Below are 45,971 nucleotides of genomic sequence, written 5' to 3'. Positions count from 1 at the left end.
TACTACCAGCGCGGCGCCTACCTGGCGGCCATCAACCGCGCCCAGCTCGCACTGGCCGACTACCGCGAGGTGCCGGCCCTCGAAGAGGCGCTGTACATCATGGTCCAGTCCTACGACAAGCTGGGCATGAACGACCTGCGCGACGATGCCCAGCGCGTGCTGACCACCAACTACCCACAGAGCGAGTACCTCACCCGCGGCTTCCGCGGCAAGGACGATCCGTGGTGGAAGGTCTGGTAATTCACTGACGCACTGACGCCTCAGGGCGTCAATGCGTCAATGTTTCTAGCGCGGCATCGAAGTCGGCCTCGCTCTCGAGCCGCCGCATCGGCGGCAAGGCCGCGATCAGCCGGCGGCCGTAGCCCATGGTGACCAGCCGCGTGTCGCAGATCGCCAGCACCCCCACATCGGTTTCACGCCGGATCAGCCGGCCGGCCCCCTGCTTCAGCGCGACCGCCGCCTCCGGCAGCGAGTAGTCGCCGAACGCGTTGCGGCCTTGCGCCTCCAGCCGCTGCGAGCGCGCCTCGACCAGCGGGTCGTTCGGCGGCGGAAAGGGCAACTTGTCGATCACGACGAACTGCAGCGCATCGCCCGGCGCATCGAAGCCCTCCCAGAACGATGCCGAAGCCACCAGCACGCATCCGGCGCCCCCTTGGCCATCGCCGGCGCGGAAGCGGTCCATCAGCACGCGCTTGGGCAGTTCGCCCTGCACCAGCACCTCGGGCCGCCGTGCGCCGTCGAGGTGGTCCAGTTGCTGCCGGAGCGCGTCGCCGATGGTGCGCAAGGCACGCAGGGTGGTGGTCAGCACCAACGTCTTCCCCCCGAGCAGCGCCGCCCCACGGGCGGCCAGCCGTGCGACCTGCGCGCCGTGCGACGGATCGTTCGGCTTGGGGAACGCGCGTGGCACGTAGAGCGACGCCTGCTGTGCGTAGTCGAAGGGGCTCTGCACCCGCAGCACTTCGGCCTCGGTGAGGCCGCAGGGTTCGGTGAACCAGCGCAGCTGCGGGTCGTCGCCCAGCGTGGCCGAGGTGAAGATCCAGGCGCGGCCGCCGCCCTCCGGCTCGCCGGCCCCCTTCTTCAGCACGCGCGTGCGCACCGCCTGCGCAATGTCGAGCGGCGACTCGATCAGCCGCAGCTGCGTGCCCACATCGACCCAGCGCACGGAGCCGAGCGCGCAGGGCTGCGCGAAGCGCCCCGCCCGTTCGGCCAACTGCTCGGCCCGTTCGTGCAGACGAACGAAGTCGGGCGAGATCTCGCTGACGGTGGCCAATGCCTCGCCAGCCTCCTCGAAAGCCTGCTGCAGTTCGTCGAGCGCGCCCTGCCACGGCGCGGGCGCCACGCCTTCGGGCGCCTCGCCGGCCCAGCGCAGCTTGGCGCCCGGCCACTGCTGGCCAACGGCCAGCCGCAGTTCGCGCGCGCCGCGCTCGACCGCCGCCACGCGCTGCGTCCAGTCGACCAGGCCGCGCGCATGCTGCAGGCCGGCGGCCAGTACGTCGCGGGCGAAGTCCAGCGCCTGCCCGGTGCCGAACTGCACACCGAGGAACTGGACGCCTGTCTCGTTGAGCTGGTGTGCCTCGTCGAAGACCACGACGCGCACCGACGGCAGCAGTTCGGCCATGCCCGATTCGCGCACGGCGAGGTCGGCGAAGAACAGGTGATGGTTGATGACCACCACATCGGCCGCCAGCGCCTCGCGCCGCGCGAGGTTGACGTGGCAGGGCTTGAACTGCGGGCACTGTGCGCCCAAGCAGTTGTCGCGGGTCGAGGTGATGAGCGGGATCAGCGGCGAGCGCTCGTCCAGCCCGGGCAGCTCCGCCAGGTCGCCGGTGCGGGTGGCCTTGGACCATTGCTCGATCTTGGCCAGCGTGCGCAGGCTGCCGCGCTCGGGCGAGGTGTCGTGCCGCGCGAGTTCCAGCCGGTGCAGGCACAGGTAGCTGGCCCGGCCCTTGAGCAGCGCGGTGCGCACCGGCAGCTTCAGGGCGTCGACCAGGCGCGGCAGGTCGCGGCCGAAGAGCTGGTCCTGCAGGGTCTTGGTGGCCGTGGAGAGCAGCACGCGTTCGCCGCTCAGCAGCGCCGGCACCAGGTACGAGAAGGTCTTGCCGACGCCGGTGCCGGCTTCGACGACCAGCTCGCCGCCGGATTCGATCGTGCGCGCCACCGCCAGCGCCATCTCCGTTTGGCCGCCGCGCTCGCGGAACTGGTCGGCGGCATGCGACAACACGCCGTCGGGCGCGAAGGCCTCGCGAACCTCCTGGGTGAGCGCGGACGGCCTGCGGGAAGCGGATCGCGGCGGTGGCGCGGCGCCCAGCAGCGCGTCCAGATCATCCTCGCCGTCATCGCCGTCGAAGGCGCCGGAGTCGACGACCATCAGGCTGGCTCTTGCGGCTCGACGGCGCGCTCGACGCGCGCGATCTGGTCGCGCAATGCCAGACGGCGCTTCTTGAGGCGGCGCATCAGGAGTTCGTCCTGCGGCACGACCTCGCCGAGCCGATCGATGGTCGCGTCCAGGTCGGCGTGCGCCATGCGCAGCTCGATCAATTGACGGGACAGGGAGTGAAGATTGAAGTCCAAGGAGGTGGTCGGTTCGACGGCGGCACCGGCGCCCGGTGCCGCCGATGCCGGGACGGCTTCGTTCGATAATACGTCGCGACACGACTGTTCCGCGATGCATCTCAACCGCGCCCCTGGCGCATCCGCGCCATGACACGAGGTTTCCGACTTTCCGCCTCCACCGGCCTCCACAAGGGCGACCGTGCCTACCAGCAGGACCAGGTGGCGGTGATCAGCCATCCCCGCACGGTCGGCTGCGTGCTCGGCATCGTCGCCGACGGGATGGGGGGACGCAGCGGCGGCCGCAAGGCCTCCGACCAGGTCCTGATGACCGCGAACCAGCTCTTCGCCCGCTACCGCCCGGACCGCGACGACGCCGGCGCGTTGCTGCGGCAGGTGCTCGAGGACGCCCATACGGTGATCAAGCTGACGGCCGTGTCGAGCGAACAGGAGCCGCACAGCACCATCGCCGCCTTCCTGGTGAACCCGAACGGCAGCTGCGCCTGGATCCACGCCGGTGACTCGCGCATCTACCTCTTCCGCAACGAACGGTTGGTGGAGCGCACCCGCGACCACTCGTACGTGCAGGTGCTGATCGACCGCGGCGAGATCACCGAGCACGAGGCCAACATCCACCCGCAGGGCAACATCCTGCTCGGCTGCCTGGGCATGACGAGCACGCCGCCCCCGGTGGACCTGCACTTCATCCCGAAACTCGAACCGGGCGACGTGCTGATGGCCTGCAGCGATGGCCTCTGGCACTACTTCAGTCCGCAGGAAATGGGCGGCGTGCTGGCCACGCAGCCGCCGCGGATGGCGGTGCAGATCCTGGTGGACGAAGCACGTCGACGTGCGCGGGGCACCGGCGACAACCTGTCGCTGGCCGTGCTGAAGGTCGAGCCACTGCCGAAGGACGACGATAAAGCCTGAGGGCCGGCCAGCCAGATGCCAGGGCACCCGCGGAACTGGCTATGCCAGACCGCTGGGTGCGCCCCTCGAGGGGGAAGCGGCGACACGCAGTGCGCCGCATCGGGGGTGGGCTCAATTCAGGGCGGCGTGGGCAGCGGAGCCGACCGCGGCTTGGTGCGCTCGGCGTTCTGCCGCTCGCGATCGGCGCGGTGTTTCGCGGCCTGTTCCTGCTTGCGCTCGAAGCGCGCACGCTCGGCCGGTGCTTCGGCCCGCAGGCGCGCGGCCTTGGCCTGCTCCTCGGCATGGTTGCGCTGCTTGTCCTCTAGCGCGCGACGATTGTCCTCCGCCTTCGCGGCGGCATCGGCGCGGCTCTGGGCATGGTCGGCCGCGCGCTGCTCGCGGCCCTGCTGGGACTGGCGGGCCTTCTCCTGGTTCGCCGGATCGTCCTGCGCGCGCGGCGGCGCCTTGTCCAGGCGCTCGAGTTGCGCGGCCGCACGGCGCTTGCGTTCGATGTCGTTGAGGTCGGCTTCCTGACGCTTGATGCTGTCTTCGGCCGTGCGCCGCTTGCGGCGGCTGTCCTGCAGACAATCCTCGACCGCAAAGCGCTGGTAGCAGGCGGTCTGCTCGGTCTTGGTACGCGCCTCGAGCTCGGCCCGCTCCTTGGAGAGACGGGCGCGTTCCGCGTCCAGATCGAGGTTGCCGGCCGCCGCATTGGTCTGCGCCCACACCGGCACACCGCTGGCGAGCAGTGCGATGCAAAGAAGAAGTTGCTTGAAGCTCATGTCATGTCAGACGCGTGTCGACCGTTCTTCGTTCCAACGCCAGGAACTCGGCCGACTGCATTTCGGTCAGGCGGGACACCGTGCGCGGGAACTCGTGGGCCAGCGGGCCCTCGGTGTACAACGCCTCCGGCGCGACCGCCGCCGACACGATGAGTTTGACACGGCGGTCGTAGAACACGTCGACCAGCCAGGTGAAGCGGCGCGCTTCCGACGCCCGCGCCACCGTCATCTGCGGCACGTCCGACAGCAGCACCGTGTGGAACTGGGTGGCGATCTCCAGATAGTCGTTCTGCGAGCGCGGGCCGCCGCAGAGCGTCTTGAAGTCGAACCAGACCAGCCCGCCGGCCTTGCGGCGGGCCAGGATCTCGCGCGCCTCGATGTGCAGCACCGGGTCTTCGTCAGCACTCTCGGCGAGCTTGTCGAAGGCCGTGGTCATCTCCCGGTCGGCCTCGGGGCCGTTGGGCGTGAGGTACAGCCGCACCTGTTCGAGCGTGCGGCGCCGGTAGTCGGTGCCGTTGTCGACACTCAGGACCTCGAGCTTCTCGTTCAGCAGCGCGATCGCCGGCAGGATGCGGTCGCGGTGCAGGCCGTCCGGGTACAGGTCGTCCGGCTTGAAATTGGAGGTGGTGACGAAGCCCACGCCGTTCTCGAACAGCGCGACCAGCAACCGATGCAGGATCATCGCGTCGGTGATGTCGGCGACGTGGAATTCGTCGAAGCAGATCAGCTTGTAGCGCCTGGAGATGCGCTTGCCAAGTTCGTCCAGCGGATTGACGATGCCCTGCAACTCCGCCAGCTCGCGGTGCACCTCGCGCATGAACTCATGGAAATGCAGGCGCGTCTTGCGCTTGATCGGCACGGCATTGAAGAAGCAGTCCATCAGGAAGCTCTTGCCGCGGCCGACGCCGCCGTACATGTAGACGCCACGCGGCACGTCCGGCCGGTTGATGAGCTTCTTCAGCGCGTTGGAACGCTGTGCCTTGTAGGCAGCCCATTCGTTGGCGCAGCGATCCAGCGCGGCCACCGCGCGCAGTTGCGCGGGGTCGCTCTGGAAGCCACGCGAGGCGAGTTCCGCCTCGTACGCTTGTTGGACGCTCAAAGGGTCAGGGCGCCGTGATCAGAAGTTCAGCGTGCGCTTGTCGACCGCCAGCGCGGCTTCCTTCGTCGCTTCGGACAGCGACGGGTGCGCGTGGCAGATGCGGGCGATGTCTTCGGCACTGGCCTTGAACTCCATCGCCACGACGGCTTCGGAGATCAGCTCGCTCACCTGCGGGCCCACCATGTGCACGCCGAGGATCTCGTCGGTGGTCGCGTCGGCCAGGAACTTGACCATGCCGGTCGTGTCGCCCAGCGCGCGCGCCCGACCGTTCGCCAGGAACGGGAAGGTGCCGGCCTTGTAGGCGCGGCCTTCGGCCTTGAGTTGCTGCTCGGTCTGGCCGACCCACGCGATCTCCGGCGAGGTGTAGATCACCCACGGGATCGTGTTGAAGTTGACGTGCCCATGCTGGCCGGCGATGCGCTCGGCCACGGCCACGCCCTCTTCTTCCGCCTTGTGCGCCAGCATCGGGCCGCGCACCACGTCGCCGATCGCCCAGACGTTCGGCAGGTTGGTCTTGCAGTCGGCGTCCACCGTGATGGCGCCGCGCTCGTCGAGCGCCAGACCCACGGCTTCGGCGTTCAGGCCGATGGTGTTGGGCACGCGGCCGATCGACACGATCAGCTTGTCGGCCTCGAGCACCACCGCTTCGCCCTTGGCGTTGGTGTAGGCGACGCTCACGCCCTTCTTGTCCGTCTTGACCTCGCCGACCTTGACGCCCAGTTCGATCTTCAGGCCCTGCTTGTCGAAGGCCTTCTTGGCTTCCTTGGCGATCTGCTCGTCGACCGCACCCAGGAACGTGGGCAGGCCTTCGAGCACCGTGACTTCGGCACCGAGACGGCGCCAGACCGAGCCCATCTCCAGGCCGATCACGCCGGAGCCGATCAGCGCCAGCTTCTTGGGCACCGCGCCGACGCGCAATGCGCCGTCGTTCGACAGGATGTTCACTTCGTCGAAAGGCGCACCCGGCAGCGCGCGGGCATTGGAGCCCGTGGCCACGATGATGTGCTTGCCGACGATCGACTCTTCGGCAGCACCCGCCACCTTGATCTCGTAGCCGCCGTCTGCGGTCTTCACGAAAGAAGCACGGCCATGGAAGGACGTGATCTTGTTCTTCTTGAAGAGGTAGGTGATGCCGTCGTTGTTCTGCTTCACGACTTGGTCCTTGCGGGCCAGCATCTTGCCGACGTCGACCTCCAGGCCCTTCACCGTGATGCCATGCTCGGGAAAGTGCTTGGCCGCATGCTCGTAATGCTCGGAGGACTGCAGCAGCGCCTTCGACGGAATGCATCCGATGTTGGTGCAGGTGCCGCCCAGGGCGGGGCCGCCCTTGGCGTTCTTCCACTCGTCGACGCAGGCGACGTTGAAGCCCAGTTGCGCGGCGCGAATGGCGGCGATGTAGCCGCCGGGGCCACCACCGATGACGATGACGTCGAATTGCTTGCTCATGTTTCAGTCCAGTTTCTTGAGTTCGAATGCCCCCGCATGGAGGACGATTCCAAAGACACCCGTCTTGACCCGCAGGGTCTCTTGCCCGGGCCCTTCGGGGCCGAAGGCGACGGTGGTGTCGGGCGTGGTCTTGCAGAGGAAGAGATGGCCGCCGTCCAGGCATTCCATGCGCCCGGCCTCGTGCAGGGCTGTCCAGCCCCACCCGGCGTATTCGCGGGGCAGGAAGCGGCGCAGGGGTCTGCTTTTCTCGCCGCCGCCGCTGGCCTGTGCCAGGGTCCATCGTGCCAAGTCCGACTGGTAGCGCTTCATCAGCTTGGCCGGGTCGGCATCGGGCGCGCGGGTGATCGTCAGCTGCGACGGCTCTGGGCGCTCGAGGGTGGCCGCGATGGCCTGGGCGGCTTGGGTGTTGGCCACCCATTCATGCCGGTAGAGGCCGCTCCACGCATCGCGCTCCGCCGCCTCAGCCGAAGCCGAGGCGCCGAGGGCGCAGAGCATGACAACGGCCAGACGGCGCATTGCGTTCGGATCAGATGTCGAACAGCAGGCGCGACGGATCTTCCAGCGCTTCCTTCATGGCGACCAGGCCCAGCACGGCTTCGCGGCCGTCGATGATGCGGTGGTCGTACGACATCGCCAGGTAGTTCATCGGACGGATGACGATCTGGCCGTTCTCCACCACCGCGCGGTCCTTGGTCGCATGCACGCCCAGGATGGCCGACTGCGGCGGGTTGATGATGGGCGTCGACAGCATCGAGCCGAAGGTGCCGCCGTTGGAGATGGAGAAGGTGCCGCCGGTCATCTCTTCGATGCCCAGCTTGCCGTCCTTGGCCTTCTGGCCGAACTCGGCGATCTTCTTCTCGATCTCGGCGAAGCTCATCTGGTCGGCGTTGCGCAGGATCGGCACCACCAGGCCGCGCGGCGAACCGACGGCGATACCGATGTCGAAATAGCCGTGGTAGACGATGTCGTTGCCGTCGACCGAGGCGTTGATCACCGGGTACTTCTTGAGTGCGTGCACCGCGGCCTTCACGAAGAAGCTCATGAAGCCGATCTTCACGCCGTGTTCCTTGGTGAACTGGTCCTGGAACTTCTTGCGCATCTCCATGACCGGGGCCATGTTGACTTCGTTGAAGGTGGTCAGGATGGCGTTGGTCGACTGCGACTGCAGCAGACGCTCGGCGATGCGCGCGCGCAGGCGGCTCATCGGCACGCGCTGCTCGGGGCGCTCGCCCAGGTCCTTCGGGCTCGCGGGGGCAGCGACTTGCTGCAGCGCGGGCTTGGCAGCGGGCGCAGCGGCCGGGGCCTTGGCGGTCGTGCCCGAGGCCACGGCGCCGAGCACGTCGCCCTTGGTCACGCGGCCGTCCTTGCCGGAGCCGGCCACGTCGCCGGTCGTGAGGTTGTTGTCGGCCAGCAGCTTGGCAGCGGCGGGCATGGCGACGTCGGACTTCGAACCGCCGGTGGCGGCCGCTGCGGCTTGAGCCGGTGCAGGTGCGGCGGCAGCGGGTGCCGCGGCGGCCGGTGCGGCTGCAGGCGCCGCGGCGCCGGCCTTGCCTTCGGTGTCGATCTTGGCGATGACCTGCCCGGCCACCACGGTGGCGCCGTCACCTTGCACGATCTCGGCCATCACGCCGGCTGCGGGCGCCGGCACTTCGAGCACGACCTTGTCGGTCTCGATCTCGATCAGGATCTCATCGATGGCGACGGCTTCGCCGGCCTTCTTCTTCCAGGTGAGCATGGTGGCTTCTGCCACCGATTCCGACAACTCAGGGACTTTGACTTCAACGATAGACATTTTGGAGAGTGCTCCGACTTCTATTTATAGGGGGGTGGATGGTAGGAGCCGGCTCACTTCGTGAGGACGAAACCCTTGAGCTTGCCGAACGCGCCGTCGACCAGCGCCTTCTGCTGCTCCTGGTGCAGGTGCGAATAGCCGACCGCCGGCGATGCCGAGGCGGCGCGACCGGAATAGCCCAGCTTCTGGCCTTCGGCCATGTTCTCGTGGATGTAGTGCTGCACGAAGAACCAGGCGCCCTGGTTCTGCGGTTCGTCCTGGCACCACACCACGTCGACCAGGTTCGGGTACTTCTTCAACTCGGTGGAGAAGGCCTTGTGCGGGAACGGATAGAGCTGCTCGACGCGGATGATCGCCACGTCGTCGACGCCCTTCTCTTCGCGCTTCTTGGCCAGGTCGTAGTAGACCTTGCCCGAACAGGCGATCACGCGCTTGACCTTGTCGGCCTTGAGATCCTTCGCGTCGGGGATGACGGTCTGGAACGAACCCTTGGTGAACTCGGACAGCGGCGAGGTCGCGTCCTTGTTGCGCAGCAGCGACTTGGGCGTGAGGATGACCAGCGGCTTGCGCAGGTTGCGCACCATCTGGCGGCGCAGGATGTGGAAGATCTGGCTGGCCGTCGTCGGCTGCACCACCTGCATGTTGGTGTCGGCCGACAGCTGCATGAAGCGCTCCAGGCGCGCCGAGCTGTGCTCCGGGCCCTGGCCTTCGTAGCCGTGCGGCAGCATCATGGTCAGGCCGTTGACACGGCCCCACTTCACTTCGCCCGAGGCGATGAACTGGTCGATGACCACTTGCGCACCGTTGACGAAGTCGCCGAACTGGGCTTCCCAGATCACCAGCGTGTTCGGGTCGTTCGAGGCGTAGCCGTATTCGAAGGCCAGCACGGCCTCTTCGGACAGGATCGAGTCGATCACGACGAAAGGCGCCTGGCTCTCGGCCACGTTCTGCAGCGGCGTGTAGGTGCCCGTGTCGAACTTCTCGCGGTTCTGGTCGTGCAGCACCGCGTGGCGGTGGGTGAAGGTGCCGCGGCCCGAGTCTTCGCCGGACAGGCGCACCGGATAGCCGCTGGCCACCAGCGAGGCGAAGGCCATGTGCTCGCCCATGCCCCAGTCGACGTTGACGTCGCCGCGGCCCATGGCGGCGCGGTCGTCCAGCACCTTCTTTACCAGCGGATGCACGGTGAAGCCGGCCGGCACGGTGGTGATCTTCTCGGCCAGGCGCTTCCACTCGGCCGTGGGGATGGCGGTGTCGCCGGCGTCGGTCCACTTCTTGTTGAGGAAGGGGCTCCAGTCGACCGCGTACTTGCTCTTGAAGTTGGTGAGCACCGGGTCCGAGGTGTTCTTGCCGGCGTCGAAGGCGGCGCGCTGCGCCTTGACCATGTCGTCGCCCAGCGTGGCGCCCAGGCCCTGTGCGGCCAGCTTGTCGGCATACAGCTTGCGCGTGCCGGGGTGCTGGGCGATCTTCTTGTACATCAGCGGCTGGGTGAGCGAGGGCGTGTCCTGCTCGTTGTGGCCGAGCTTGCGGAAGCAGATGATGTCGACGACCACGTCCTTCTGGAATTCCATGCGGAAGTCCAGCGCGAGCTGGGTGGCGAGCACCACGGCCTCGGGGTCGTCGCCGTTCACATGCAGCACCGGCGCCTCGATCATCTTGACGATGTCCGAGCAGTACAGCGTCGAGCGGCTGTCGCGCGGGTCGCTGGTGGTGAAGCCGATCTGGTTGTTGATGACGATGTGCACCGTGCCGCCGGTGGAATAGCCCCGCGTCTCGGCCAGCGCCAGCGTTTCCATCACGACGCCCTGGCCGGCGAAGGCCGCGTCGCCGTGCACGATGATCGGCAGCACCTGCTTGCCGAGCGGGTCGCCGCGGCGGTCCATGCGGGCGCGCACCGAGCCTTCGACCACCGGGTTGACGATTTCGAGATGGGACGGGTTGAACGCCAGGCTCAGGTGCACCGGGCCGCCGCGCGTGCTCACGTCGGAGCTGAAGCCCTGGTGGTACTTCACGTCGCCGCTGGGCAGGTCTTCGGGGGCCGTGTGGTCGAACTCGGCGAACAGGTCGGCCGGCATCTTGCCGAGCGAATTGACCAGCACGTTGAGGCGGCCGCGGTGCGCCATGCCGATCACGATTTCCTGCACACCCTTGGTGCCGGCTTCGTTGATGAGCTCGTCCATCGACACGATGAAGCTCTCGCCGCCTTCGAGCGAAAAGCGCTTCTGGCCGACGTACTTGGTGTGGAGGAAGCGCTCCAGGCCTTCGGCGGCCGTCAGGCGCTCCAGAACATGTTTCTTCTGCTCGGCATTGAGCTTCGGGTTGGTGCGTGCCGTCTCGAGCTTCTGCTGCCACCAGCGCTTGTGGTTCTGGTCGGTCGTGTACATGTACTCGACGCCGATCGTGCCGCAGTACGTCTCACGCAAGGCGTTGAGCAGATCGCGCAGGGACATGGTGTCCTTGCCGAAGAAGGTGTTGCTCGTGTTGAACACCGTTTCGAGGTCGGCGTCGCGCAGACCGTAGAACGACGGTTCGAGTTCGGGGATCGCCGGGCGCTCGGTGCGCTTGAGCGGGTCGAGGTCGGCCCAGCGTGCGCCGACGTTGCGGTAGGCCGCGATCAGCTGCTGGACCGCCGTGCGCTGGCGGCCGAGTTCGGAGTCGGCACCGCTGGCGTGCACCACCTTGGTCGTCCCCTGCTTCGCACGCTCGGCGAAGGCATTGACGACGGGAAGGTGTGCGACGTCGCGCGCGTTGCTGCCGTCGGCGGCCGGGACATGCTGCAGCGCATCGAAGTACGAGCGCCAGTTGTCGGGCACGCTGCCGGGGTTTTCGAGGTAGTTCTCGTACATCTCTTCGACATAGGGCGCGTTGCCGCCGAAGAGGTAGGTGTTGCCTTGGTAGGCTTGATAGACGGACGACGAATCGCTCATGTTCCGCTGACTTTCGCTCCCCTGAAGGAAGCATTAGCTGGTTTAAGAAACCTTCCGCGACACGGCTGGACCGGTTGGCGGATGCGACTGTGGCTAGGGAAGGGCCTGAGTACCATGGCATTGTGCCACGTCAGCCCTGTGACGGCGCCCGGTGTGGCGACAAGACCTCAGCGGCCGAGCAGTTGCTGAATCTTCCGGAGGGTGCCGGGATCGTCGATGGTCGTGAGGTCGCCCGGATCGCGCCCTTCGCACACCGCCTGGATGGCGCGCCGCAGCAATTTTCCGCTGCGTGTCTTGGGCAACGCGGTCACGAAATGCACCCGCGCCGGCCGCGCCAGTGCGCCGAGGTCATCGGCCACCCGCTTCATGACCTCGCCTTCCAGCGCCGGGCCGGCGACGCCGTCCTTCGTGACGGCGAAGGCCACGGCCACCTGCCCCTTGAGTGCGTCGGCGACACCGACCACCGCCACCTCGGCGATGGCCGGATGGCCCGAGATCGCTTCCTCGATCTCGCGCGTGCCGAGCCGATGGCCCGCCACGTTGATGACGTCGTCGGTCCGGCCGAGGATGTAGAAATAGCCGTCGGCGTCGCGGATGCCCCAGTCGAAGGTCGAATAGACCATCCGGTCGGGGATGCTCTTCCAGTAGGTGTTGACGAAGCGCGCGTCGTCACGCCAGATCGTCTGCATGAAGCCCGGCGGCGTCGGGCCTTCGACCACCACCACGCCCTTCTGGCCGGGCGTGGTCAGCTCCTCGCCGGTGGACTCGTGGACGATCTTCACCCGCCAGCCGTACATCGGCACACCCGGGCTGCCGAACTTGCTGGGCTTCTTCTCCACGCCGTTGGCGATAGTGATGATCGGCCAGCCCGACTCGGTCTGCCAGTAGTTGTCGATGATGGGTACGCCCAGCCCGTCGCTGATCCAGCGGGCCGTCGGTTCGTCCAGCGGTTCGCCGGCCAGAAACAGCGCCCGGAGGCTCGAGAGGTCGTACTTGGTGAGCAGCCCCGGGTCCTGCTTCTTGAGCACGCGCACCGCCGTCGGCGCGCTGAACATGACGGTCACCTTGTACTTCTCGACCAGTTGCCACCAGATGCCGCCGTCGGGCTGGCCGTCCAGCCCCTGCGTCGGCAGGCCCTCGTACATGATCGTTGCCATGCCGGCGATCAGTGGCCCGTAGACGATGTAGCTGTGGCCCACCACCCACCCGATGTCGCTGGTCGAGAAGAAGGTCTCGCCGGCGCGGCCGTCGAAGATGTGCTTCATGCTCGCGGCGAGCGCGACGGCGTAGCCGCCCGTGTCGCGCTGCACGCCCTTGGGCTTGCCGGTGGTGCCACTGGTGTAGATGGTGTAGCTGATCTCGGTGGATTCGAGCCACGTGCAGGGCACCGCCGTGTCGGCATGCTGCGCGGCGAGGTCGCGCAGGAGATGGTCCCGGCCCGCGACCAGGTCCATCGGCGCCAGCCCCCGGTCGGCCAGCAGCACGGCGGCCGGCTTGTGCTTCGACAGCCGGATCGCCTCGTCGAGCAGCGGCTTGTACGCGATCACCTTGCCGGCGCGCGAACCGGCATCGGCGCTGACCACCACGGTCGGCTCGGCGTCCTCGATGCGCGAGGCGAGCGAGCCGCTCGCGAAGCCGCCGAACACCACGCAGTGCACCGCGCCGATGCGGGCGCAGGCCAGCATCGCGAAGGCGGCCTCCGCGATCATGGGCATGTAGATCAGCACGCGGTCGCCGCGCTTCACGCCCAGCGCCAGCAGGCTGGCGGCGGTGCGCTGCACCTCGGCATGCAGTTCGCGGAAGCTGTAGCTGCGTTCGTTGCCCGTTTCGGTGGAGACGCAGATCAGCGCCGGCTGGTCGCCGCGGGCCGCCAGATGACGATCGACGGCGTTGTGGCAGAGGTTGGTCGTGCCGCCGACGAACCAGCGCGCGAAGGGCGGATGGCTGGCGTCCAGGATCTGCTGCGGCGGCGTTTCCCAGTCGATGAACGCGGCCTGCTCGGCCCAGAAGGCCTCGCTGTGGTCGATGGAGCGGCGATAGAAGTCGTCGTAGGAGGCGGTCGGGTTCGGCATGAGGCTTGTCTCCGGAATTGTCCCGCTCGGATGCGGGATCTGGATTCATGATTGGTGCCCGCGCTTGCAAGACGCTGACACAGGCACCACGCCGCCTTGACCTGGGTCAACGAATCAGCGACTGGTACGCATGGAAGGCCGGGTGCTCCGCCGTGCGCAGCCACTCGAAGCCGACCATCTCGGTGGTCACCAGTTCGGCGCCGGCACCGGCCAGGCGGTCGAAGGCCGCGTCGCGGTTGCGCTCGGTGCGCGAGCTGCAGGCGTCCGTGACCACCCAGACGTCGAATTCGTCCTCCAGCAGATCGAGCGCCGTCTGCAGCAGGCACACATGCGCTTCGCAGCCGGCCACCACGATGGTGTTGCGCTCGTCCTGCCCCGCAGCGCCCTGCTTCTGCAGGTGCTTGGGCAGGCTGCGCGCGTTACCCTGGGGCGCCTTGGCCGGCGGACGGAGCCATTCGCCCAGGCCTTCTTCCACACCGCTGAAATGCATCTTGGCGAGCGTTCGCTGGCACAGTGCACGGATCTCCGGCAGGTTCTCGCCCAGCTTGGACGGGTTCTGCTCGGTACCCCATGCCGGCACGTCGAGCATCTGCGCGATCTTTCCGAGGCGGACCGCGTTGGCCGCCACGGCCTCGCCCTCGAAGATCGCGGGCATCAGGCGAGCCTGGTAGTCGATCAGGACCAATTGGGAAACGGAAGCGTCGAGCAGCATGGGGAGTCCTTCGAAAAAACGGTCGGGTATGGGGCAACCCGACGCGGCACGGAATTAGACCGTATCGCACGGCCGCCCTGGCACGCTGCTGCCGCCGCACTGCCCATGCGCAGCGACCTCACTGCGGCCGCAACCGCAGCAGCTTGCCGTCCGACTCGTCCGTCAACACATAGAGCAGGCCGTCAGGCCCCTGGCGCACATCGCGGATACGCGCGCGGCCGTCTTCGAGCAGCTTGTGCTCGGCGACGACCTTGCCGTCCTTCAAGTCGAGGCGGTCGAGATAGCCGAACTTCAGCGAGCCCACGAAGAGGCTGCCCTTCCAGGCCGGGCCATAGCGGTCGCTGGTCAAAAACGCCATGCCCGACGGTGCGATCGAGGGCACCCAGTAGTGCAGCGGCTGCGCCATGCCCGCCTTGACGGTCAGGCCGTCGCCGATCTTCCCGCCGCCGTAGTTCTCGCCGTAGGTGACGACCGGCCAGCCGTAGTTCCCGCCCGCCTGGGGCACGTTGATCTCGTCGCCGCCTTGCGGGCCATGCTCGTGCATCCAGACACGGCCGTCGGGGCCGAGCGTGGCACCCTGGCCGTTGCGATGGCCGTAGCTCCAGATCTCGGGCAGCGCGCCGGCGCGGCCCACGAAGGGGTTGTCCGCCGGCACGGCACCGTCCTTCTGGATGCGCACCACCTTGCCCAGGTGGTTGTCGAGCTTCTGCGCGTCTTCCTTGCGACTGAAGCGGTCTCCGAGCGTGACGAACAGCGTGCCGTCAAGCGCCTCGACGATGCGGCAGCCGAAATGCGCCCGACTGGCGACCTTGGGCCGCTGGCTGAAGATCACCCGGACGTTCTCCAGCCGCGTGGCGTCGCCCGACAACGTCGCTCGCAGCACCGCGGTACTGTTGCCCGAGCCCCCGGCCTCCGGCTCCGAGAAGCAGACATAGACGGTGCGGTTGCTCGCAAAGGCGCTGTCGGTCACCACGTCCAGCAAGCCACCCTGCCCGCCCGCCGCGATCGCCGGCAGACCGGTCACGGGCGCGCCGATGTGCCCGTCGGCACCGACGACGCGAAGCCGTCCGGCCCGCTCGGTCACCAGAAAGCGCTGCGCCGGCAGGAAGGCGACCGCCCAGGGGTGTTCCAAACCGGCCGCCACCCGTTCGACTTGGACCTGTGCCAACGCCGAACCGGCACCGGCAAAGCCCACCGCCAGCCAACCCAGGAGAAGAAGCCGCTTGTATTTCACATTCATTTCTACTTCCAATGGTCGATTTGACGATCTCACTTTGTCGCTCACCAACAAAGACACAGATTAGTAAACCTTTGCGCTACATAACTGTTGCAAGATATTTCAAACCCCGTGCAACTTTACATATCGCATCCTTGAAAATCCTGAAAACATGAATTCCGACAAGTGTTTGCAGGCAAAATCGAGAATTCGCTTCAAATTGACACTACAGAGTGTCATCCCTATCCTACGAACCCATGCGTCTTCCCCTGATCCTTGCCACCCTCCTCGTCGCTGGCGCCGCACATGCGGCCCCCGTTGCAGACCGTTCGGAAGACATAGACCGGGCGCTGGTGGACAGGGGTTTGATCGGCCACCTGCAGCAAGTTCGCCAGAGCGTCGTTGAGCGGACCTCCAATCTGGTGGTCACGGCCATCGGCTTCCTCGGTGTCCCCTACCGACGCGGCGGCAACACGGCGGAAAGCGGCTTCGACTGCAGCGGCTTCGTCCGCGCCATGTACAACCAGACGGTCGGCCACCTCCTGCCGCGCCGCGCCGAAGAACAGGCCGCCGCCACCGAGAAGATCGACCGCAGCGAACTCAAGCCGGGTGACCTGGTGTTCTTCAACACCATGCGCCGCGCCTTCAGCCATGTCGGTATCTACGTCGGCGAAGGCAAGTTCATCCACGCGCCGCGCACCGGTGCGCAGGTTCGGGTGGAAGACATGAACGGCAGCTACTGGAAGCGCCGCTTCGACGGCGCCCGCCGAGTGCTGTCTACCGACGACGACGAAGCATCGCGCGCTGCAGTCAAGTAATCCACGACGCGCTCTCGCACCCACAAAAAAACCCGCCGTCGGCGGGTTTTTTTGTGGGTGCGCCGGTCTCAGCGCTTGACCGGCGGCAGGTCCGTGCAACTGCCATGCGCCGCCTCGGCCGCCAGGCCGATGCTCTCGCCCAGCGTCGGGTGCGGGTGGATCGTCTTGCCGATGTCGATGGCGTCGGCGCCCATCTCGATGGCCAGCGCGATCTCGCCGATCATGTCACCCGCGTGCGTGCCGACGATGCCGCCGCCGAGAATGCGATGGCTCTCGGCGTCGAACAGCAGCTTGGTGAAGCCTTCGTCACGCCCATTGGCGATGGCGCGGCCCGAGGCGTTCCATGGGAACAGGCCCTTGGTGATCTTCACGCCGCTGGCCTTGGCCTGGTCTTCGGTCAGACCGACCCACGCCACCTCCGGATCGGTGTAGGCCACGCTCGGGATCACGCGCGCGTTGAAGGCGGCGCTGGACAGCGCCTTGTCGCCCTTCTGCTCGCCGGCGATGACTTCCGCGGCCACATGGGCCTCGTGCACCGCCTTGTGCTCCAGCATCGGCTGACCGACGATGTCGCCCACCGCGAAGATGTGCGGCACGTTGGTGCGCATCTGGATGTCGACCGGGATGAAGCCGCGGTCGGTCACCGTCACGCCGGCCTTCTCGGCCGCGATCTTCTTGCCGTTGGGCGTGCGGCCGACGGCCTGCAGCACCAGGTCGTACAGCTGCGGTTCCTTCGGCGCGGCCTCGCCCTCGAAGGTGATGCGGATGCCTTCCTTGGTGGCCTCCGCGCCGACCGTCTTGGTCTTGAGCATGATGTTGTCGAAGCGCGGCGCGTTCATCTTCTGCCAGACCTTGACCAGGTCGCGGTCGGCGCCCTGCATCAGGCCGTCCATCATTTCGACCACGTCGAGGCGCGCGCCCAGCGACGAATACACCGAGCCCATTTCCAGGCCGATGATGCCGCCGCCCAGGATCAGCATGCGCTTGGGCTCGACGCCCAGTTCCAGCGCGCCGGTCGAGTCGACCACGCGCGGGTCCTTCGGCATGAAGGGCAGATGCACCGCCTGCGATCCGGCGGCGATCACGCAATGGCGGAACCTGATGGTCTGCGCCTTGTCCGTGGTGTCGCGGCCATCGCCCGAGGTTTCCTGCACCTTGACGTGGTAGGGGTCGACGAACTCGCCGACGCCGCGCACCGTCGTCACCTTGCGCATCTTCGCCATGGCGCTCAGGCCGCCGGTGAGCTTGCTCACCACCTTGTTCTTGCGCGCCAGCAGCTTGCTGCGGTCGATGCTCGGCTCGCCGAAGGTCACGCCCATGTCGGCGAAGTGCTTGACCTCGTCCATCACGGCCGCGACGTGCAGCAGCGCCTTCGACGGGATGCACCCGACGTTGAGGCACACACCGCCCAGCGTCGCATAGCGCTCGACCAGCACGACCTTCAGGCCGAGGTCGGCCGCGCGGAAGGCGGCGGAATAACCACCGGGGCCGGCACCGAGCACGAGCAAGTCACACTCCACATCGACGGCGCCGCTGTAGCTCGACGCGACGGGCGCCGGCGAAGCCGCAACAGGTGCCGGCGCCGGTGAAGGTGCCTTGGCCGCCGGTGCGGCAGCGGGAGCCGGCGCAGCGGCCCCTTCGGCCACGTCCAGCGTCAGCACCACCGAGCCCTGCTTGACCTTGTCGCCCACCTTCACGGCCACGGCCTTCACCGTACCGGCCGCCGACGACGGGATCTCCATCGACGCCTTGTCCGATTCGACGGTGATCAGCGACTGCTCCGCCTTCACCGTGTCGCCCACCTTCACCAGCACCTCGATCACCGCGACTTCGTCGAAGTCGCCGATGTCCGGAACCTTGATCTGTTGTTCACTCATGTTGGGTTCCTTCTCAGAGCAGCACGCGGCGGAAGTCGGCGAGGACCTGACCGAGATAGGCGTTGAAGCGTGCGGCCAGGGCCCCGTCGATCACGCGGTGGTCGTACGACAGCGACAGCGGCAGCGTCAGCTGCGGCACGAACTGCTTGCCGTCCCACACCGGTTTCATCGCGCTCTTCGACAGGCCGAGGATGGCCACTTCGGGTGCGTTGATGATGGGCGTGAAGTGTGTGCCGCCGATGCCGCCGAGCGAGCTGATCGACATGCAGCCGCCCTGCATGTCGGCCCCGCCGAGCTTGCCCTCGCGCGCCTTCTTGGCGAGTTCGCCCATCTCCTGGCTGATCTGCAGGATGCCCTTCTTGTCGGCGTCCTTGAGCACCGGCACCACCAGCCCGTTGGGCGTGTCCGCCGCGAAGCCGATGTTGTAGTACTGCTTGTAGACCAGCGTGTCGCCGTCGAGGCTGGTGTTGAACTCGGGGAATTTCTTCAGGCCCGCGACCACAGCCTTGATCACGAAGGCCAGCATCGTCACCTTGACGCCCGACTTCTCGTTTTCCTTGTTGGTCGCCACGCGGAAGGCTTCCAGCGCGGTGATGTCGGCCTCGTCGTTGTTCGTGACGTGCGGGATCATCACCCAGTTGCGGTGCAGGTTCGCGCCGCTGAGCTTCTTGATGCGCGAGAGCTCCTTGCGCTCGACCGTGCCGAACTTCGCGAAGTCGACCTTCGGCCAGGGGATCAGCCCCAGCGCTGCGCCGTCGCCACCACCGGCCGATGCCTTGGCGCCTGCGGCCTGGGTGCTGGCGGCGCCGCTCATAACGGCCTTGGTGAAGTTCTGGATGTCTTCCTGCGTGATGCGGCCCTTGAGCCCGGAGCCCTTGACCTCCTCCAGCGGCACGCCCAATTCGCGTGCGAACTTGCGCACCGACGGCGACGCATGCGGCAGGCTGCCGCTCGGCGGTGTGGCGGTGTCGTGCGCAGCGGGTGCAGCCGCGGGCAACGGTGCCGGCGTGCTGGCCGTGGCGGACGTGGGCGCTGCTGCAGCCGGCGCCGAGGCCGGTGCCGGCGAAGCGGCGGGTGCCGGCGCGGCACCCGCCGTGCCTTCGAGCACCGCGATCAGGTCGCCGATGTTCACCACATCGCCGACCTTGACCTTCATTTCCTTCAGCGTGCCGGCGGCCGACGACGGAATCTCCATCGACGCCTTGTCCGACTCCACCGTGATCAGCGACTGCTCGGCCTTGATCGCATCGCCCGGCTTCACCAGCACCTCGATGACCGACACGTCCTTGAAATCGCCGATGTCCGGCACCTTGACCTCGACCGGCCCCGCCGGTGCAGCGGACGCGGCCGGCGCGGGGGCCGCAGCCGCCTGTGGCGCGGGCGAAGCAGCCGGCGCAGGCGCGGCGGCCGGCGCCGGGGCGGACGCGGCCCCCGCATCGGCGGCCTCCAGCACCAGCACGACCGAGCCTTCCTTGACCTTGCCGCCGACCTGAACCTTGAGTTCCTTCACCACGCCGGCGGTCGACGACGGAATCTCCATCGACGCCTTGTCCGACTCCACCGTGATCAGCGACTGTTCGGCCTTCACCGTGTCGCCCACCTTCACCAGCACCTCGATCACCGCGACTTCGTCGAAATCGCCGATGTCCGGCACCTTCACTTCCACTGCTGCCATATCTCTGTCTCCCGCCCGTCGGGCGCGTCGGTTGTTCGGGTTGCGGGTTACGCGTAGAGCGGGTTGACCTTGTCGGCGTTGATGCCGTACTTCTGGATGACCTCGGCGACCTTCGAGGCCGGCAGCGTGCCGTCCTCGGCCAGCGCCTTGAGCGTGGCCACCACGATGAAGTGGCGGTTGATCTCGAAGTGCTCGCGCAGCTTGCTGCGGAAGTCGCTGCGGCCGAAGCCGTCGGTGCCCAGCACCTTGTAGGTCCGGCCCTTCGGGATGAACGGGCGGATCTGCTCGGCGTAGGCTTTCATGTAGTCGGTCGATGCGACCACCGGGCCGGTGCTGGCCGCCAGCTGCTGCGCCACGAAGGGCACGCGCGGCGCGTCGGTCGGGTGCAGCAGGTTCCAGCGGTCGGCATCCTGGCCGTCGCGCGTGAGCTCGTTGAAGCTCGGGCAGCTCCAGACGCTGGCGCTGACGCCCCATTCCTTCTCGAGCAGTTCCTGCGCGGCGATGCTCTCGCGCAGGATGGTGCCGCTGCCGAGCAGTTGCACGGTCGGCGCTTCCTTGCCCTTGGCTGCCTTGATCACCGGGCCCTGCTTGCACAGGTACATGCCCTTGATGATCTGCTCCTCGGTGCCCGGCTGCAGGCCGGGCATAGCGTAGTTCTCGTTGAGCAGCGTGAGGTAGTAGTAGACGTTGTCCTGCTTCTCCACCATGCGCTTCAAGCCATGGTGCAGGATCACGCCGACCTCGTGCGCGAAGGTCGGGTCGTAGCTCACGCAGTTCGGAATGGTGTTGGCCAGGATGTGGCTGTGGCCGTCTTCGTGCTGCAGGCCTTCGCCATTGAGCGTGGTGCGCCCCGACGTGCCGCCCAGCAGGAAGCCGCGCGCCTGCATGTCGCCGGCCGCCCAGGCCAGGTCGCCGATGCGCTGGAAGCCGAACATCGAGTAGTACACGTAGAACGGCACCATGATGCGGTTGTTCGTGCTGTACGACGTGGCCGCCGCGATCCAGCTCGACATGCCGCCGGCCTCGTTGATGCCTTCCTGCAGGATCTGGCCGGCCTTGTCTTCCTTGTAGTACATGACCTGGTCCTTGTCGACCGGCGTGTACTGCTGCCCCGCGGGGTTGTAGATGCCGATCTGGCGGAACAGCCCTTCCATGCCGAAGGTGCGTGCCTCGTCGACCAGGATCGGCACGACGCGCGGGCCCAGCGCCTGGTCGCGCAGCAGCTGCGTGAGAAAGCGCACGTAGGCCTGCGTGGTGGAGATCTCGCGGCCCTCGGCCGTCGGCTCGAGCACGGCCTTGAAGGTGTCCAGCGCGGGCACCGTGAAGCTCTCGTCGGCCTTGGTTCGGCGATGCGGCAGGTAGCCGCCCAGCGCCTTGCGGCGCTCGTGCAGGTACTTCATTTCCGGCGTGTCGTCGGCCGGCTTGTAGAAGGGCAGCTCGGGGAGCTGGCTGTCGGGAATCGGGATGTTGAAGCGATCGCGGAAGGCCTTGATGTCCTCGTCGCCGAGCTTCTTGGTCTGGTGGACGTTGTTCTTGCCTTCGCCGATCTTGCCCATGCCGAAGCCCTTGACGGTCTTGACGAGCAGCACGGTGGGCTGGCCCTGGTGGTTCTGCGCCGCATGGAAGGCGGCGTACACCTTCTGCGAATCGTGGCCGCCGCGCTGCAGGTTCCAGATCTCGTCGTCGCTCAGGTGCTCGACCATCTTGAGCGTGCGCGGATCGCGGCCGAAGAAGTTCTTGCGGACGTAGGCGCCGTCGTTGGCCTTGAACGACTGGTAGTCGCCGTCGTTGCACTCCATCATGATCTTGCGCAGTGCGCCGTCCTTGTCGGCGGCGAGCAGGGCGTCCCAGCCCTTGCCCCAGATCAGCTTGATCACGTTCCAGTTGGCGCCTCGGAACTCGCCTTCGAGTTCCTGGATGATCTTCCCGTTGCCGCGCACCGGGCCGTCGAGGCGCTGCAGGTTGCAGTTGATCACGAAGATCAGGTTGTCCAGCTTCTCGCGCGCGGCCAGGCCGATGGCGCCGAGCGATTCGACCTCGTCCATTTCGCCGTCGCCGCAGAACACCCAGACCTTGCGGTTCTCGGTGTTGGCGATGCCGCGGGCGTGCAGGTACTTGAGGAAGCGCGCCTGGTAGATCGCCATCAGCGGGCCGAGGCCCATCGACACCGTGGGGAACTGCCAGAACTCCGGCATCAGCTTGGGGTGCGGGTAGCTCGAAAGGCCCTTGCCGTCGACTTCCTGGCGGAAGTGGAGCAGTTGGTCCTCGCTCAGCCGGCCTTCGAGGTAGGCACGGGCGTAGATGCCGGGCGAGACATGGCCCTGGATGTAGAGGCAGTCACCGCCATGGCCTTCGCTCTCGGCACGCCAGAAATGGTTGAAGCCGGCACCGAACATGCTGGCCAGCGAAGCGAAGGAGCCGATGTGGCCGCCCAGGTCGCCGCCGTCGACCGGATGCAGGCGGTTGGCCTTGACCACCATCGCCATCGCGTTCCAGCGCATGTAGGCACGCAGACGCTGCTCGATCTCCAGGTTGCCGGGGCTGCGCGCTTCGAGTTCGGGCTCGAGCGTGTTCACGTAGCCGGTGTTGGCCGAGAAGGGCAAGTCGACGCTGTTCTGGCGCGCATGTTCGAGCAGCTGTTCGAGCAGGAAGTGCGCCCGTTCGGGGCCTTCGCTCTGGATGACGGCGGACAGGGCGTCCATCCATTCACGGGTTTCCTGCGCGTCCGCGTCGTTCGCGGCCGAGCCGAAATGGTTCTCGGGAATTGCCGACATGCTTGTCTCCTTGAGGGCGTGGCTGTGGATTTGAGTTGGCGGAAATGTCGCACAGAACAGGTCGAATTTCAAATGGTGTTCGTCGTTTTCTTAATGTGAAACGCATTGCCAATGGATTCCTTCGGCGCGCACCGGTCCGTCGCAGTCTGAACCGTTTTGGAGACCGCTTCGCGTCAGGCGAACTAGGGGTTCCCCTACACTCGCTCGATGCCCTTCTTCAGCCCGCTCGCCGCCGCCCGCAGCGCCGTCAAAGCCTCACCGCTGGCATGGTGGCGTCGCTGGTGGCGCCGGCAGACGCCGGTGCTGCAGGACTCGGTCGCCATGCTCGTGCCGCTGGCGGCCGTGATCCTGTTCCTGGCCGCCATCGTGTCGGCCTTCTGGTACCTCCGGGCAGAAGAGATCGAGCGCGAGCAGGAATCCGTCAAGCGCGACGTCGAGTACGCGCAGCAGCGGCTGCGGCTGCGGTTGCTCGAACGCCAGGAGCAGCTGATGCGCCTGGCGCGCGATGCCTCCAACCGCGAGATCGACGCCGCGGAATTCGGCAGCCGGGCCGAATCCCTGGTGAGCCAGTACCCCGAACTGCAGGCGATCAGCTGGATCGACGACCGCCGGCGCTTCAAGGCCAACTACGCCGCGCCCAGCGTGCATCCCGCGCAGCAGCATGTGCTGGACGAGGTGCTGCGCCCAGGCGACATCGAGAGCAACTACGCGCTCGCCCGTGAATTGCGCCAGCCGGTCTTCTCGCAGCCGGTGACGGGCGGCGACCCGGTCGCGATGCTGCAACTGCACATCCCCCTGTTCGACCAGGGGCTGTTCGCGGGGGTCGTGCTCGGCGAATTCTCGATCGACAGCCTGCTGCGCTACGGCGTACCGCCGGAGGTCAGCGCGCGTTACGCCGTCGCCCTGCTCGACGCGAAGGGCGGCGTGCTCGCCGGCAACACCGTCAACCCGCGCGGCGACGGCACACGGCTGCTGCCCTGGGTCGAGCACACGAACGAGTACGAAGTGCCGGTGTCGCCGATCGGCAATGCCGTGATCCTGCGCGCGCAGGCCTACCGCACCTCGCCCGGCCTGGTCGGCAACGGCCTGTTCTGGCTGGTCGGCGCGCTCAGCGTGCTGACCGCCTGGATGCTGATCGGCACCTGGCGCCACACGCGCCGCCGCCTGCAGGCGCAGCAGGCACTGATCGCCGAGACCAACTTCCGGCGCGCGATGGAGAACTCGATGCTCACCGGCATGCGGGTGCTCGACCTCGATGGCCGCATCACCTACGTCAACGCGGCCTTCTGCGCCATGACCGGCTGGAGCGAATCCGAACTCGTGGGGCAGAAGCCACCCTTCCCCTACTGGCTCGAATCCGACCGCGAGGTGATGAACGAGCGGCTCGAAGAAGAACTGCACGGCCGCGCCCTGCCCGGCGGCTTCCAGGTGCGGGTCAAGCGCAAGAACACCAGCGTCTTCAACGCCCGGCTCTACGTGTCGCCGCTGATCGACGCGCGCGGCCACCAGACCGGCTGGATGACCTCGATGACCGACATCACCGAGCCGACGCGCATCCGCGAGCAGCTGTCGGCGTCGTACGAGCGCTTCACGACGGTGCTGGAGGCGCTCGACGCCGCAGTGTCGGTGGCGCCCATCGGCAGCGAGGAGCTGCTCTTCGCCAACAAGCTGTACCGGCTGTGGTTCGGCTCCGATACAGTCGGCCACCTGGCGATGGTGGCGCAGGCCGGCGTGCCGGCCTCCGCCGCGCACGACGACGCGCTGGACGACGTCGACCCCTTCGCCGGCCTGCCGATCGACACGCTCACCACGGCGCAACCGGCGAACAACGAGATCTTCGTGCCCGAGCTGGGCAAGTGGCTGGAGGTGCGTTCGCGCTACCTCACCTGGGTCGATGGCCGGCTGGCCCAGCTGGTGATCGCCACCGACATCACGCCGCGCCGCGACGCCGAAGAACAGGCCGCCGCGCAGGCCGACCGCGCGCAGGCGGCGAGCCGGCTGATCACGATGGGCGAGATGGCGTCGAGCGTCGCGCACGAACTGAACCAGCCGCTCACCGCCATCAGCAACTACTGCAACGGCATGATGTCCCGCATCAAGGGCCAGCAGATCGACTCCGACGCCCTGCTCGCCGCGCTCGAGAAGACCGCCAAGCAGGCGCAGCGGGCCGGCCAGATCATCCAGCGCATCCGCTCCTTCGTGAAGCGCAGCGAGCCGAACCGCACGCCGGCCGACGTGGCGACCATGGTCGGCGAGGCGGTCGAACTGGCCGGCATCGAACTGCGCCGACGCAACGTGCGGCTGAACCATTACGTGGCGGCGCGGCTGCCCATCGTGCGGGTCGATCCGATCCTGATCGAGCAGGTGCTGGTGAACCTGCTGAAGAACGCCGCCGAGTCGATCGACCTGGCCGAGCGTCCGCTGGCACGGCGCAGCGTGGAACTGCGCGTGCTGCCCAAGGTCATCGAAGGCCAGAACGCCATCGAGTTCTCGGTGCAGGACACCGGCATGGGCCTGGCCCCGGAGGTGATGGACCGCCTGTACGAAGCCTTCTTCTCCACCAAGGCCGAAGGCATGGGCATCGGCCTGAACCTCTGCCGCACCATCGTGGAGTCGCACCGTGGCCGGATGCAGGCAGAGAACATCTACAATGGCCCGGACGTGATCGGATGCCGTTTCTCCTTCTGGATTCCGGTGATGGACGCTAGCAGTTCCGTAGCAAACGACGAGGCAAAGGTACCCGCATGAGCTTGATTCCGAAGAAGGGCACGGTCTATGTCGTCGACGATGACGAAGCCGTGCGTGACTCTCTGCAATGGCTGCTCGAAGGCAAGGACTACCGGGTCCGCTGCTTCGATTCCGCCGAATCCTTTCTCTCCCGCTACGACCCCCGCGAGGTCGCCTGCCTGATCGTCGACATCCGCATGGGCGGCATGTCGGGCATCGAGCTGCAGGACCGCCTGATCGAACGCCGCTCGCCGCTGCCCATCGTGGTCATCACCGGCCACGGCGACGTGCCGATGGCGGTCGACTCGATGAAGAAGGGCGCGATGGATTTCATCCAGAAGCCTTTCAACGAGGACGAACTCGTCACGCTGGTCGAGCGCATGCTCGAGCACGCGCGCGGCGCCTTCGCGCAGCACCAGCAGTCGGCCAGCCGCGACGCGCTGCTGTCCAAGCTCACCGGCCGCGAGGCCCAGGTGCTCGAGCGCATCGTCGCCGGCCGCCTCAACAAGCAGATCGCCGACGACCTCGGCATCAGCATCAAGACGGTCGAGGCGCACCGCGCCAACATCATGGAAAAGCTCAACGCCAACACCGTGGCCGATCTGCTGAAGATCGCGCTCGGCCAGGCCCAGCCGACGGCGAAGGCCCCCTGAAATGCTATCGGCCAGATAGCCAGAAAGTCCCCCGACGCCTGCGCAAGCGGGCGTTTCTACTTGGAAAATCGGAAAAACGATGACAGCCCAACTGATCGACGGCAATGCTCTCTCCCGCACGCTGCGCGCCGATGTCGCCGCACGCGCCGCGGCACTGAAGGCACTCGGCGTGACGCCCGGCCTGGCCGTGGTGCTGGTCGGCGAGAACCCCGCCAGCCAGGTCTATGTGCGCAACAAGGTCAAGGCCTGCGAAGACAACGGCCTGCATTCGGTGCTCGAGAAATACCCGGCCGACCTGAGCGAGGCCGAGCTGCTGGCCCGCGTCGACGCGCTCAACAACGACCCCGCCATCCACGGCATCCTGGTGCAGCTGCCGCTGCCGGCGCACATCGATGCGCAGAAGGTCATCGAGGCCATCTCGCCCGAGAAGGACGTCGACGGCTTCCACGTGGCCAGCGCCGGCGCGCTGATGACCGGCGCGCCCGGCTTCTGGCCCTGCACGCCCTATGGCTGCATGAAGATGCTCGAATCCATTGGCTACGACCTGCGCGGCAAGCATGCGGTGGTCATCGGCCGCAGCAACATCGTGGGCAAACCGATGGCGCTGATGCTGCTCGCGAAGAACGCGACCGTGACCATCTGCCACAGCGCCACGGCGGACCTGGGCGCCATGACGCGCCAGGCCGACGTGGTCGTCGCGGCCGTCGGCAAGCGCAACGTGCTCACCGCCGACATGGTGAAGCCGGGCGCGGTGGTCATCGACGTGGGCATGAACCGCAACGACGCAGGCAAGCTCTGCGGCGACGTCGATTTCGACGGCGTGCGCGAAGTCGCCGGCTGGATCACGCCGGTGCCCGGCGGCGTCGGCCCCATGACCATCACGATGCTGCTGGTCAACACGCTCGAAGCCGCCGAACGGACCGCCCACTGACTTGAACTTGGCGCCCGCGGCGCCAGATGGAAACCATGACCAATCCGCTCCTCGACTTCACCGATCTCCCGCTGTTCGACCAGATCAAGCCGGAGCACGTCGCGCCGGCCGTCGACACCCTGCTGGCCGACGCCGAGGCAGCGTTGCAGACGGTCACGGCGGCCGAATTCCCTGCGGACTGGCTCGCGATCTCGAAGGTGCTGGACGTGTCGTCCGAGCGCTTCAGCCGGGCCTGGGGCGCGGTCGGCCATCTGAATGCCGTGGCCGACACGCCGGAACTGCGCGCGGCCTACAACGACGCCATGCCCCGCGTCACCGCCTTCTGGACCCGCCTGGGCTCCGACGAGCGGCTCTACGCCAAGTACAAGGCCATCGATACCGCCACGCTGAACGCCGAGCAGAAGCAGGCGCATCGCAATGCGATCCGCAATTTCGTGCTTGGCGGCGCCGAACTTCAGGGCGCCGCCAAGGAGCGCTTCGCGGTCATCCAGGAGCGCCAGGCCGAGCTGAGCCAGAAGTTCAGCGAGAACGCGCTCGACGCCACCGACGCCTTCGCCTACTACGCCGAGGCCAGCGAGCTCGAAGGCCTGCCGGAAGATGTGATCGGCGCGGCGCGCGCCGGGGCTGAAGCCGATGGCAAGCCCGGCTACAAGCTGACGCTCAAAATGCCGTGCTACCTGCCGGTCATGCAGTTCGCCAAGCGCAGCGCGCTGCGCGAGACGCTCTACCGCGCCTACGTCACCCGCGCCAGCGAGTTCGGCGACCCGGCCTTCGACAACACCGCACTCATCACCGAGATCCTGGCGCTGCGCCAGGAAGAGGCGAAGCTGCTGGGCTACCGCAACTTCGGCGAACTGTCGGTCGTGCCGAAGATGGCCGATTCGCCCGAGCAGGTCGTGAAGTTCCTGCGCGACCTGGGCACGCGCGCCAAGCCTTTCGGCGAGCGTGACCTGGCCGACCTGCGCGCCTTCGCCGCCGAGCAGCTCGGCCTGACCGACCCGCAGCCGTGGGACTGGACCTTCATCGGCGAGAAGCTCAAGGAAGCGCGCTACGCCTTCAGCGAGCAGGAGGTCAAGCAGTACTTCCCGGCACCCAAGGTGATGGCCGGCCTCTTCAAGATCGTCGAGACGCTGTTCGAAGTGACCATTCGCCGCGACTTCGCGCCGGTGTGGCACCCGACAGTCGAGTTCTACCGCATCGAACGGGGCGACCAGTGCGTCGGCCAGTTCTACCTCGACCCGTCCGCACGTGCCGCCAAGCGCGGCGGCGCCTGGATGGACGACGTGCGCGCCCGCTGGCTGCGCCCCGACACGGGCACCCTGCAGACGCCGGTCGCGCAGCTGGTGTGCAACTTCGCCGAAGGCGTCGACGGCAAGCCGCCGCTGCTGACGCACGATGACGTGACCACCCTCTTCCACGAGTTCGGCCACGGCCTGCACCACATGCTCACGCAGATCAACGAGCGCGACGTGTCCGGCATCAGCGGTGTCGAGTGGGATGCGGTCGAACTGCCCAGCCAGTTCATGGAGAACTTCTGCTGGGAATGGGACGTGCTGCAGCACATGACCGCACACGTCGACACCGGCCTGCCGCTGCCGCGCGCGCTGTTCGACAAGATGACGGCGGCCAAGAACTTCCAGAGCGGGCTGCAGACGCTGCGCCAGATCGAGTTCTCGCTGTTCGACATGCTGCTGCACACCGAGTACGACGCCGCCAAGGCGCAGCCGGGCGGCGTGATGGCGCTGCTGGGCCAGGTGCGGTCCGAGGTGGCGGTGATGCCCTCGCCCGCCTTCAGCCGTACGCCCAACACCTTCAGCCACATCTTCTCGGGCGGCTACGCGGCCGGCTACTACAGCTACAAGTGGTCCGAAGTGCTGAGCGCCGACGCCTACGCGGCCTTCGAGGAAACCGCCGGCGCCAGCGGCGAGCCGAGCATCGAGACGGGCCGCAAGTACCGCCAGGCCATCCTCGAGGCCGGCGGCAGCCGCACGGCCATGGAGTCGTTCAAGGCCTTCCGCGGTCGGGAGCCGCAATTGGACGCGCTGCTGCGCCACCAGGGCATGTCCGAGGCCGAGCCGGCCTGAGATACTCGGACGCGTACTCGCCCCCCGACGCCCGACGACCTCCCGGAGCCCCGATGCCAAGACCCGTCCGCCTTACGCTTGTGCTGCTGCCCCTCGCCGTCGCGGCCTGCGCCGTGTCGGCGCAGCAGGTCTATCGCTCGGTCGACAGCAACGGCAAGGTGATCTTCTCCGACCAGCCGCCCGCCGCCAACGCACAGCCCGCGACGCCGCGCGGCGGTGTGTCGACCGTCGAAGGGGGCGGCGCCATCGGCGGCCTCCCGTACGAGCTGCAGCAGGTGACGCAACGCTACCCGGTCACGCTCTACGCCCGCGACGACTGCGCCCCCTGCGACACGGGCCGCGCCCTGTTGAACACGCGCGGCGTGCCTTTCAACGAGCGACAGGTGAAGACGTCGGCGGATGTCGACGCCTTCCAGCGCCTGAGTGGCGACACCTCGATGCCGCTGCTGACCATCGGCGGCCAGCAGCTCAAGGGCTTCTCGGACACCACCTGGTCGCAGTACCTCGATGCGGCCGGCTATCCGAAGAGCATCCGCCTGCCGGCGGGCTACCGCAACCCGGCGGCGCAGCCGATGGTGACGCAGCAGGCCGCACCCACTGCGCCGGCGGCAACGGCGGTGACGAGCCCGACACCGGCGGTCCCGCCGCCGGCCGCGCCCTCGCCGAGCAACCCGGCCGGCATCCGGTTCTGAGGGCCGGCGTTCCTGCGCGCGCTCAGGTGTAGCGCAGCGTCTCGACGCCGCCCGGCGTTCCCAGCAAGCAGACCGTGGCGCGCTGGTGCGCGAACACGCCGACGGTCACCACGCCCGGCCACTGGTTGACCTCCGACTCGAAGCCCAGCGGGTCGACGATGCGCAGCCCGCTCACGTCGACGATGTGCTGACCGTTGTCGGTCACCAGCGGCACCCCCTCCTTCTCGCGCACCTGTGCGATGCCGCCCATCCGCTCGAACTGCCGCATGATGCGGCGCATAGCCATGGGGATGACCTCGACCGGCAAGGGAAAGGCACCGAGCACCTCGACGCGCTTCGATGCATCGGCGATGCACACGAAGGCGCGCGACTGCGCCGCCACGATCTTCTCGCGCGTGAGCGCGGCACCGCCACCCTTGATCATGAAGCCGTGGCCGTCGATCTCGTCCGCACCATCGATGTAGACGGCCAGTTCGTCGACCGCATTGCTGTCGAAGACCTCGATGCCGAGTGCGCGCAGGCGTTCGGTGGACGCCACCGAGCTCGACACCGCGCCGCGGATGCGGTCCTTCATGGTGGCCAGCGCGTCGATGAACTTGTTGACGGTGGAGCCGGTGCCCACGCCGACGATCTCGCCCTCCACCACGTAGGCCAGCGCGGCGCGCCCGACCTGGGCCTTGAGTTCGTCCTGGGTGAGCGGAGCAGAGGAGGAGGCGGTCATCGGGGAGAATCCTGGGGCTAAGAAGCCGAGAATTATCCGATGTCCCTTTCGTCCCTCTACGGGCTTGCCCGCCCTTTTCTCTTCGGCCTGGATGCCGAACACGCGCACGAGGTGACGCTCGGCATGCTGGCGCGCACCCAGAACACGCCGCTGGCCAGCGCCTACGCCAGCCCCCGCGTCGACGACCCGGTCACGCTGGCCGGCCTGCGCTTTCCCAACCGCGTCGGCCTGGCCGCCGGGCTGGACAAGAACGCCCGCTGCATCGACGCCTTCGCCGCCATGGGCTTCGGCTTCGTGGAGGTCGGGACCGTCACGCCGAAGCCGCAGCCCGGCAATGCCCGGCCACGCATCTTCCGCTTGCCGGAGCGCCAGGCGCTCATCAACCGGCTGGGCTTCAACAACGACGGGCTCGACGCCTTCGTCGCCAACGTGCAGCGGGCCCGCTTCCGGTCTGGCCAGGGCGGCCGTGCGCCGATGCTGCTGGGCCTGAACATCGGCAAGAACGCCAGCACACCGATCGAACGTGCGACCGACGACTACCTGCTGTGCCTGGACGGGGTGTACCCGCACGCCGACTATGTGGTGGTCAACGTCTCGAGCCCGAACACGGCGAACCTGCGCTCGCTGCAGAGCGATGAAGCACTCGATGCGCTGCTGGCCGCGATCGTCGAACGACGCGAAGCCCTGACGGCACGGCACGGCCGGCGCGTGCCGCTGTTCCTCAAGATCGCGCCCGACCTGGACGAGGCACAGGTGCAGGTCATCGCGGCGGCCCTGCATCGCCACGGCATGGATGGCGTGATCGCGTCGAACACCACGCTGTCGCGCGAAGCCGTGGCGGGGCTGCCGCATGCGCAGGAAACGGGTGGCCTGTCGGGCATGCCGGTGCGGGAGGCCAGCAACCGCGTCATCGCGCAGTTCCGGGCCGCGCTGGGGGCCGGCTTTCCGATCATCGGCGTGGGCGGGATCATGAGCGGCGAGGACGCGAGGGCCAAGCTCGCCGCCGGGGCGGACGTGGTCCAGATCTATACCGGCATCATCTACCGCGGCCCGTCGCTGGTTCGCGAAATCGCCGAAGCACTGCGCCAGCGGGGCGCCTGAGCGCCCCGCCCTCGACGATCAGCGCATGCGCCAGAGCACCGGCGCGACGAAGGCCGCCCAGCGCAGCAGGCGGCGCGGCTTGACGACGGCGACCAGCACGGCTGCCGCTGCAGCCGTCGCGACGGGGTGCTCACGGGCCAGACGAAGAGCCGCCTGGCTGGGCGTCTCATCGGCCGGGGGCGGCGGGCTGGCAGATGCGTCGTCTTCGGCGGCCTGCAGCACCGCGATGCGCTGGCGCTGACGCGCGATCCGGGCCAGCAACTGCTCCTGCGTCTCGGGACGCGTCGGGCGCGGCGTACCCGGCGGCTGGCCTTCGTTGCCGATGCCCAGACGATCCTGCATCCAGGCCCAGTCGCGCGCCAGTTCGAGCTTGGCCGGCGCAATGGCCGAACTCGCCCGCCGCAGGTTCGACAGCAGCGCGAGGACCGCGCCGAGCCAGAGCAGCACCCAGACGAGCGCCACACACCAGGCGGCCGTGGCGCGGTACGGGCTGTCCCAGAAATGCACGACGATGGCGACCGACAGGAGCGCCACGGTGACCGTGGTCAACGCGAGCACGGCGACCGTGAGGATGACCACGGATTGCAGCCGCTGCTTCTCCTCGTCCAACGCCATCCGGATCAACTGCGCACGGTCTTCCGCCGCCATCGCCCCTTCGCCGGCGGCGATCTTCAGGCGGCGGATGTACGCCTCCAGTCCCAACAAGGACAATATTTTCTTCATCCGATCCTCCCGATCGTGCGCGCCGTGACCGGCGCGTCAGTTCGCACGCCGTGCGTGCTCAGCGGCGTCCCAGCAAGAGACCGATCAGCACGCCGGCCGCCAGCGCGCCGGCAGCGATCTGCCAGGGCTCGTCATGGGCGTACGCATTCGCGGTGCTGGCGGCGTCCTTGGCCTTCTTGGCGGCGATCTTGCTCTTCTCCGCGGCCAGTTCGCGCGCGATGGCGAGCTTGGCTTCGACCCGCTGGCGCAGGGCCTTGATCTGGGGATTGGACTCCAGGTCCTTGCCGCCGAGAACGCCCTTCACGTCGCTGGCGATGTCTTCGACCACCGCATTGGCAGCGGCTTCGAGGTTGTTGGATGCACTCATGGGTAAACGTTCCTCCGTGATGGATACCGGCACCGCGCCGGCGGCCTGACGCCGGCGCGCGGCGTGCAGTTCCATGTTACAGGCTGATGATCATCGCGCGAGCAATTCCGCCACATGTCGTCCGATCGCCAGACTGCTCGTCAGCCCCGGAGATTCGATGCCGAACAGGTTGACGAGCCCGGGCACGCCATGGGTCTGCGGCCCGGCGATCACGAAGTCGCGGGCCGGCTCGTCAGGGCCGGCGATCTTCGGGCGAATGCCGGCGTAGCCGGGAACCAGCGCGCCGTCCGGCAGCGCCGGCCAGTAGCGGCGGACCTCGGCGTAGAACCCATCGCCACGACGCGGGTCGACGACCAGGTCCGCAGGCGAGTCGACCCACTGCACGTCCGGGCCGAACTTGGCCTGCCCGCCGAGGTCGAGGGTGAGATGCACCCCCAGTCCGGCCGCCTCAGGCACCGGATAGATGAGGCGCTGGAACGGCGCCCGACCGGCGAGGGTGAAGTAGTTGCCCTTGGCAAAATGGGCCTCGGGGATGGACGACGGCGGCAGCCCCTCGAAACGCCGTGCCAGCCACGGCGCGGTCAGTCCCGCCGCATTGACGACCGACGCACAGCGCAGCGTCGTTCCGTCCTGCCCCGTGAGTTCGATGCCGTTCGGACGACAGACGGCGTGCTCGAGTGGCGACTTCAACGCGAGCATCCCGCCCGCGTTCTCGAGATCGCCTTGCAGGCTCAGCATGAGCGCATGGCTGTCGATGATGCCGGTACTCGGTGAATGCAGGGCGGCCAGGCACACGAGCTGCGGCTCGAGCGAACGCGCCTCCTCGCCGGTGAGCAGTGTCAGATCATCGACGCCGTTGGAACGCGCCTTCGCCAGAATCGTGTTCAGCTGGGCGACCTGCGCTTCGGACGTCGCGACGATCAGTTTGCCGCAGCGGCGATGCGGCAGCCCCCGTTCCTGCGCGTAGGCGTAGAGCGCCTGCTTGCCCTCGACGCACAACCGGGCCTTCAGCGAACCCGCCGCGTAGTAGATGCCCGCGTGAATCACCTCGCTGTTGCGAGAACTGGTGCCGGTGCCGACGGCCCCCTCGGCTTCGAGCACCAAGACCTCTCGCCCCTGAAGCGCCAGCGCACGCGCAACGGCCAGACCGACGACACCCGCGCCGACGACAACGCAATCGAATTCATCCATGCCGCAAGCTTAGCGGCAATGGTTCAGAAGATCAGGGCGGTGAGAGATGCAATGCAAGACCCGCGACCGGCATCGCCACACGCCGACGCATGGCAACGCAAGACACGCCCTGGTCGGGCTCGACCGGCAGGTCGGCCGGATCTGCCGGCTCGGGCGGATCCGGCAGATCCGGTGTGATGGGGGGCGGGAGGTCGGGATTGGTGGCCATGAGGCGCTCCTTTCGATACCCCTTTTTACGAGCATCGCCACGAGCACGCGCCGGTGAACAGCCGCAATCGGCGTCGGTGCGGGCCGACAGCTCGCGCTGACTGCAAGGAATCTTCCGTGGGAAATTGGTGGGCGGTGGAGGTTTCGAACCTCCGACCCCAGCAGTGTGAATGCTGTGCTCTACCCCTGAGCTAACCGCCCTCTCGGCATGAACATGCCGATCGATGTTTCTGCGCCGCCTATCAACACATATTCAACCTGTGCAGAAGGCTACGAAGAATTCGCACCGAAATGCGAAGCCTCAGATTATGCCACAGCGTTTGTGCTCTGCACGTCGATCTGACGAAACAGCGTCTGGCCCTTGCTCGACTTGTCGAGCTGCGCCAGCAGGTCGTCGTGGGCCGCGAGTTCATGCTCCGTCGCCAGCAGCACCGGCAGCACGAAGCTGCGCAGGTCGACCGCCACCACCGTCCCGATGCTCGGTTCGTTGGTGGACACATCGATGAGCAGCGCGTCCTGACCCCGAGTGAGATTGATGTAGACGTCGGCGAGCAGTTGCGCGTCGAGCTTTGCGCCGTGGAAGGTGCGGTTGGAGCGGTCCACGCCGAAGCGGTCGCACAGCGCATCGAGTGAATTGCGCTTGCCGGGGTACACCGCCTTCGCCATGGCCAGCGTGTCGGTGACTTCGGCGACGAATTCGCGCAGCGGCGGCAGGCCCGCCAGTTCGAGTTCCTTGTTCAGGAAGCCGACGTCGAAGGCCGCGTTGTGGATGATCAGCTCGGCACCGCGCAGGTACTCGACCACATCGTTGGCGAGCGTCGCGAACTTGGGCTTGTCGCGCAGGAAATCGGTGGTGAGCCCGTGCACCTTCAGCGCGTCCTCGTGGCTTTCGCGCTCGGGGTTGAAGTAGATGTGCAGGTCGTTGCCGGTCAGCTTGCGGTTGAACAGCTCCACGCACCCCAGCTCGATGACGCGATCGCCGTTCTCGGCCGACAGGCCGGTGGTTTCCGTATCGAGGACGATCTGGCGGGACATCAGTGATTTTCCTTGGCGTGGTTGATCGAGTACTTGGGAATCTCGATCGTCACATTCTCCTGCGCCAGGATGGCCTGGCAGCTCAGGCGCGACTGCGGCTCCAAGCCCCACGCGCGGTCCAGCAGATCGTCTTCGACTTCGTCCGAGGGGTTGAGCGAATTGAAGCCCTGGCGCACCACCACATGGCAGGTGGTGCAGGCGGCGCTCATCTCGCAGGCATGTTCGATGTTGATGTGGTTGTCCAGCAGCGCCTCGCAGATGGAGGTGCCGGCCGGCGCGTTCACCTCGGCGCCTTGCGGACAGTATTCCGGGTGGGGAAGGATCTTGATCGTGGGCATCGGGGGTTGTTCTACAAGGATTCGACGGTGCGGCCCGACAAGGCTCGCGCAATGCCGTGGTTCATGCGCTGCGCGGCAAAGGCCTCGGTGCCGTCGGCCAGCGCCTTGGTGGCCGCCTCGACCACGGCGGCGTCGGTGGCCGACACCGCGCTTCGCAGACCGGCCATCAGCGCATCGATGGCGGCACGTTCGTCGCGCGCCAGCAGATCGCCGTCGGCATCGAGCGCGCTCTGCGTCGCAATCAGCATGCGCTCGGCATCGACGCGCGCCTCGACCAGGGCGCGCGCCTGCATGTCCTGCTGCGCGGTCGAGAAGCTTTCCTGCAGCATGGTCGCGATCTGGTCGTCCGACAGGCCATACGACGGCTTCACGGTGACGCTCGCCTCCACGCCGCTGCCCTGCTCCTTCGCGCTCACGCTCAGCAAGCCGTCGGCATCGACGGTGAAGGTCACGCGGATACGCGCCGCGCCGGCCGCCATCGGCGGGATGCCGCGCAGCGTGAAACGCGCGAGGCTGCGGCAGTCGGCCACCAGGTCGCGCTCGCCCTGCACCACGTGCAGCGCCAGCGCCGTCTGGCCGTCCTGGTAGGTGGTGAAGTCCTGCGCCATCGCGGTCGGGATGGTCTGGTTGCGCGGCACGATGCGCTCGACCAGGCCGCCCATCGTCTCGATGCCGAGCGACAGCGGAATCACGTCGAGCAGCAGCAGGTCGCCCGCGCCATTGTTGCCGGCCAACTGGTTGGCCTGGATGGCGGCGCCGAGCGCCACCACCTCGTCGGGGTTCAGGTTGGTCAGCGGTGCGCGGCCGAAGAACGCGGCCACGGCCTCGCGGATCTGCGGCATGCGCGTGGAGCCGCCGACCAGCACGATGCCCTGGAGATCATCGGGCTTGAGCCTGGCGTCGCGCAGCGCCTTGCGCACCGCCGCGATGGTGCGTGCCGTCAGCGGCTGCGTTGCGGCATCGAACTGCGCGCGCGTCACGTCGATACGCAACTCGGCATCGCCGAGCGTTGCGACGAAAGGCACCGTATCCGCATCGGTCAGCGCTTCCTTGGCCGCGCGCGCGGCGACCAGCAGGGCCGCGCGGTCGCTGTCGTTGCCGGCCTGGCGACCCGCCTGCGCCAGCACGGCGTCGGCCAGCGCGTGGTCGTAGTCGTCGCCGCCCAGGGCCGAGTCGCCGCCGGTCGCGATGACCTCGAACACGCCCTGCGTCAGCCGCAGGATCGAGATGTCGAAGGTGCCGCCGCCCAGGTCGTAGACGGCGTAGACGCCTTCGCTGCCGTTGTCCAGGCCATAGGCGATCGCCGCGGCCGTCGGCTCGCTGATGAGGCGCAGCACGTTCAGCCCCGCCAGTTCCGCCGCGTCCTTGGTGGCCTGGCGCTGGCCTTCGTCGAAGTACGCCGGCACCGTGATGACGGCGCCGTGGAGTTCGTCGTCAAAAGTGTCTTCGGCGCGGTAGCGCAGCGTGGCCAGGATTTCGGCGCTGATCTCCACCGGCGACTTGACGCCGGCCGCCGTGCGCACCTTCACCATGCCGCCCTCGTCGATCAGGCCATAGGACATCGCATCACGGTGCGCGATGTCGGCCAGCCCGCGGCCCATGAGGCGCTTGACCGAGGTGATGGTGTTCGTCGGGTCCTGTGCCCGTGCGGCCACCGCATTGAAGCCGATCTGCCGACGCTCGCCATCGAGGTAGCGCACGGCCGACGGAAGGATCACCCGGCCCTGGTCATCCGGCAGGCATTCGGCCACGCCGTTGCGCACGGCAGCGACCAGCGAGTGCGTGGTGCCGAGATCGATGCCCACCGCGATGCGACGCTGGTGCGGATCGGGGGCTTGGCCCGGTTCGGAAATCTGGAGGAGTGCCATGCCGCTATTGTCCCAACTGGTCGGCTTTCGCCTCGACGTCCTGCGCAAAGCGCTCGATGAACATGAGGGCTCTCACCTGCTGCGACGCCGCGCGGAAATCGCCCTTTTCGTCGATCAGCCAATCGAGCGACGACAGCGCGCGGGCGCGCGCGGCATCGACTTCGGCCTGCAAGGCATCGACCGCCGCGATGGCGGTCGCATCGTCCAGCGACTCCCGCCATTCCATCTGCTGCATCAGGAAATCGCCGGGCATGGCGGTGTTGTTCTCTGCTTCGATCGGGGCACCGTTCAGCTCGCACAGGTAGCTGGCGCGGCGAACCGGGTCCTTCAGCCGTTGGTACGCCTCGTTGATGCGCACCGACCACTGCATGGCGACGCGCTGCGCCGCCGCACCCTGCGACGCGAAGCGGTCGGGATGCGCCTCGCGCTGCAGTTCCTTCCAGCGTGCGTCGAGCACAGCGCGGTCCTGCGCGAGGGTCGTCGGCACGCCGAATAGCTCGAAATCAGTGTCTTGGAGATTCATGGCAATAAAAAACCGCCAGCACATGACATGGTGGCGGCGGTGGCGCGGGTCAGCGCGCGATCAGATCCGAAAACTCTCGCCGCAGCCGCAGCGGTCGCGCTCGTTCGGGTTGTTGAACTTGAAGCCTTCGTTGAGCCCTTCGCGCACGAAATCCAGCTGCGTTCCGTCGATGTAGGCCAGGCTTTTCGGGTCGACCAGCACCTTCACGCCCTGGTCCTCGAAGACCACGTCGTCGGGCGTCAGTTCATCGACGTACTCCAGCTTGTAGGCCAGGCCGGAGCAGCCGGTGGTCTTGACGCCCAGCCGCACGCCCACGCCCTTGCCCCGCTTGCCGAGGTAACGGTTGACGTGGCGCGCAGCCGCCTCGGTGAGCGTCACAGCCATGTCAGTGGACCGCCGTTTCAGCCGATGCCACGGCCGTGCCGTGCTTCTGCTTGTAGTCGTTGACCGCCGCCTTGATGGCGTCTTCGGCCAGGATCGAGCAATGGATCTTGACCGGCGGCAGCGCCAGTTCTTCCGCGATCTGCGCATTCTTGAGCGCAGCGGCCTCGTCCAGCGTCTTGCCCTTGACCCATTCGGTCACGAGCGACGACGAGGCGATGGCCGAGCCGCAGCCGTAGGTCTTGAAGCGCGCGTCTTCGATCACGCCCGTTTCCGGGTTGACCTTGATCTGCAGCTTCATGACGTCGCCGCAGGCGGGCGCGCCCACCATGCCGGTGCCGACCGAGTCGTCGCCCTTCTCGAAGGAGCCGACGTTGCGGGGGTTTTCGTAGTGGTCGATGACCTTGGGTGAATATGCCATGGTGTTTACCTCTTCAATCGTGTCGGTTGCGCGCTCGGTGGGGGCTCAATGGGCCGACCACTGGATCGTGCTGATGTCGATGCCGTCCTTGAACATTTCCCACAGGGGGCTCAGTTCACGCAGCTTGGCGACGTTGTGCTTGATGGTGGAGACCGCGTAGTCGATCTCTTCCTCGGTCGTGAAGCGGCCGATGGTCATGCGCAGGCTGCTGTGGGCCAGCTCGTCGCTGCGGCCCAGGGCGCGCAGCACATAGCTGGGCTCCAGGCTGGCCGACGTGCAGGCCGAACCGCTCGACACCGCCAGGCCCTTGATGCCCATGATCAGCGACTCGCCCTCGACATAGTTGAAGCTGATGTTCAGGTTGTGCGGCACGCGGTGTTCGAGGTCGCCATTGATGAAGACCTGCTCGATGTCCTTCAGGCCGTCGATCAGCCGCTTCTGCAGCGCCGTGGCCTTCGCCAGGTCGTCCTTCATCTCCAGACGCGCCAAACGGAAGGCCTCGCCCATGCCGACGATCTGGTGCGTGGGCAGCGTGCCCGAGCGCATGCCGCGCTCGTGGCCACCACCGTGCATCTGCGCCTCGAGCCGCACGCGCGGCTTGCGGCGAACGTACAGGGCGCCGATGCCCTTGGGGCCGTAGGTCTTGTGCGAGGCGAGGCTCATCAGGTCGATGGGCAGCGACTTCATGTCGATCTCGACCTTGCCGGTGGCCTGGGCCGCATCGACGTGGAAGATCACGCCCTTCTCACGGCAGAGGTTGCCCAGCGCGACCACGTCCTGGATGACGCCGATCTCGTTGTTCACGAACATCACGCTCGCCAGGATGGTGTCGGGGCGGATGGCCGCCTTGAACTTCTCCAGGTCGAGCAGGCCGTTGTCCTCGACGTCGAGGTAGGTCACCTCGAAGCCCTGGCGCTCCAGCTCGCGCATGGTGTCGAGCACGGCCTTGTGTTCGGTCTTGACCGTGATCAGGTGCTTGCCCTTGCCCTTGTAGAACTGCGCCGCGCCCTTGAGCGCGAGGTTGTTCGACTCGGTGGCGCCGGAGGTCCAGACGATCTCGCGCGGGTCGGCGCCGATGAGGTCGGCCACGTCGACACGCGCCTTCTCGACGGCCTCCTCGGCTTCCCAGCCCCACGCATGGCTGCGTGATGCGGGGTTGCCGAAGTGCTCGCGCAGCCAGGGGATCATGGCGTCGACGACGCGCGGATCGACCGGCGTGGTCGCGCCGTAGTCAAGGTAGATGGGGAAATGCGGGGTGACGTCCATGGCTCACTCAGACTCGTGGGGTTCTAGCTATTGATCTCAGGCGATGCACTGCACGCGGCGCCCGCGGGCGCCGCCGTCCATCACGACTTGGCGAAGGCGTTGCCCAGCGCGAACACCGAATTCGGTGCATTCACGCGGATGGGCTTGACCACCGGCTGGGCCGAGATGGCGCGCTTCACGGCGGGCTTGTTCTCGATCTGCACGCCCTTGGCGATCTGGTCGTCGACCAGCTTCTGCAAGGTGACGGAATCGAGGAACTCGACCATGCGCTGGTTGAGCGACGCCCACAGCTCGTGCGTCATGCACCGGCCGGCCTCGCCCAGGCAGTTTTCCTTGCCGCCGCAATGCGTGGCGTCGATGGGTTCGTCGACCGAGACGATGATGTCCGCCACGGTGATGTCGGCCGCCTTGCGGCCGAGGCTGTAGCCGCCGCCAGGGCCACGCGTGGACTCGACCAATTCATGGCGGCGCAGCTTGCCGAACAGCTGTTCGAGGTACGACAGCGAGATCTGCTGGCGCTGGCTGATGGCCGCCAGCGTGACCGGACCGGTGTTCTGGCGCAGCGCCAGGTCGATCATGGCGGTGACGGCAAAACGGCCTTTGGTAGTGAGACGCATCGCAAGCTCCTTTGTGCTTCGTTACATGGACACCCGGCAGCGCCGGGTGGCGTGGTCTCCGCCCTGCCCGGCTCGCCACCACAGTGGTCGGAGCCGGCCCTTCATCGCGAAGTTCGTTGTCGCAGTCTTTGTTGTTGACTGTTTCGCTCAAGTATAACAGAAAGCCCCTGGGCGCGCTCGGGTAAACCCGCGCGGCGACCCAGCGCCGTCAGAGCGGCGCGATGTTGTCGCCGCCGGCTGCACCGAAGGCCTGTTCCCTCAGCTGTGCCAGCTGGTCGCGCACCCGGGCCGCCTTCTCGAACTCGAGGTTGCGGGCGTGCTCGAGCATCTGCTTTTCGAGCCGCTTGATCTCCCGCGCGATGTCTTTTTCGCTCATGTCCTCGACCTTGGCGCGCTCGAGTTCGAGCTTGGCCATTTCCTTGCCGGTCTTCTCGCTGTAGACGCCGTCGATCAGGTCGCGCACCTTCTTGACGATGCTGCGCGGCGTGATGCCGTGCGCCTCGTTGTGCGCGATCTGCCTGGTGCGCCGCCGCTCGGTCTCGCCGATGGCCTTCTTCATCGACTCGGTCATGCGGTCGGCGTAGAGGATCGCCTTGCCGTTCATGTTCCGCGCCGCCCGGCCGATGGTCTGGATCAGGCTGCGCTCGGCCCGCAGGAAGCCTTCCTTGTCCGCATCGAGGATGGCGACCAGCGACACCTCGGGGATGTCCAGGCCTTCGCGCAGCAGGTTGATGCCGACCAGCACGTCGAAGGTGCCCAGACGCAAGTCGCGCAGGATCTCCACCCGCTCCACCGTGTCGACGTCGCTGTGCAGGTAGCGCACCTTGACGCCGTTGTCGCCCAGGTAGTCTGTCAACTGCTCGGCCATGCGCTTGGTCAGCGTGGTGATCAGCACGCGCTCGTTCTTGTCGACGCGGATGCGGATCTCCTGCAGCACGTCGTCGACCTGATGGGTGGCCGGCCGCACTTCGACCAGCGGGTCGATCAGCCCGGTCGGCCGCACCAGCTGCTCGACGACGTTGCCCGCGTGGTCGATCTCGTACTGCGCCGGCGTGGCCGACACGAAGATGCACTGGCGCATGCGCCGCTCGAACTCCTCGAACTTGAGCGGCCGGTTGTCCATGGCCGATGGCAGGCGGAAGCCGTACTCGACCAGCGTGGTTTTTCGCGCCCGGTCGCCGCTGTACATGGCGTTGAGCTGACCGATCATCTGGTGGCTCTCGTCGAGGAACATCAGCGCGTCCTTCGGCAGGTAGTCGGTCAGCGTGGCGGGCGGGTCGCCGGGCGCCGCGCCCGAAAGATGCCGCGAGTAGTTCTCGATGCCCTTGCAGTGGCCGATCTCGGCCAGCATTTCCAGGTCGAAGCGGGTGCGCTGCTCCAGCCGCTGCGCCTCCACCAGCTTGCCCTGCCCGACGAATTCTTTGAGCCGGTCGGCCAGCTCCAGCTTGATCGTCTCGACGGCGGTCAGCACCTTGTCGCGCGGCGTCACGTAGTGGCTCGACGGGTACACCGTGAAGCGCGGGATCTTCTGCCGGATACGCCCCGTGAGCGGGTCGAACAGCTGCAGCGTCTCGATCTCGTCGTCGAACAGCTCGATCCGGATGGCCAGCTCGCTGTGCTCGGCCGGGAACACGTCGATGGTGTCGCCCCGCACACGAAAGGTGCCGCGCGAGAAGTCCTGCTCGTTGCGGGTGTACTGCATGCGGATCAGCCGCCCGATCACGTCGCGCTGGCCGATCTTGTCGCCGATGCGCATGATGAAACGCATCTGGGTGTAGTCCTCGGGCGTGCCGATGCCGTAGATGGCGCTCACCGTGGCGACGATCACCGTGTCGCGCCGCTCCAGCACGCTCTTGGTGGCCGACAGCCGCATCTGCTCGATGTGCTCGTTGATCGAGCTGTCCTTCTCGATGAACAGGTCGCGCTGCGGCACATAGGCCTCGGGCTGGTAGTAGTCGTAGTAGCTGACGAAGTACTCGACCGCGTTCTTCGGGAAGAACTCTCGGAATTCGCTGTAGAGCTGGGCCGCCAGCGTCTTGTTGGGCGCGAACACGATCGCCGGCCGCCCCAGCCGGGCGATGACGTTCGCCATCGTGAAGGTCTTGCCGGAACCGGTCACGCCCAGCAGGGTCTGGAACACCTCCCCGTTCTCGACGCCCTCCACCAGGGCATCGATGGCCGCCGGCTGGTCACCGGCCGGCGGATACGGCTGGAACAGCTCGAAGGGCGAGCCCGGGAACGTCAGAAACACGCCCTCCCTGGCGGGCCCGACGGCGTCGGCATGGGTGGATTCGGGAATGACTTCAGACGTATCGGGCATGGGCGGTCCGTACCAGTTGGCGGGCGGTCGGTAAAATTCAAGGCAACCCGAAAGACTAAACCAGCTTCGGGCCCCCTGCCAGATTCATCCAGAGGACTTCTTCATGTCTATGTTCACCGCCGTCGAGATGGCGCCGCGCGACCCGATCCTTGGTCTCAACGAGCAATACGCCGCCGACAGCAACCCCAACAAGGTCAATCTCGGCGTCGGCGTGTACTACGACGACAACGGCAAGCTGCCGCTGCTGGCGTGCGTGAAGGCGGCCGAAGAAGACATGATGAAAACGCCGACGGCCCGCGGCTACCTGCCGATCGACGGCATCGTCGCCTACGACAACGCCGTCAAGGGCCTGGTCTTCGGCGCCGACAGCGAGCCGGTCCAATCGGGCCGCGTGGCCACGATCCAGGCCATCGGCGGCACCGGCGGCCTGAAGGTCGGCGCCGACTTCCTCAAGAAGCTCAGCCCGAACGCCAAGGTGCTGATCAGCGACCCGAGCTGGGAAAACCACCGCGCGCTGTTCACCAACGCCGGCTTCGTGGTCGAGACCTACCCCTACTACGACGCCGCCAAGCGCGGCGTGGACTTCGACGGCATGCTGGCCGCGCTGAACGCCGCACCGGCCGGCACCATCGTCGTGCTGCACGCCTGCTGCCACAACCCGACCGGCTACGACATCACGGCCGCGCAGTGGGACCAGGTCATCGCCGCCGTCAAGGCCAAGAACCTGACCCCCTTCCTCGACATGGCCTACCAGGGCTTCGGCCACGGCATCGCCGAAGACGGTGCCGTCGTCGGCAAGTTCGTCGAGGCCGGCCTGAGCTTCTTCGTCTCGACCTCGTTCTCCAAGAGCTTCAGCCTGTACGGCGAACGCGTCGGCGCCCTGTCGGTGCTGTGCGAGAGCAAGGACGAAGCCGCCCGCGTGCTGTCGCAGCTCAAGATCGCGATCCGCACCAACTACAGCAACCCGCCGACCCACGGCGGCGCCGTGGTGGCCGCCGTGCTGAACGACCCGGCCCGCCGTGCGGTCTGGGAAAAGGAGCTGGCCGAGATGCGCACCCGCATCAAGGCGATGCGCCAGAAGTTCGTCGACGGACTGAAGGCCGCGGGCGTGAAGCAGGACATGAGCTTCATCACCGCGCAGATCGGCATGTTCAGCTACTCGGGCCTCACCAAGGACCAGATGGTGCGCCTGCGCAACGAATTCGGCGTGTACGGCACCGACACCGGCCGGATGTGCGTCGCCGCGCTCAACAGCAAGAACATCGATTACGTCTGCCAGAGCGTCGCCAAGGTCATTTGACTCATTTGAGTCCATTGAGTGACAGGGCTTAGGGTTCGGACCCTACGCCCGAACCCTGGTTCTGCCGATATATTGCACTGCAACAACCAGACCTCCGGATCACGATGCTCTATCACCTCTATGAAGCCCAGCGGTCCCTGATGGAACCGCTGACGGACTTCGCCCAGGCCGCGGCCAAACTCTTCAGCAACGGGACGTCGCCGCTGTCGAGCACGCCGATGGCGCAACGCATGGCGGCCGGCTACGACCTGCTCTATCGGCTGGGCAAGGACTACGAGAAGCCGGAGTTCGGCATCACGTCGGTCGACGTGGACGGCAACAACGTGGTCATCCAGGAGGTCGTCGAGCTCGACAAGCCCTTCTGCCAGTTGCGCCGTTTCAAGCGCTTCACCGACGACCCCGCCACGCTGCAGGTGCTGAAGAAGCAGCCCGTGGTGCTGATCGTGGCGCCGCTGTCGGGCCACTACGCCACGCTGCTGCGTGACACGGTGCGCACCATGCTGAAGGACCACAAGGTCTACGTCACCGACTGGAAGAACGCACGCACGGTGCCGATGTCGGAAGGCGCCTTCCACCTCGACGACTACATCCACTACGTCGAGGACTTCATCCGCCACCTGCAGGCGGAATACGGCAACTGCCACGTCATCAGCGTGTGCCAGCCGACCGTACCGGTGCTGGCGGCCGTGTCGCTCATGGCCAGCCGTGGCGAACAGACGCCGCTGTCGATGACGATGATGGGCGGCCCGATCGACGCGCGCAAGTCGCCCACGGCGGTCAACAACCTCGCGATGAACAAGAGCTTCGAGTGGTTCGAGAACAACGTGATCTACCGTGTGCCCGATAACTTCCCGGGCGCCGGCCGCCGCGTGTACCCCGGCTTCCTGCAGCACACGGGCTTCGTCGCGATGAACCCCGACCGTCACGCGACCAGCCACTACGACTACTTCAAGGACCTGATCAAGGGCGACGACGCCAGCGTCGAGGCGCACCGCAAGTTCTACGACGAGTACAACGCCGTGCTCGACATGGACGCCGACTACTACCTCCAGACCATCCGCGTCGTGTTCCAGGAATGCCTGCTGGTCAACGGCACCTGGGACGTGCGCAACGCCGACGGTTCGATCGAACGGGTGAAGCCGCAGGACATCACCGGCAGTGCGCTTCTCACGGTCGAGGGCGAGCTCGACGACATCTCGGGTTCGGGCCAGACCCAGGCCGCGCACGGCCTCTGCACCGGCATACCGGAATCGCGGCGCCAGCATTTCGAGGTACAGGGCGCCGGCCACTACGGCATCTTCAGCGGCCGCCGCTGGCGCGACCTGGTGTACCCGCAGCTCAAGGCCTTCATCGCGACGCACGACGCGCCGCAGAAGCGCGCCATCGCCTCGGCGCCGGCCGCCGTGACGGCCGAAGACACCGTGACCGCCAGGCCGGCCCGCCGCGCCAGCACCGCACCGGCGAAGAAGGCCGTTCGACCCGTTGCCAAGGCTGCGGTAACGAAGGCTCCGGCACCGAAGGCTGCGGCCAAGAAGGTCGTCGTCAAGACCGCTGCACGCAAGGTGGCCGCCCCGGCCCGCCGAGGTGCACGCTAATCCTGCGGTGACACCGCCCGTCGTGCTCGCTCAGCGCCTGCACGACGCCTTGCCGCAGACGCAGTGCACGCGCTGCGGCTACCCCGATTGCCAAGCCTACGCCGAGGCGATCGCGCACGAAGGCGCGGCCATCAACCGCTGCCCGCCCGGCGGTGCAGAGGGTGTCGCCCGGCTCGCGGCCCTGACCGGCACGCCGGCGCTTCCGCTCGACCCCACCTGCGGCAGCGAAGGCCCGCGCGCCATGGCCGTCATCGATGAAGCCTG

General features: G+C 67.1%; 40 protein-coding genes and 1 tRNA gene (1 of these 41 only partly in view). 12 read left to right on the top strand and 29 right to left on the bottom strand.

Annotated elements, in window-relative coordinates; translation table 11 throughout:
- Nucleotides 1-240 (top strand): outer membrane protein assembly factor BamD (locus N8A90_RS08935; RefSeq protein WP_262074401.1); only part of this gene is annotated, 240 nt, incomplete at its 5' end.
- A gap of 28 nt (nt 241-268) precedes the next feature.
- Here N8A90_RS08935 and N8A90_RS08930 read toward each other — a convergent pair.
- Nucleotides 269-2,368 (bottom strand): ATP-dependent DNA helicase, encoded by a 2,100-nt coding sequence (locus tag N8A90_RS08930; protein WP_262074400.1) that lies wholly within the window; start codon nt 2,366-2,368, stop codon nt 269-271.
- Entirely contained in the window at nt 2,368-2,571 is a 204-nt protein-coding gene (locus tag N8A90_RS08925) for a YdcH family protein (RefSeq protein WP_262074399.1), read from the bottom strand. Before N8A90_RS08925 ends, N8A90_RS08930 begins: the two co-directional genes overlap by 1 nt.
- A gap of 129 nt (nt 2,572-2,700) precedes the next feature.
- Here N8A90_RS08925 and N8A90_RS08920 point away from each other — a divergent pair, with 129 nt between their 5' ends.
- Complete coding sequence (locus tag N8A90_RS08920; protein ID WP_262074398.1) at nt 2,701-3,480, top strand: PP2C family protein-serine/threonine phosphatase; 780 nt, start codon at nt 2,701-2,703, stop codon at nt 3,478-3,480.
- 116 nt (nt 3,481-3,596) lie between these two features.
- Here the strand turns inward: N8A90_RS08920 and N8A90_RS08915 are convergent, their stop codons facing one another.
- The 9 genes from N8A90_RS08915 to N8A90_RS08875 all read right to left on the bottom strand — a co-directional run bounded on the left by N8A90_RS08915 (nt 3,597) and on the right by N8A90_RS08875 (nt 15,526).
- Nucleotides 3,597-4,241, bottom strand: a complete 645-nt coding sequence (locus N8A90_RS08915) for a hypothetical protein (RefSeq protein ID WP_262074397.1) — start codon at nt 4,239-4,241, stop codon at nt 3,597-3,599.
- A gap of 1 nt (nt 4,242) precedes the next feature.
- On the bottom strand, nt 4,243-5,340 hold the full coding sequence (gene zapE / locus N8A90_RS08910; protein ID WP_262074396.1) for a cell division protein ZapE: 1,098 nt from the start codon (nt 5,338-5,340) through the stop codon (nt 4,243-4,245).
- Nucleotides 5,341-5,358: 18 nt separating this feature from the next.
- Nucleotides 5,359-6,786, bottom strand: a complete 1,428-nt coding sequence (lpdA, locus tag N8A90_RS08905) for a dihydrolipoyl dehydrogenase (RefSeq protein ID WP_262074394.1) — start codon at nt 6,784-6,786, stop codon at nt 5,359-5,361.
- A gap of 3 nt (nt 6,787-6,789) precedes the next feature.
- On the bottom strand, nt 6,790-7,302 hold the full coding sequence (locus N8A90_RS08900; protein ID WP_262074392.1) for a hypothetical protein: 513 nt from the start codon (nt 7,300-7,302) through the stop codon (nt 6,790-6,792).
- A gap of 10 nt (nt 7,303-7,312) precedes the next feature.
- A complete protein-coding gene (gene odhB / locus N8A90_RS08895; protein WP_262074390.1) occupies nt 7,313-8,578 on the bottom strand; it encodes a 2-oxoglutarate dehydrogenase complex dihydrolipoyllysine-residue succinyltransferase in 1,266 nt (421 codons plus the stop codon).
- Between the two features lie 53 nt (nt 8,579-8,631).
- A complete protein-coding gene (locus N8A90_RS08890) occupies nt 8,632-11,502 on the bottom strand; it encodes a 2-oxoglutarate dehydrogenase E1 component (RefSeq protein ID WP_262074388.1) in 2,871 nt (956 codons plus the stop codon).
- 167 nt (nt 11,503-11,669) lie between these two features.
- Nucleotides 11,670-13,574 carry a propionate--CoA ligase gene (locus tag N8A90_RS08885; protein WP_262074387.1) on the bottom strand — a complete coding sequence of 635 codons (1,905 nt, stop codon included), beginning with the start codon at nt 13,572-13,574 and terminating at the stop codon, nt 11,670-11,672.
- Nucleotides 13,575-13,680: 106 nt separating this feature from the next.
- Entirely contained in the window at nt 13,681-14,286 is a 606-nt protein-coding gene (locus N8A90_RS08880) for an isochorismatase family protein (RefSeq protein WP_262074386.1), read from the bottom strand.
- Between the two features lie 118 nt (nt 14,287-14,404).
- Nucleotides 14,405-15,526, bottom strand: a complete 1,122-nt coding sequence (locus N8A90_RS08875) for a PQQ-dependent sugar dehydrogenase (protein WP_262074383.1) — start codon at nt 15,524-15,526, stop codon at nt 14,405-14,407.
- Between the two features lie 233 nt (nt 15,527-15,759).
- On the opposite strand from N8A90_RS08875, the gene N8A90_RS08870 reads away from it, so the two are divergent.
- Nucleotides 15,760-16,320, top strand: a complete 561-nt coding sequence (locus N8A90_RS08870) for a C40 family peptidase (protein ID WP_262074381.1) — start codon at nt 15,760-15,762, stop codon at nt 16,318-16,320.
- A gap of 68 nt (nt 16,321-16,388) precedes the next feature.
- On the opposite strand, the gene lpdA (N8A90_RS08865) is transcribed toward N8A90_RS08870, so the two are convergent.
- The 3 genes from lpdA (N8A90_RS08865) to aceE are packed head-to-tail and all read right to left on the bottom strand — an operon-like array spanning nt 16,389 to nt 22,646.
- Nucleotides 16,389-18,197: a dihydrolipoyl dehydrogenase gene (lpdA, locus tag N8A90_RS08865; protein WP_262074380.1), complete on the bottom strand. Its 1,809-nt coding sequence runs from the start codon at nt 18,195-18,197 to the stop codon at nt 16,389-16,391.
- Between the two features lie 13 nt (nt 18,198-18,210).
- Nucleotides 18,211-19,872 carry a dihydrolipoyllysine-residue acetyltransferase gene (gene aceF / locus N8A90_RS08860; RefSeq protein WP_262074379.1) on the bottom strand — a complete coding sequence of 554 codons (1,662 nt, stop codon included), beginning with the start codon at nt 19,870-19,872 and terminating at the stop codon, nt 18,211-18,213.
- 47 nt (nt 19,873-19,919) lie between these two features.
- Nucleotides 19,920-22,646, bottom strand: coding sequence for a pyruvate dehydrogenase (acetyl-transferring), homodimeric type (gene aceE, locus N8A90_RS08855; RefSeq protein ID WP_262074378.1), 2,727 nt, complete (start codon nt 22,644-22,646; stop codon nt 19,920-19,922).
- A 207-nt stretch (nt 22,647-22,853) separates the two neighbouring features.
- On the opposite strand from aceE, the gene N8A90_RS08850 reads away from it, so the two are divergent.
- The 5 genes from N8A90_RS08850 to N8A90_RS08830 all read left to right on the top strand — a co-directional run bounded on the left by N8A90_RS08850 (nt 22,854) and on the right by N8A90_RS08830 (nt 29,733).
- On the top strand, nt 22,854-25,394 hold the full coding sequence (locus N8A90_RS08850) for a PAS domain S-box protein (protein ID WP_262074377.1): 2,541 nt from the start codon (nt 22,854-22,856) through the stop codon (nt 25,392-25,394).
- Nucleotides 25,391-26,026: a response regulator transcription factor gene (locus N8A90_RS08845; protein ID WP_262074376.1), complete on the top strand. Its 636-nt coding sequence runs from the start codon at nt 25,391-25,393 to the stop codon at nt 26,024-26,026. The genes N8A90_RS08850 and N8A90_RS08845 overlap by 4 nt, the downstream gene beginning before the upstream one ends.
- Before the next feature lie 79 nt (nt 26,027-26,105).
- Nucleotides 26,106-26,957, top strand: a complete 852-nt coding sequence (gene folD / locus N8A90_RS08840) for a bifunctional methylenetetrahydrofolate dehydrogenase/methenyltetrahydrofolate cyclohydrolase FolD (RefSeq protein WP_262074375.1) — start codon at nt 26,106-26,108, stop codon at nt 26,955-26,957.
- A gap of 26 nt (nt 26,958-26,983) precedes the next feature.
- Complete coding sequence (locus tag N8A90_RS08835) at nt 26,984-29,041, top strand: M3 family metallopeptidase (RefSeq protein WP_410087650.1); 2,058 nt, start codon at nt 26,984-26,986, stop codon at nt 29,039-29,041.
- Nucleotides 29,042-29,094: 53 nt separating this feature from the next.
- Nucleotides 29,095-29,733 (top strand): glutaredoxin family protein, encoded by a 639-nt coding sequence (locus tag N8A90_RS08830; protein ID WP_262074373.1) that lies wholly within the window; start codon nt 29,095-29,097, stop codon nt 29,731-29,733.
- Nucleotides 29,734-29,755: 22 nt separating this feature from the next.
- Here the strand turns inward: N8A90_RS08830 and rpiA are convergent, their stop codons facing one another.
- Nucleotides 29,756-30,454, bottom strand: coding sequence for a ribose-5-phosphate isomerase RpiA (gene rpiA, locus N8A90_RS08825; protein WP_262074371.1), 699 nt, complete (start codon nt 30,452-30,454; stop codon nt 29,756-29,758).
- A gap of 39 nt (nt 30,455-30,493) precedes the next feature.
- On the opposite strand from rpiA, the gene N8A90_RS08820 reads away from it, so the two are divergent.
- The gene (locus N8A90_RS08820) at nt 30,494-31,555 is read left to right on the top strand and encodes a quinone-dependent dihydroorotate dehydrogenase (RefSeq protein ID WP_262074370.1); all 1,062 of its coding nucleotides are present in this window, start codon (nt 30,494-30,496) and stop codon (nt 31,553-31,555) included.
- An 18-nt stretch (nt 31,556-31,573) separates the two neighbouring features.
- Here the strand turns inward: N8A90_RS08820 and N8A90_RS08815 are convergent, their stop codons facing one another.
- The 14 genes from N8A90_RS08815 to uvrB all read right to left on the bottom strand — a co-directional run bounded on the left by N8A90_RS08815 (nt 31,574) and on the right by uvrB (nt 42,812).
- The gene (locus N8A90_RS08815; RefSeq protein WP_262074368.1) at nt 31,574-32,278 is read right to left on the bottom strand and encodes a phage holin family protein; all 705 of its coding nucleotides are present in this window, start codon (nt 32,276-32,278) and stop codon (nt 31,574-31,576) included.
- Between the two features lie 58 nt (nt 32,279-32,336).
- Nucleotides 32,337-32,720, bottom strand: a complete 384-nt coding sequence (locus tag N8A90_RS08810; protein WP_262074367.1) for a glycine zipper domain-containing protein — start codon at nt 32,718-32,720, stop codon at nt 32,337-32,339.
- Nucleotides 32,721-32,735: 15 nt separating this feature from the next.
- The gene (locus N8A90_RS08805; RefSeq protein ID WP_262074366.1) at nt 32,736-33,836 is read right to left on the bottom strand and encodes an NAD(P)/FAD-dependent oxidoreductase; all 1,101 of its coding nucleotides are present in this window, start codon (nt 33,834-33,836) and stop codon (nt 32,736-32,738) included.
- Between the two features lie 31 nt (nt 33,837-33,867).
- Entirely contained in the window at nt 33,868-34,044 is a 177-nt protein-coding gene (locus N8A90_RS08800) for a hypothetical protein (protein WP_262074365.1), read from the bottom strand.
- Nucleotides 34,045-34,169: 125 nt separating this feature from the next.
- Nucleotides 34,170-34,244, bottom strand: a tRNA-Val gene (locus tag N8A90_RS08795).
- A gap of 105 nt (nt 34,245-34,349) precedes the next feature.
- A complete protein-coding gene (gene dnaQ / locus N8A90_RS08790; protein WP_262074364.1) occupies nt 34,350-35,078 on the bottom strand; it encodes a DNA polymerase III subunit epsilon in 729 nt (242 codons plus the stop codon).
- On the bottom strand, nt 35,078-35,416 hold the full coding sequence (fdx, locus tag N8A90_RS08785) for an ISC system 2Fe-2S type ferredoxin (protein WP_262074363.1): 339 nt from the start codon (nt 35,414-35,416) through the stop codon (nt 35,078-35,080). The genes dnaQ and fdx overlap by 1 nt, the downstream gene beginning before the upstream one ends.
- 11 nt (nt 35,417-35,427) lie before the next feature.
- Entirely contained in the window at nt 35,428-37,284 is a 1,857-nt protein-coding gene (hscA, locus tag N8A90_RS08780) for a Fe-S protein assembly chaperone HscA (RefSeq protein WP_262074361.1), read from the bottom strand.
- 4 nt (nt 37,285-37,288) lie between these two features.
- Nucleotides 37,289-37,807 carry a Fe-S protein assembly co-chaperone HscB gene (gene hscB / locus N8A90_RS08775; RefSeq protein WP_262074359.1) on the bottom strand — a complete coding sequence of 173 codons (519 nt, stop codon included), beginning with the start codon at nt 37,805-37,807 and terminating at the stop codon, nt 37,289-37,291.
- A gap of 60 nt (nt 37,808-37,867) precedes the next feature.
- Complete coding sequence (gene iscA / locus N8A90_RS08770) at nt 37,868-38,191, bottom strand: iron-sulfur cluster assembly protein IscA (protein WP_262074358.1); 324 nt, start codon at nt 38,189-38,191, stop codon at nt 37,868-37,870.
- 1 nt (nt 38,192) lies between these two features.
- Complete coding sequence (gene iscU, locus N8A90_RS08765) at nt 38,193-38,609, bottom strand: Fe-S cluster assembly scaffold IscU (protein WP_262074357.1); 417 nt, start codon at nt 38,607-38,609, stop codon at nt 38,193-38,195.
- A gap of 45 nt (nt 38,610-38,654) precedes the next feature.
- Complete coding sequence (locus tag N8A90_RS08760; RefSeq protein ID WP_262074355.1) at nt 38,655-39,875, bottom strand: IscS subfamily cysteine desulfurase; 1,221 nt, start codon at nt 39,873-39,875, stop codon at nt 38,655-38,657.
- Between the two features lie 80 nt (nt 39,876-39,955).
- On the bottom strand, nt 39,956-40,492 hold the full coding sequence (gene iscR, locus N8A90_RS08755; protein WP_262074354.1) for a Fe-S cluster assembly transcriptional regulator IscR: 537 nt from the start codon (nt 40,490-40,492) through the stop codon (nt 39,956-39,958).
- A gap of 208 nt (nt 40,493-40,700) precedes the next feature.
- On the bottom strand, nt 40,701-42,812 hold the full coding sequence (gene uvrB / locus N8A90_RS08750; protein ID WP_262074353.1) for an excinuclease ABC subunit UvrB: 2,112 nt from the start codon (nt 42,810-42,812) through the stop codon (nt 40,701-40,703).
- 103 nt (nt 42,813-42,915) lie between these two features.
- Between uvrB and N8A90_RS08745 the strand changes: the two genes are divergently transcribed.
- From N8A90_RS08745 to N8A90_RS08735, 3 genes are all read left to right on the top strand, one after another.
- Nucleotides 42,916-44,112 (top strand): amino acid aminotransferase, encoded by a 1,197-nt coding sequence (locus tag N8A90_RS08745; protein WP_262074352.1) that lies wholly within the window; start codon nt 42,916-42,918, stop codon nt 44,110-44,112.
- A gap of 104 nt (nt 44,113-44,216) precedes the next feature.
- Complete coding sequence (locus N8A90_RS08740) at nt 44,217-45,707, top strand: polyhydroxyalkanoate depolymerase (protein ID WP_262074350.1); 1,491 nt, start codon at nt 44,217-44,219, stop codon at nt 45,705-45,707.
- Nucleotides 45,708-45,714: 7 nt separating this feature from the next.
- Nucleotides 45,715-45,971: the 5' portion of an RnfABCDGE type electron transport complex subunit B gene (locus tag N8A90_RS08735; RefSeq protein ID WP_262074348.1), read on the top strand. Its footprint extends 352 nt past the window's final position; only the first 257 of its 609 coding nucleotides appear in the window; its start codon is at nt 45,715-45,717; its stop codon lies off the right edge, out of view.

The organism is Variovorax sp. N23, assembly GCF_025486315.1.
GTDB lineage: Bacteria > Pseudomonadota > Gammaproteobacteria > Burkholderiales > Burkholderiaceae_C > Variovorax.
Note: the sequence above shows the minus strand (reverse complement) of the source record. Positions and strands in the feature narration are given on the sequence as shown.

Bases quoted from the DNA above. Each gene is read 5' to 3' on its own strand.
- N8A90_RS08900 (WP_262074392.1), bottom strand. From the start codon at position 7,302: ATGCGCCGTCTGGCCGTTGTCATGCTCTGCGCCCTCGGCGCCTCGGCT.
- dnaQ (WP_262074364.1), bottom strand. From the start codon at position 35,078: ATGTCCCGCCAGATCGTCCTCGATACGGAAACCACCGGCCTGTCGGCC.
- N8A90_RS08800 (WP_262074365.1), bottom strand. From the start codon at position 34,044: ATGGCCACCAATCCCGACCTCCCGCCCCCCATCACACCGGATCTGCCG.
- N8A90_RS08875 (WP_262074383.1), bottom strand. From the start codon at position 15,526: ATGAATGTGAAATACAAGCGGCTTCTTCTCCTGGGTTGGCTGGCGGTG.
- N8A90_RS08805 (WP_262074366.1), bottom strand. From the start codon at position 33,836: ATGGATGAATTCGATTGCGTTGTCGTCGGCGCGGGTGTCGTCGGTCTG.
- N8A90_RS08810 (WP_262074367.1), bottom strand. From the start codon at position 32,720: ATGGAACTGCACGCCGCGCGCCGGCGTCAGGCCGCCGGCGCGGTGCCG.
- odhB (WP_262074390.1), bottom strand. From the start codon at position 8,578: ATGTCTATCGTTGAAGTCAAAGTCCCTGAGTTGTCGGAATCGGTGGCA.
- hscA (WP_262074361.1), bottom strand. From the start codon at position 37,284: ATGGCACTCCTCCAGATTTCCGAACCGGGCCAAGCCCCCGATCCGCAC.
- iscR (WP_262074354.1), bottom strand. From the start codon at position 40,492: ATGCGTCTCACTACCAAAGGCCGTTTTGCCGTCACCGCCATGATCGAC.
- aceE (WP_262074378.1), bottom strand. From the start codon at position 22,646: ATGTCGGCAATTCCCGAGAACCATTTCGGCTCGGCCGCGAACGACGCG.
- lpdA (WP_262074394.1), bottom strand. From the start codon at position 6,786: ATGAGCAAGCAATTCGACGTCATCGTCATCGGTGGTGGCCCCGGCGGC.
- N8A90_RS08885 (WP_262074387.1), bottom strand. From the start codon at position 13,574: ATGCCGAACCCGACCGCCTCCTACGACGACTTCTATCGCCGCTCCATC.
- N8A90_RS08850 (WP_262074377.1), top strand. From the start codon at position 22,854: ATGCCCTTCTTCAGCCCGCTCGCCGCCGCCCGCAGCGCCGTCAAAGCC.
- N8A90_RS08915 (WP_262074397.1), bottom strand. From the start codon at position 4,241: ATGAGCTTCAAGCAACTTCTTCTTTGCATCGCACTGCTCGCCAGCGGT.
- N8A90_RS08760 (WP_262074355.1), bottom strand. From the start codon at position 39,875: ATGGACGTCACCCCGCATTTCCCCATCTACCTTGACTACGGCGCGACC.
- iscA (WP_262074358.1), bottom strand. From the start codon at position 38,191: ATGGCTGTGACGCTCACCGAGGCGGCTGCGCGCCACGTCAACCGTTAC.
- iscU (WP_262074357.1), bottom strand. From the start codon at position 38,609: ATGGCATATTCACCCAAGGTCATCGACCACTACGAAAACCCCCGCAAC.
- N8A90_RS08830 (WP_262074373.1), top strand. From the start codon at position 29,095: ATGCCAAGACCCGTCCGCCTTACGCTTGTGCTGCTGCCCCTCGCCGTC.
- rpiA (WP_262074371.1), bottom strand. From the start codon at position 30,454: ATGACCGCCTCCTCCTCTGCTCCGCTCACCCAGGACGAACTCAAGGCC.
- hscB (WP_262074359.1), bottom strand. From the start codon at position 37,807: ATGAATCTCCAAGACACTGATTTCGAGCTATTCGGCGTGCCGACGACC.
- fdx (WP_262074363.1), bottom strand. From the start codon at position 35,416: ATGCCCACGATCAAGATCCTTCCCCACCCGGAATACTGTCCGCAAGGC.
- N8A90_RS08870 (WP_262074381.1), top strand. From the start codon at position 15,760: ATGCGTCTTCCCCTGATCCTTGCCACCCTCCTCGTCGCTGGCGCCGCA.
- N8A90_RS08740 (WP_262074350.1), top strand. From the start codon at position 44,217: ATGCTCTATCACCTCTATGAAGCCCAGCGGTCCCTGATGGAACCGCTG.
- folD (WP_262074375.1), top strand. From the start codon at position 26,106: ATGACAGCCCAACTGATCGACGGCAATGCTCTCTCCCGCACGCTGCGC.
- N8A90_RS08845 (WP_262074376.1), top strand. From the start codon at position 25,391: ATGAGCTTGATTCCGAAGAAGGGCACGGTCTATGTCGTCGACGATGAC.
- N8A90_RS08820 (WP_262074370.1), top strand. From the start codon at position 30,494: ATGTCCCTTTCGTCCCTCTACGGGCTTGCCCGCCCTTTTCTCTTCGGC.
- N8A90_RS08920 (WP_262074398.1), top strand. From the start codon at position 2,701: ATGACACGAGGTTTCCGACTTTCCGCCTCCACCGGCCTCCACAAGGGC.
- N8A90_RS08815 (WP_262074368.1), bottom strand. From the start codon at position 32,278: ATGAAGAAAATATTGTCCTTGTTGGGACTGGAGGCGTACATCCGCCGC.
- N8A90_RS08880 (WP_262074386.1), bottom strand. From the start codon at position 14,286: ATGCTGCTCGACGCTTCCGTTTCCCAATTGGTCCTGATCGACTACCAG.
- N8A90_RS08890 (WP_262074388.1), bottom strand. From the start codon at position 11,502: ATGAGCGATTCGTCGTCCGTCTATCAAGCCTACCAAGGCAACACCTAC.
- aceF (WP_262074379.1), bottom strand. From the start codon at position 19,872: ATGGCAGCAGTGGAAGTGAAGGTGCCGGACATCGGCGATTTCGACGAA.
- N8A90_RS08745 (WP_262074352.1), top strand. From the start codon at position 42,916: ATGTCTATGTTCACCGCCGTCGAGATGGCGCCGCGCGACCCGATCCTT.
- lpdA (WP_262074380.1), bottom strand. From the start codon at position 18,197: ATGAGTGAACAACAGATCAAGGTTCCGGACATCGGCGACTTCGACGAA.
- N8A90_RS08930 (WP_262074400.1), bottom strand. From the start codon at position 2,368: ATGGTCGTCGACTCCGGCGCCTTCGACGGCGATGACGGCGAGGATGAT.
- uvrB (WP_262074353.1), bottom strand. From the start codon at position 42,812: ATGCCCGATACGTCTGAAGTCATTCCCGAATCCACCCATGCCGACGCC.
- N8A90_RS08835 (WP_410087650.1), top strand. From the start codon at position 26,984: ATGGAAACCATGACCAATCCGCTCCTCGACTTCACCGATCTCCCGCTG.